Raw genomic sequence first — 57,671 nt, 5'->3', positions numbered from 1 at the left:
CCTAATTTAGTTCGTAACACATAAAGGAGAGTATCAACTGGACGGATCTCCACTTGTCGAATTTCATCATTAATACTTAAAGAAACACTTAGTTTTTTGCTTGGAGACTGGTCCATTACCTTCCCTCCATTTCGATCATGATCTCTTCAATTGTGTTTTTTAGTACAAATAGTCGGTACTCTTTTGAGCCTTCAACATCATCAAGTATTTCACCAGGAATATATTGAATTGCTTTTTGTATTCTTTCTTCTACACTCGAGTTCGTATTATTTAGCTCAGCTTCCATTTGCTTTGAACGAAATGGAAAAGGACATAGCCCACTAAAAGCAAAACGCAATTGATTATCCATTTTAATAGATGCGATCGTCAGTAGTGGATAACCCGTATCCCATTGCTGACGTTTTTTTATACTCATATATGGTAGATCTATATATTTCTTTTCTGTTAAAAGTTGGATTAGAATTTGTCCGTCTTGGAGTTGTAAGTTTTGATTGAAGATTTGTTCGATTGGAAAAGCCTCAACACCATTGTACCCGGCAACAACAACTTGGCTATCACAAAGAAGAAATGGCAAAATTGCTTCCCGATAAAAAATTTGACCACACAAGTTTCCACCTAAGGTAATTTTATTTCTTGCCGTACGGTCTGCTATTCCCACCGATGCTTGAGAAAGTAATGGAAATAGGTTTTTTTCTTCAATATCTGTAAGTGAAATGACAGCACCTGATATTAAATAGCTTTCATTAAACTCAAATAATTGACACTCTTTCAGCTCTTTAATATCGATAAGGGCATCTGTTTCGACCAGATTTAATCGCCCTAATGTTATGATTTCTGTACCACCTGCATAATAAATTGGCCTTTTGTTATTAGCTTTTAAAAAATAAAAAAGCTCCAATGCTTCTTTAATCGTCGTTGGTTTATAGTAATCTATATTAGAAGATAACAAACTATACCCCACCTTCTTTTACTTTCCATAATAGCTCGGGGATAATTGGTAAATTGTAAATTTCAGCCGAAATTGCAGTAGAAAGACAATTTCCAAGTGCAGCTGGCATTCCTAGTAAACCATGTTCGCCTACCCCTCGTGCACCAAATACAGCATCCAATTGTGGTGTTTCAACAAATGCAACTTCATATTTAGGGTTCTCTCCAAATCGTATTGGTCGATATGTTCGTAATTGCGGATTTAGTACTTTCCCCTGTGAATCAAATTTAAAAGTTTCTCTTCCTGCAAAAGATAATCCCATACTCATTGCACCTTTAACTTGACCAGTTGCCGTCTTACTATTTAGTACTTTGCCAATATCAACTGCAGTAACAGCTTTGAGAATCCTATATTCATATGTTTTCAGATTGACTTCTACTTCTACACCATGTGCACAAACCGTCCATTCTGGTCCTGGTTTACCAGCACCTGTCTCTCGATCTATATAAGTTAAACCAGTTAAAATATAGTGTCCTCTTCCAATTATTTGTCCACCAATCGAGTTTCCATTTGGGAATGTATATCCATAAGCGATATCTTTTATCGCTATATTTTTATTTGGTTCACTTCTTAAATATACTTTACCGTAACCAACCTCTAAATCCTCAATAGGAGCACGCAATACAAATGAGGCTATATCCTTTAATTGACGAATTAAATCTTCAGCAGCTGCTAGTAATGCTCTTCCTGCCATGAATGTCCCTCTACTTGCAACAGTTTTCCAATGCTCAGGTGTATTTAATGTGTTAATCTTCATTTGAACATGAATATCGTCTACGTCCATTTTTAGAATCTCTGCTAACATTTGAGCAAGAATCGTTTTCGTGCCCTGACCGATTTCTACAACACCAGACATTAAATTAATACTACCATCAGCGTTATAGATCAATATCACACCTGAGCTGGCATTTGGTGTAATGGTAGAAGTTTTCCAAGAACAACTAATTCCTTTTACTCTCACTTTATGATTGCCTAGGTCAATGACCTGACCTTCCTCCCAATTGATTAATTCTTTCATTTTTTCAATACATTTAGGAAGATTTCCAACTGTACTAGAATTTAATACAACTTGAGTAGGCGTTTGATCACCAGGTTTAATTGCGTTTTTTTCTCTTAGTTCGATTGGATCCATATTTAATTTTCTAGCAAGAATGTCCATCGCTCTTTCAAATGCAAAATGTACTTCTGAATGACTAAATCCCCTAAAAGGTGCTGGATACGGATGATTTGTATACATACAAAAAGAATCACACCAAATATTTTCAATATTATAAGGTCCTGTACAATCAACTGCTCCCGCTCTTGTTAAATCAATTGATTTATCAGCATACGCTCCGCCATCCCATAAAAATTGAATCTCTGCAACCTTGAGCTTTCCCTCTTTTGTACATCCTAGTTTTACATTCGCTTCAAGTCCGATATGCACGGGCGATGAAACCATATCATTTTCACGAGTGTTATATATTTTTACTAATCTACCATTTACAGCTCGTGAGGCAATATAGGCTAATAGCTCTAATTGAATTGCTCCCTTTCCACCATACCCCCCACCAACGAAAGGAGTGTTTACAATGACTTTTCCAGGCTTTATTCCAAAATAATCTCCTATTAAATTCTTAACCATAAATGGTGCTTGAGATGATGTGGTGATCTCAATCGTGCCATCATGATGGATTTGAACAAATGAACATCTTGTCTCCATTGCAGCATGATCAGATGGTCTGAAAGCAAAACTTTCATCAACCATTACTTCACTTTCTCTCCAGCCTTTGTTAAAATCACCTTTTCTTATTTTAATTCTTGTAGCTATATTAGTTCCTGGCTCTGGGTATACGCCTTCTGTTTTTTCATACTCTCCAAGATTGGGGTGAATAAGAGGTGCATCCTGTTTTAGTGCATCTGAAGGAGAATTTACAACAGGTAATAATTCATATTGTACTTTCACTAAACTAGCAGCTTGATTTGCCATATATTCAGTATCCGCAACAACGATTGCAACTACTTCACCAAAAAAGCGGACACGGTCAAATGCGATTGGATGACGATCAAGAATTCCTTCTCCTACTAAAGGTAGATTTTCACCAAATATTATTTTTCTTACACCTGGTACGGTTAGAGCTTCAGTTGCGTCAATATTTTTGATGATCGCATGCGCGTAAGGACTAGTTACTATTTGAGCATGAAGCATTTCATTTGCCTCATAATCGTCTGTATATTTTGCATATCCAGTAACTTTTTCGAAAGACTCTTTTCGGGGTATTCCTTTACCGATTATATGCATGATGTGTTCTCAACCCCTTTCGTAAAAACAATTCACAATGAATTAATATTATAGAAATAGTTAATTTAAGATTTCTTTTATATGAGATACTTTAAAAATTTATGTTTTGAAAACTAAAAAAATGCCCAGATAGGAGAATCAGGCATCTTAATCTGAACGATAAACAATGAAGTTAAGTTATTCTATTTTCTTTATTAGCTTAAATTTTGACATTTTATGTACTTTGTAAAATCAAGGTCTATTTTCCATACATATCCAATTTAGTTCAGGGAATAATACTTATATTCTTTGCGGAGTTTTTAAGGAGTTGGTTTAAATGGAAGTAAATGAAAAAACCTCAATGCTTGAGGAAGTATAAAACGCATTTCAATCTAGTTCTGATTTTAAATATAAAAAATACTCAATCGGTGAAGTAACTCTTCATTTATGTTATTTAGACACTTTAATTGATTCAGAGGTTATTCAAACACATATCTTAGAACGGGTTGCTAGGAAAGATGATTCAGGTCGAATCATCACAACTATATTAGATTCTGATGATGCATATACACTTGATGAATGTATACAAGCTATTCTTTCTGGAAGTGTTATCGTTTTTAATGATAAAAATAAAAGTAAAGCAAAGTCATATTCTGCACCTAGTAATAATAGCGATCGTTCTATCACAGAATCTCTTACTGAAACAGTTTCAATAGGTGCCCATGACAGTTTTGTTGAGAGTCTTAAAATTAATTCAACTTTAATTCGAAAAAACTACGTACAAGGGAACTAATCATAAAAAATATAACAGTTGGTAAAAAATACCCTGTATTGATTTCCATTATTTATTTGAACGATATCACTCCTCAATCAATGATTGAAACAATTGAGCAAAAAATAAAAAAGCTTGAGTTAAGTGGACATGAATATTACCGATTGGTCAATCTCCAATAAAAAAGATTGGCTCCGGTGCGTATTCTTCCTTTATTGAAATGTTAGGTTTTGAAATCTTTTTATTTTTAGCGCCTTGCTTTCAAGATACAAAAAAGAAATTATTTACTTTAACTTTTGTAAATGTCTTTACGACAATTTTTTATACCTTTATTATTTTTACTTCCTATATTCGATTAAGTAACAATGAAAATAGTTATATCATAGACCGAATTCTGTATATTTTCAAAACCTATCACTCGAAGATGATTGAGAGTTTAAATACGATCTTTTTAAGCTTATGGACAATTGTCATTTGTGCAACAGTAGTTAGCTATATTTATATCGTTAGTGAAGATGTACATAAGCGACTATCATTAATTAAAAAAAATAGAAAAAGCATATTACTTTTCATCATTATAGTAGTATTTGCTTTTTATCCGTTAGTTTCCTACCATATAGCCAGAAGAGAAACATTTGTAAATTTCGGTAGTTATTTAGACCCTTTATTTATTATTATTATTCTATGCCTATTGTTCCTAATTAATAAAGTTAGGGGGCTATTCAATTGATTCGAAATTCAATAATCATTATTTGTTTATTTTTATTTCTTTTCGTAACTACTGGCTGCTGGAATTCAAGAACAATTACAGAAAAAACACTAGTAAATGGGCTGAGTATTGATATTGATCAAGATAATAAAATTGAGGTCAATGCACTAATACTTGATATTATCGGTAGAGGATCTGGCGTCTTCGATTTCCAAAATGAATCTGTTAAATCTACAAAGAATTCAGTGTCTCAAGCTGGGATGGAAATACAATCATTTTTACCCGGAGATATAACGACATCAAAAACTAGGGTTATATTATTAGGTGAAGATTTCTCAAAAACTAAATTTATTCATCTTTTAAGTACTTTTCGACGTAGAACATTTTCAAATTTAAATGTAACTGTCGCTATCACAAATAAGCAACCTGCAAAAAACGTTTTGGAATTAAAAACGGTTGGTACAAAACCATTGTCATTTATATTAAAGGATACAATTGATAATGCCGAGTCAACCTCCATCGCTCAAAAAATGGAGCTATTTAATATTTTTACTTATACTTCTGAAGATGGAATTGATTTTACAATCCCAGTTGTAGATATATCATCAGATAAACGAGTAGAAGTAATTGGTGCAGGACTAATGCATAATGCTAGCTATACTGGTCATTTCATAACTTCTGATCAATCTCCTGTTCTTTTAATGCTGATTGGTAAATATGGAAATACCGGCCATTTTATTACAAATCTTCCTAAAAAATATAAAGCACCATACAATACAATAGCTTATGAAATTATTAGACCTAGGAATCACTTCTCTATTACGACTTCTAAAGATAAAATAGAAGTAAATTTAAAAACTGAAGTATATGTTAGAATAAACGGAATTACATCAATTAAAATGTTACAAGAAGAAGAAATGTTGTCCATTATTAAGAAAGATTTAAATAAAAGAGCTCAAGATGTAATTAAAGATATACAACTTGCTAATAGTGATGTGCTTGGTATTGGTCGATATTTAAAAGAGCATCAACCAGAAAAATGGAAAAAACTTAATTGGGAAAAAGAGTATCCTACAGTTAAGATCCATCCAAAAATTGAAGTAACGATATTAAGTACAGGAGCAATTGGAACAGAGTCTCAACTTGAAGAGTAAAAGAAAAAGATAGTGTAGTCAGTTTAAAACCTGGCTTCTCTATCTTTTTAATTACTTAAATGAAATTGTTTTTTTAATTCATCAAGAAATTCTTTTGCCAAAGGTGATAATGGTTTTGTTTGTAAATAGATTAACCAAAAATCAAGATCAAATATTTCTTCATCCTTCATTGGAATTACTTTTATGTCACCGTTTATGACCATTGGTCGATTTCGAATTGAAAATTCATGTAAATAAAGAATAGCTTGACTTTCTTTTACCAACTCAAAAAGTAAGCTACTACGATTTGTTTGTAGTACAACGTTTTTAGGGTTCATTTTTGTAATTTTTAATAACTTCTTATAATCCGAGTTTTTGTACATAACAATTTTTGCATTTGTTAAGTCACTAGGAGATACAGAGTCGTATGTATAAAAAGGTGATTTCTTCCCTACTGCAATACAAATATGTCCATTATGTAAATGTTCAAATTCAATGAACTTTTCTTTTTTTAATTCTTCGTGTGTTGCAGGAATAAGTGCAAAATCATAATCTTGTTTAATAAAACTTTGAATCATATTCGCTGGATTTTCTTCTACTACTTCAAATGAAACCTCTTCTTGTTTCTCATTAAACTTGATCATTGTTTCTTGAAGTAGATAAGTAAAAGTCGGTGCCGTTAGGATTTTCAAATTAGTTTCACTTCTATTTTTAATTTCATAAATTTCCTTATTAAGATCCTTAATCGTGCTCAATAAAGTCATTGCCTTTGCGATCACTATTTTCCCTTCATATGTGGGTGAAACACCTTGCTTTGAACGGTTAAAAATTTTGATGCCAAGCTCATTTTCTAACTGAGTAATTGATTGGCTCATCCCAGAAGGAGATATAAATAATTTTTCAGCAGCTTTTGTGATTGACATTTCTCTTGCTGCACTTACAATATGTTCCATTTGATCAAAATTCATTTTTACAATTTCTCCTTAAGAATACTAAATCTATTACTTTTTTACAGAATTTAATTTTATATTAGCGATTTTTAAAAAAATCTATTATTCCTTATTATTAACATATTTAGCATCAACATGCGTAATAATAAGTTTGAAATTATTTAGTAACCCTCTAAAAAAAATAAGACAAGAATAGATTAAATCATATTCTTGTCTTTAAATATTTTTAAGGGAAAGTTTTTAATTTGAAAAAGCCGATCTAATCGTTTTACTTTTCCAAAAAGGGTGTTTAATCCATCTTCTCTAATTTCATAAGCACCCTTTTTGGTTTGAGAGTAATTTGTACTGCTTGTTATTTCATTTCTTATAGCTTGATAGACATTACGCTTGTCCACTCACCATAGATTTTTTTAGATCCAACCATTTTGTAAGAACGGATTTTGTAGTAGTGTGTTTTACCTTTACTTAATCCTTTGTTCGTATAATTAGTTGTTGTCACGCTAGTTACGTGAGTGTATGATCCTGTTTTTGAAGTTGATTTAACAACTTCATATCCTGTTGCTCCTGATACTTTTGACCAAGTCAGTTTAACAGCATCTTTTCCAGCTTTGGCTGTTGTTGCATTAGATGGTTTACCAGGAGTTTTTTCCCACTTCGCATAAATCATCGTATCTGCAGTAACTCGATCTGTTGCAAAGTTCCAAGCCACTTTTCCTCCACCATCTTTGTACCATCCAATAAATACAAAGCCTTTTTTAGTTGGTGCTGCTGGTTGGCTAATTGTTGCATTGTAAATTGCTGTTTTTGAAGCAACTGTACTTCCACCAGAAGTGTTAAATGTAACAGTATACGCATTAATGTTCCATTTTGCATAAAGTGTAATGTTGCTAGTTAATGTTAAAGTGTTTCCTACTGGCGTATTTAACGTAGCATCTTTATACCATCCAGCGAACGTATAACCCGTTTTAGTTGGTGTTGGTAAGTTTAAGATACTATTGTAATCCGTTGTTTGAGCAGGAACCGTAGAACCACCATTGCTCTCATACTTCACTGTATACGAATTGATTTGCCATTTCGCATATAACGTAGTGTCGTTCGTTACTTTATCTGTTGCAAAGTTCCAAGGAATTGTATTTAAAGCATCTTTGTACCAACCAACGAATGTATAACCAGTTCTCGTTGTTGTTGGTGCAGTGATTCCTGTGTTATAATCTGTAGCTTTGTCAGCAACTTGACTACCACCATTGCTATCGAAGTGAACAGTGTAAGAATTAATACTCCACTTCGCATAAAGGATCGTGTTATCTGTTACTTTGTCTGTCGCAAAGTTCCAAGCTTCTTTTCCTTCAGCATCTTTGTACCAACCAACAAATGTGTAACCAGTTCTTGTCGGTTTTGTTTCATCTAGTAATGAATTGTATTCAGCTTTTACTGAAACTACAAGTCCAGCATCTTGTGTGTCATAGATAACAGTGTATTTTGCTGGTTTCCATTGACCGTAAATCGTTTTTGCAGAGTAAATTGAATTTGTGAAATCCCAAGGAATTGTACATGCTTCATCTGCAAACCAAGTTAGATCATAACCGTGTACAGTTGGTGCTGTGATTCTGCGTGCTACAATTTGATCTTTTGTTGCATCCTTCACTTCAGCAGGTGCATTCTTTGGCATTACGAAATGCACAGCATATCCATTTACAACTTTTTGTACTACTGTCACATCAGCATACTCTTTAGCTTTTACTGTAATCGTATAATCTTTAGCTCTTGTGAATAGACTCTTATCTAGAGTAATTGTACGAGCATCTTTATCTACATTGTATTTTGATGCGTCTACTGGAAGACCATTGATGTTAAGGCCAGTAATCGCATTTGCCCAATCTTTGTCAATGTACTCTAATACCATATCGTTTCCTACTGCATTGTCTGTTGTATCAGCAGTTACAACTGAACCAGCTAATGCATATTTCGCATATAGAGTAATTGGTTTTGTCACAATGTTTTCAAAATCATAAGAATTTGTTAAATCTTGATCTGTATACCAACCATAGAACTTGTAGCCTACTTTAGTTGGATCCATTGGTTTAGTCGCATTTCTGTCTACGATTTGAGCAGAAACTGGATCTCCACCATTTGAATCAAACGTTACTGTATAACCAATTACTTGGTCAGCAACTGTCACATCTTTATACCCTTCTGAAACAATTGTCACATTGACCTTTTGGCCAACTGTGAAAAGTGCAGCTTTTAGGATAATGCTATTATTTGTGATTGTGTAATCCGTATTTAGCACTAATGTTTTAGCGCCGATTTGTACAGCCTTAATATTGTTTTTCCATGTGCCGTCATCAGTAAATGGTAATGTAATATCGCTACCTACAATGTTTCCAGCAACATCTTTATTTACCGTTGGTGGTACTTTTATCCAGCATAGATAGAAAGTAGTATTATCTGTTAATACTTTAGAGACTGTTGTTGAAATATCTGACTTCTTATCACTAGACCCAGCTGCATCCAAATATAGGTCTGGACTAATTGTTAAAGTTCCATTTGTTACATGTGTTGCACCTGCACTCAAACTAGGCGCATTTATTTTTGTAGTGACTAATGAATCAGCGAAGAATGTATCATTTGCATTCTTTAACGTACCGCCGTTTAAATCAATATGACGTCTATACCCAAGTTGTAAACCTGGAATTGTGAAAATTTCGCCTGTTGTCGATTTTATCGTTAAATCATACCCTAGCGGTGACATTTCACTGAATGCAAACTTTTCTCCTAACTTGGTTTGACCTGCTTTTACAGCTTGATCATGTGTAGCTGTTGTGAAGGATAGAACTCCGTTACTTCCGTTAGACGACAAGCTATAAGTGCTTGGGTCTAATGTATACGGATCTGCTGCTACTGTTGAACCATCACTTTTCACCTGATAGAATTTCGCATCAATTTTTGCAATTTTGTCTTTACCTGTTAACCAAGAAACATTCGTTAAATAATCTGGGATGTTGATTTTTAAATCGCCTTCACCAAGTACCCATCCTTTTCCACTTACAGCGCCGTTACTTCCGTCAAATTTTAATCCATTCGGGTTCGCTTTATCAACTGGTGAATAACTTTGAGTCGTATTCATTTGCCATTTTGCATAAACTGTTTTATCTCCAGTTAAAGTAAACGATGTATCCCACGGTGTTATACCTTCTGGCTCATTATACCAACCAAGGAATTTATAACCAGTTTTAGTTGGTGCAGGATCCTTGGATGACACTAAATTACTACTCGGACCATTTGATCTACTTGAATTTGCTTTGTATCCTACCGTCATCGGCTTTATTACTGATCCGCCTTGGCTGTCAAAATTAATCGTATATCCAACTGGCTGCTGAGCTGTGTAAATAGGATCATAACCTCCAATGACATCTGGATAAACAGTTCCATCTGCACCTACTGAGCCGATTGTAAATCTGTATAGTTGTGGCAGATAGTTTTTTCCACCAGGGTTGACAGTCGCAGTACCATAAGTTGAACTTCTTACATCAGGATCAAGAGTCGAATCTGTCATAAATGTTTTCGCATTGAACGTAATTTGGCCTGGTTTACTAATGTCATAATATTTTTGATTCGTATCTGGATTGATTAAATTACTAATATCCATGCTCTTACCATTGTTAGTTGTTACAATCACCTTATTGATTCCATTTCTCCATTTCGCATCTTCTTGGAAAGTTAATGTTAAGTCATTCCCGATATGCGCTACCGTTGGGTCTGTAATATTTGGAATTGATGGCGTCGGAATTGGTACTGCTGATACTGTAAGAGATTTAGTAACATCTTGGTATCCTGTCGCCTTCACTGTAATTGTGTAATTCGTTGCCGTCGGGAATAATGAGCCCGGGAACGTAATTTTTGAAGGCATTGTTTGCGATGCACCATTTGCGTCATAATAAATATATGCTGGGTTAATCGTTACTAAATTCGTTACATCTGTTGAACCTAGCATAATTTTTGTAATTGATTTTCTCCATACTACATCATCAACAAACACCGCACTTGTAGGAGAAAGAGAGATTGATGCCCCATTTTGCAAGTCTTGTAACTTTGGTGTTGCTGAAATTGTTTGTGCTGGAGCTGTAAAATTAAGCTTTTGCATGACTTGCTGTACCGTATCACCTGCATTTAACGTGATTGAGCCAGCATAGTCTGTTGTAAAAGTTTTGTCTTGATCTACTGCTAATTGAGCAGTTGGAACAGTTAATCCTGCATCAATTGCACTTTGATTTTGTTTACCAAAGTTTTTAAAGATGTAATAGAAGTCGTTGTAATCAATTCCATAACCAAAACCTGTAGGCTTAATCCAATAAATATCTTCATCACGGTTCGTGTTTAAGAATGCCGTTTTGTTTGCTACATTATTTAATGGATTATTAAAATTATTTAGGTTTTTATATTGATAATAAACATCGATTTCCTTCATCAAATCTTTCATGTCGATTACGTTGTCACCGTTAACATCTCCACCTAAAAGGATCGGGAATAAACCTCGAATATCCTTTACAGTACCTGATTGATAACCGAATTTGTTTTCACCAATTACAGGTGTTTTTTCATATCCTTTAAAGTGTCCTGGTACACTTGCTTCGACAGAATACGGCTTGTCACTAACACCCATTGTCAGAGCATAATATGGGTTAATAAACGTATATGCCATTGTATTATTAAATGATGTTGGTTGGTCTGTTGTAAATTTATTCCCTTTATCATCCGTAGCAGTTACCTTCGCACCCGAATCAACCGTGAATTGAGGATATAGGTTATTTACAGTATTTCTTTGGAAAGATTCTGCTGCTATTTGCCCTCTAAGTACAGAGATATTCTGTCTTACATAAGGTACATTTGTTGGGAACCACGCTACTTTTGTATCTTCACCTGACAAAGTTAAATTTGCTTGTAGTAATTGATATTCAAATTGCCCTGTTATTGGATCAGGACTGTTATAGGTTACATCTGCTTCTATAATCGGCATATCATGATCAAGTGCACCCGCTGGACCTATATTTGAAATCGTTACATCTGTTGTTAAGCCAATTCCATAAGTTGGATGTTTATACGGTTGACTTACCGTAAGAACTTTAGTCGGATCAATACCTTTACTGATTAAGTAATTTTTATACTCATCCGTAAGGCGAATATTACTGAATTCATAGACACTATGATTATTCAGCAAAAATTTACCGCCGGTCATTCCTACTCCATACTTAGTTGTCATTGTCATTTTGAATGGTTTATTATTATCAACAACTACTTTATCTTCGTTACCTGGTCCTGCATCTACTCCATTAGATGAAGTTAATGTGACATACGGATTTCCCTTTTTAATGAAATAATAGGTCTGTCCGTTTACAGTTCCATCACTTTCACCTGAATAATCAGAAGGTTCAATATAAAATTCACTACCCATTTTATTTGCTACATCCTCAGCTGACACCCCAAAATGGAAGCGACCTTTCGCATCTGTATCAAAGTAAACTGTTGGGAACTGACTGTCTTGATAACCTGTAACTCTGTTCAATGCTTGATCAACAGGAACTGGCGTTACGCCATCCTTAGGGCTTGGCACTGACGTTTCTCCATTGTTTTTCATCACGTCTACGTTTGAGTCATAAACTGTACCACGGAGTCCTTTGATTTCTTGTCCAGGTAGGTATCCTGTCGGATCAATTTCATAAATTCCACCCTTGGAGTCTTGATCCATCTTCATTGTTGGTGGTGTACCGTCAACATAGACCGTATCTTCCGCTGTGTAACGTTTTCCATCTTTACCAGTTGCGATTAACTCGAGTGAGTAAGCACCTTCTTTTAGTACTTGCACTGAGTTTGATATACCAGACTGATCATACGTTCCATCGTATGACTTTGTAAATGGAAGATACCATCCATTAAATAGTGTTATACTTGGGCCATACTGAACACCTGGGATTAAGTTACTACCGTTTGATAAAGTATTAGCTATACCTATATATTTTCCATCTTTGTCTTTTATGGCAATATATAAGTTTTCCATTTCGTTATTTACCGATAAATAATAAGCTGAAAGATTTCCTTCTGACGCCGCTTTTATCGCTACTTGGAATTTATTAATTCCTTTTTCTGCAACTGTAATCGTAAACGGAACACGATAAGTCTCGGATGGGTCAGCAGCGTTTACTAGATTAATATAACCTTCGTAAGTGCCCTCTAATGCATTTGATGGAACTGTAATTTTTGCTGTTGCTTTAACAGTACTTCCACCGCCAACATTAATGTTTGTCACGTTTTGTCCACCGACAGTAAAATCGACTTTTACATCATTTCCAGTGCCTGGACCTACTTTATTCGATCCAGCAAATTTTGTTGATATAAACTCAGTACTTACTTTAAATGTTTTACTGCTATTTCCTTGGTTAGAAACATTAAAATCTTTTGAAGAAACAACATCATCTGATCCGTTCGTTGCACCTTCTCCTCTTCCTTTAAACCCAAAGAACATGCTTCCTGTAAGGTTTTCAACCTCTGTCAGATGATTATCTGCATCTGCTGCGTATGCTTTATCTAACACTTGAATTTTCACATCTGTCGCAATGGCACGAGCAGGATTAACACGTCCAGCACCAACTTGGTAAACACTAAATTTCTTTGAATCTGTGTCAATACTTTTAGCTGTATTCATTAACACCGCTTTAACATCTGCAGGTGTATAATCTGGATGTGCAGCTTTAATTAAAGCTGAAATACCAGCAACATGTGGTGTCGCCATTGAAGTCCCAGACATAATCTGATAACCAAGTTTATAATCATGTGCTGCATTTGGCTCCCAAATATCGTATGGAGCTGTTGAAGAAATATCAACACCTGGAGCTACAACATCTGGTTTAATTGTCCAATCCTTAACAGGACCCGTTGAGCTAAAGCTTGCCAAGTCATCTCCACTCTTAACAACTGGAGTATCTAGTGTAGTAGGGAAAGTGATACTTGCATTTTTAGGGTCCTTTTTAACTGCATCAGATAAAGCTTGTCCTTGTGCTTGTGTTAATGAAATGGAATAAACATTATCCATGCTTACACCTAAGAAACTAGGTATAAAGCCTTGGTTATCAGCATCATCTGTATTATCCCAAATAATCATACCCGCTGCTCCAGCATTATGAGCATTTGCCATTTTTGTTTGTAAATAGTCAACGCCACGCTTTACTAAAACAAGTTTACCCTTTACATCAATTCCACTAAAATCTGCTACACTTCCTAAACCAACATCAACAATCGGAAGTGTTTGACCTTTATAAACATCGTCTGCTTGTGAAAAGTTTTTACCGAATAAACGTGCTTTATAAGAAACTGAACCATTCTTAACAGTCATAGTTGCAATATCTTCAGGAACTGTACTTGCACCAACCGTAATTGCTAGAGCTGAAGTACCTGGTGAGCCGACTGTAGCTTGTCCAGGACCACTATTACCTGCAGCTACATCACACACAACTCCAGCTAATGTAGCATTGTTAATCGCAATACTTGTTGGGTAAAGTGGATCATTAACACTTGCACCAAGAGATAGATTAATTACATCCATGTGATCTTTTGCGGCTTGATCGATACCACTTAATACAGATTCAGTTGTTCCATGTCCTCCTGGTCCAAGTACACGATAACCATAAAGTTCAACATCTGGTGCTACCCCATTTGCAGAATATACATCGTTATTATTCGTTGTATTTGCCGCAATCGTACCGGAAACGTGAGTTCCATGAGACGTAATATATGGCTTATAAGTTGAAGGTGGTGTTCCCCAAACTGAACCTGGATTCGCATTATCAGCTACCCAGTCATCATAAGTTGTTTCCATAGGATCATGGTCATCAACGTATTTTATATTTCCGTTTGCATCAAATCCATCATTATTAACAAAGTCATGTCCACCATATAATTTTCCATTTGCATCATGTGTTGCTTTATAAAGGTCAGGATGGTTGTAATCGATACCAGTATCTAATACACCCACTTTAACCTTTTGACCCGCACGCGGACCTGTTTTAATGATTCCTGTTTGACCATCAGCTTGAAGCTTATCAATCCCTAAATAAGAAAGGGCTGAAGTTGGCTTGCCAACAGATGTACTTGTTGCTGCTGCAGTTTTAGAATTTCCTTCATCAGGTAAAGAATATTCTACTTGAGACCAAACAGACGCAACATCTGGACTTTCTGCAAGCTTTTGAACTAAATTCGCTGGTAAGGTTAAAGCAACTCCATTAAATGCATCTGTAAATTCTCGCGTAATGCTGATTCCCGTATTAACAGATTTCCCACCAACAATCGTTGTTTTAGGTTGTGCATTCAAAAAGCTTTTAAAATTTGCATGTGAATCTTTAACTTTGTTTTGAGCATCAGAATATTCACTTGCGAATGCTTGACTATTTGCAGTTGCTCCACCTTTAGCTAAAGATTGCTTAATGATTTCTATTTTAGCTGGATCTTGTTTAAATTGAACAATAACATTAATCTTTTTTGAACCAATTAAATCTTTTTTGTCTACACGGATTTTTTCAGCTTGATCTGATCCAGTAAGTTTATTAATATTTGCTTTTTGTTCAGCAGTAAGCCCGTCAAGAATATGGTTTACTTCTTTTGCATCAAAGGTATTACTTGATAAATTTTGCTGATTAAGCTTTTCTTCAGCAGTGTTTCCACTTGCATAACTATGAGGAATCACAACGTTTAAAAACATCGAACTTAAAGCAAAGATCGAAAGTATTTTTTTAGCTGGCCTCTTACTTTTATGAGACGATTTTATCTCTTTCATGTTTTTCCCCCCATTAAATACATCATCCACTTACAATCAATTGCCAGATGTTTTTACAGAAAATTCATTAATAAAAAACTTTTCTTAACAATTGAATAATTAAATATTACTCCAAGATTTGATTGTCTTGTATTGGGGGAATTTAGCGTTTTTTGATTTATTTTTGAATAAGAATACGTAGGAAAATGTAATTATTTGGTGAAAAAAGGAGATTTGTAATCAGATATGATTAATAAAGCCTTAATTTTCAAATGTAAACAAAGTATATAAACAAAGCTAAATCAAAAAATATTTAAATTCGTTTAAATTTGGGGGAATTCCGGAGAATTTCAGGATTTTTATTTAAAAATTTTAAAAATTAAGAAATTCCAATTTATACAAAAAATACTATCAATCTTTAAGTTAAAAAAGAATGATAGTTTTTTATAATTCTATAATTTTTCTTATTTCTTTTTATTACAGTTACGATTATAAGGAGTACATATTTTTATTCTTGGACAAAAGCCAGGATTATTAGAGCATAAATCAGAAGTAAATTCCGAATTCATCCTACTCAATGTATTAAAGTAACAGCCAATATAATGATTACGAGCTATACTATTTAATTGAAAATTAACAGGATACATATTATTTACATGCCGATAATATAAACCTTTAGCTGTAAACGGTGGAGGATATGCTTCTGCTGGCAAAGTAGGAATGATATCATGTTCATTAAAAACTCGAACACTGTTCCTTACTATTTGGTTAAATCGATAAGCAAACTCAGGGTCTGCCACTCGAGGACTACCAAAAGTATACACAAAAGGATTTTCAAAATCTGTGTTCACTGCAATGTCATATGAACACAATACTGCAAGGGCTCCTCCTAAACTATAACCTGTAATTAATAGTCTTTTTTCAGTTGAAAGTTTCAATAACTCTGAAATTATTTCATTTCTAGCAGATTGATAAATACATGTAAAACCACGATGTGTTTTACCAACATTTTCGGCGAATGGATACTCTACTTGATATAGGTCTTGATCTGACTCATTGTCCTTATATGAATCTGTACCTCTAAAAGCGATAATGATTTCATTTTTTGATTCGGTGATAAACCCAAAAGGCTCAGCCTCTGGCTCTTCGACTCCTGCAAATGCATAAATTATATCGCGAAGTTCAAATCCGTTAGGTAAGATTATTTCTCCTCTTTCATTTTCGATAAGCTGATTGGACTGATAGCACATTGCTGAAAGTAAAATTGCGTCCTTACTATTAAAAACATTCTCATTTCGTGAGGTATACAATATTAACCACCACCTTTTTTAATACAAGGTTTAGGACAATTACAAGTTCGTTGGAATGGAAAACACATTTCCGAAATAGGACAAAAATTAGGATTCTCATTACATAATTTAGTTGAAAATTCCGGATTTAATTGACTTAAGTTTTTAAAATAGCATCCTATTCCATCATTTCTTGGGGTATTATTCAACTGAAAGGAAATTGGATACTTTGTATTTACATGTTGGTAATATATTCCGTCTTCTGTAAATGGAGGGGGGTAGAATTTTTCTGGAAATGCTACAAAGGAATCATGGATATTAACGATTCTATTACTATACTTTACCTCCTGATTAAAACGATAAACAAAGTCAGGATCTCCTACACGAGGACTACCATAAGTATATATGTGTACATTTTTAAATTTTGAATTAACGATAATATCCAAAGTTGCTAACGAAGCCAGTGCTCCACCATAGTTATGCCCAGTGATTAGTAACTTTTTGCTTCTTGAAAGTTTGTTTAACTCTTTAAATATTTTTTTCCTTGTCGATTGATAGATACATGTAAATCCACGAGACGTTTTCCCGCCATTTTCTACATAAGGAAATGGCACTTGTAGGATGTCATATGCTGCAATAAGGTCTGCAGGATAAGAAGCGTACCCTCTAAACGCGATGATTATCTGCTCATTTGCTTCAGCAATAAAACCAAATACCTCATTTGTAGGATCCTCTACGTTTACATCAGCATAAATAATATATTTTAGCTCATAGCCTTTTGGTAAAGTAATTGTTCCATTAAGAAAAAGTAAATACGTTTGATAACTAAATGCGGCGAGTAAGATAGCCTCTTCACTATTCAAACTATTCCTTTTGTCTGAGAGTCTCAAATTTTCACGTCCTCTCTTTAAGATTTTCCAACTAAATACCTCATATATTGTATGTTTCATTTTCCCTTTTAAGATTAGTTTTTAAATTCACATTTCTTTTACTATATCTAAGCAGTTTTTTACTGAAAATTAATTTAAAAATTAATAAAAAAAAGAGCCAACGAATGACTCTTTTTACTAATTATTTTGTTAAAAACACTATTTTCTCAAATGATACGGAACCGTCGTAACGACTACATCCTTTTGACTTATTAACCAAAGTCGAAGTAAAAGTGCTGTTTGATTGTGAAGTAGATTATGCCACCATCTCTTTGGAATAAATTGTGGAATCACAATTTGGATGTGACTATCTTGATCATTTGCTTCAATTAACTTAATGAATCTTGAAAGTGGTGCAAGTACTGAACGATATGGGCTTTTTAGAACGACTAAGCGACATGGATTACCCCATTCTTCCCATCTTTCTTCCATTCTCTCAATTGATTCATCATCAAAGCCTACATAAACAGCGATTGGTTCTGTTGCAATTCCTTTTGCAAATGACAATGTATTGTGTACGACACGATGAGTACCTGAAACCAATACAACTGTTATAACCTTATTTGCTTCAGGTTTAAAAGAACTTAGATCGATGCCTAATTCGCTTGCTACATTTTGATAATGTTTATAGATGGCTAAAGAGAAGAATATAATCGTCGGAATTACGACTAAAACAACCCAAGCACCATCTACAAATTTTGTAACGGCAAAGATTACAGTAACAACTGAAGTCACAATTAATCCTATTACATTTATAGCTAATTTTACTTGCCATTTAGGCCCTCTTACTCGCTTCCATCTTCTTGTTAACCCTAATTGAGCAATTGTAAATGATAAAAATACACCTATTGCGTACAGTGGTATCAGTGCATTTGTATGGGCTTGGAATGCAATAATTAAAATACTAGCTGCTGCAGCAAGAGCAATAATACCATTAGAATAACCTAAACGATCTCCTCGGTTTGTAAATCCTCGAGGTAAAAATCCATCTGCTGCTACGATTGCTGCTAACTGTGAAAAACCTGTAAAAGTTGAGTTAGCTGCTAAAATTAAAATGATAAATGTAAACCAGATGATTACTTGATATAAAATCCCATGTCCGAAATATACCTTTATTAATTGTGATAACATTGTATCATTTGGATTTGGTGAAATTCCGTTTACATATAAATGATAAGCAAAGCCTAAAAGTGTAATTGAAGTAATTACGCCTAATGCTATATATGTTTTGATCGCATTTTTTTGACGAGGTTCTCTGAAAACTGGCACTGCATTCGAAATTGTTTCAATACCTGTTAAAGCTGAACATGCAGAACTAAATGCTTTTAAAACAAGTAAAATACTTAATCCTTGTGGAACTGTACCAAATGTAGGTGTATGGTGCTGTACGAAACCATGTTGCAACTCATCAAAAAATCCAGTAAAAATCAAAAGTAACATACAAATCATAAAGCCAAATGTTGGCCACGCAAATATTTTAGCTGATTCAGCTATACCACGAAGATTTACAACTAATAATAAAAATACACAAAATATCGCTAAAACTGTTTCATAAGGTTTAACTGCTGGGTATGCAGATGACACAGCTTCAAGAGCAGCGGATACTGAAACCGCAACTGTTAAGATATAATCTACTAAAAGTGAGCTTGAAGCGACGAGTGAAACCCATCGAGGTTTGAAATTGTCTTTGGCAATCGCATATGCTCCACCACCACTTGGATAAGCTAAAATCCCCATAATATATGAAAGGATAAGAATTCCTAATAAAAGAACAGTTGCTATTGTAATCGGTATGATATACCAGTGTGCTTTTGCCCCTAGACCGATCAACTCGGTCATCCCAGCCTCTGGCCCATAAGAAACAGATGAATACAAATCAGCTGCAAGAATCGGTAAAGCAATGAACCAAATCAATTTATTATGTTGAGCATGTATTTCTGCAGTTCTCATAGGTCTACCAATAAAAACTCGTTTTACGCTGTTAAAATTTGCAACCGAGTAATAAATCCCAAAAATCGCTAAAATAAATAGTCCAATTTCTATATATTCGGACGGATGATGCATAAATTTCTCCCCTTTAAAAAACAAATAATATTGGCGAGTTACCGCCAATTCCCCAATTTTTTGCATACAAAAAAACACTAAGCTTTACTTAGTGTTTAAAAACAATACTAAATAAACCCCCTTCTTTAAATGCTTACGAGGTTAGCTGTCGGATTCGGGATTAAAGAATACCCCTACCTTTACAAAAAAGGATTCACCCCAATAAAGAAATGGTTCCCCCGCTCTTTTTAAGATTAAGCAACTATGGTTTTGAATAGAAAAATATAGAATTTAAATGTAAATATATAACTTTAGGATAAATTTGTAAATAGGCTTTTATTAAAATTTACAATAGATTTTTTTGGCCCCAAAATAAGTACAAACTTTTTTTCTCTATTATTAGCGTACTTGATTCCAAACAATTTGTTGAGATTTATTTGTAGCTAAAGTGTTCGTTAGTACGTTTTGCACTTCTATTTGATTAAACGTTGAGATCTTTTTATTAGCATCTGACATATTCGTTTCGTACCCAGTCAGCAAAATAGAAAATCCACATCCAACTACTAAAGATAAAATTACTTTTTTCATTTTGTTTCTCCTCTCGATTTTTTCAAATAAAAAAGCCATGACCTATGGCCCTGGTTTGACGTTCGTTTTTAAACGTAAGACTCACTAAAGTGGAAGTTACACAACTAATTAGCGTACTTGATTCCAAATGATTTCTTTTGATTGATCAACTGTTACAATGTTTGTTAACACGTTTTGTACTTCAGTTTGATTAAACGTTGAGATCTTTTTATTAACTTCTGACTTATTCGTTTCGTACCCTGTCAGTAAAATAGAAAATCCACATCCGACAACTAAAGATAAAATTACTTTTTTCATTTTGTTTTCTCCTTTCGTGATTTTTAAAATATAAAAAAACCATGACCTATGGCCGTGGTTTGACGTTCGTTATTAAACGTAAGACCAACTTCGGAAGTTTCGCGACTAATTATCGCGCTTGATTCCAAACGATCTCTTGTGAATGATCAACTGCTAAAGTGTTTGTTAACACGTTTTGTACCTCAGTTTGATTAAACATAGAGATCTCTTTATTAACTTCTGACTTATTCGTTTCGTACCCTGTCAGTAAAATCGAAAATCCACATCCAACTACTAAAGATAAGATTACTTTTTTCATTTTATTTTTCTCCTTTCGCTATTTTTTCATATAAAAAAACCATGACCTTTTGGCCGTGGTTTGACGTTCGTTTTTAAACGTAAGACCAACTTTATCATGATAAAAACCACTCGTCAAATGGTGATTTTTGGAATTCTCAATGTAAACGATTACTTGGGGTTAACGATTTTTGATGGTTTATTTTTGGTAATCGTTTACATAATTATAGTAATTTCCGATGGGAGTTTAAACATAAAAAAGTAATGAATAGTACTGGAATCGTTATAACAATTCCGATTTTCAAATAAGTGCGATAAGAAATTTTTATGCCTTTTTGTTTCAGTACATGTAGCCATAATATAATAGCTAGTGAACCGTTTGGTGTCATCTTTGGTCCTAAATCCGAACCAATTACATTTGCATAAATGAGACCTTCTTTTATAATTCCTGTTGTATTTGTATGTTCAATTGCAAGAGATGCATCATTACTGTAGGAAGATTATTCATAAAAAGCCCTAGCCCTGTATTAACTTAGGCTAAGGCAATTTATTCTAAACTTTAATATAATCTTTTTACTAATTATTATTTTTAATCTCAAGTTCATATTTCGCAATTTTCCGTTGAATTTTCTTTAAATTTTCTTCCGTTTCTTTTATTTGATCTAATACATATTTTTCTTGCATTTTCATCAAATCTAAACGTCGCTGTAACGTTTCTTCCCCTTCCATTGACCAGTCAACAAATTGCTTTATTTTCTTAATAGGCATACCTGTGTTTTTTAAGCATAAGATCATTTCGATAAATTTAAGTGCATCTTCATCAAAAATTCTGTCTCCACTTTCAGTTCTTTTTAGAAAGGGTAACAAGCCTTGTTTATCATAGTATCTTAATTGAGAAATTGTTAAGCTATTCAACTTTGCTACTTGTCCAATTGTATAATTCATAAACTCTCATCCTTACCAAGGCATAATTCCTTTTGAATTTAGAATTTTTCCATTGTAGTTTACATCACTTATTGCATAGTCTGTGATAATTTTAGCACCTTCTACAGTTGTATTGCCTCCAGGTGCATTTCCGTTTAGATCAGTCGTTGTAAAACCTGGTGTAACACCAAAAATTTCTGGACCATTCCTTCCAAATTCTTTCCCAAAAGTTAGTGTTAATGAATTATTAGCAGTTTTTGATGAATTATAACCAAGTATATTGATTGATGCAGTTTCTCCACGATCAAATAATGTTTGTGATGCCATATCTGTCGTAACATTAATAATTTTTCCACGTTCAGAGTTTTTAACCAGAGGTAAAAAAGTTTGAATCATTTGGAACGTTCCAAAGAAATTCACTTCAAATGCTTGACGTAAAGTTTCAAGTTTGATTTCACTTGGTAAAATATGAAAATCTGGTGCAATCCCTGCATTATTGATTAAGAGATCTAAGTGGTCAGTTACTTTCGAAATTTTATTTAAAGCATCCTGAATCGATTGTGTGCTAGTAACATCAACCTGAATAAATGTAATATTTGATAAACCTAAAGTCTGCACTGCTTTATTGCCGAGATTTTCATTTCGAGCACCTAAGAAAACATGATAATCTTTTTCCGCTAATTGACGAACTACTTCTAATCCGATTCCTTTATTCGCACCAGTTACAAAAGCAAATTTTGTCATATTCATTTCCTCCGATTTATTATTTTGTTGCTTACAAATCAGAGATTACATCCTAAACCTAAGTTTAGGTCAAGCAATTTAATAATATTTATTGATAATGGTGAAATTAATTTAAAGAAATAAATAAAAAAAGCATGAAATTCAATCATTTCATGCTACAAAGTTGTGAAAATAAAACGATTATTTTATATCTGCAACTACTAAAACATCTAAATAACGTAATTCCCTTAACAGTTTTTGAACAATTGATCCAGTTTTTATTTCTTCCCATCTAGTGCGAGCTGACTGTCCCATAATGACATGAGTTGTCTTTTTTTCACGGATGTTTTTTACTAATTCGATAAATATATGCCGTCGATTGGTTGTCTCATACATTTCAAATGAACCACCTAATCGCTCAGTTAGTTCTTTTATTTTTTTTAATAAAAACATTTCATCTCCAGATAATTTATCATGCTCTTTAACATAGGCTACATACAATTTAGCCTTTAAACGATATGCGATTCGAAAGCCTCGACGTATAAGTCTTTCACTATTTGATTTTAAATTTACACAAACAAAGATTACTTCTTCTTGTCTCCAAGGTCCTCTAAGTGTTAAATCTCTTTCCCACGCCTCTAAACGTTCATCTACATCATCAGCTACCTCTCTAAGTGCCAATTCCCTCAAAGCAATTAGATTTCCAGTTTTAAAAAAATGATTTAATGATTGTTCTATTTTAATTGAAGCGTAAATTCTTCCTTCTCTCATTCTTTGCCTTAATGCCTTTGGAGATATATCAATTAATTCAATTTCATTGGCATCTCTTAGTATTTGGTCAGGAACTGTTTCTCTAACTCTAATCCCAGTTATTTGTTCAACACTATCAATTAAACTCTCAACATGTTGTATATTCATTGTTGAAATGACCGATATTCCCGCTTCTAAAATTTCTTCAACATCTTTATATCTCTTATTAAACTTACTTGCTGGAACATTCGTATGTGCTAATTCATCTATTAAAACTACCTCTGGGTTTCTTTGTATAATTGACTCTGTGTCCATTTCCTCAAGAGTAGTTTCTTTGTACGGAATTACTTTTCTTGGAACAATTTCTAAATCTCCTACTATATCTTGTGTATCTTTTCTACCGTGAGTTTCAAGTAGTCCAATTACAATATCGATCCCTTTTTTCTTTAGTTCATTTCCTTCTCTTAACATCGTGTAGGTTTTTCCGACACCGGGAGCAGCTCCAATATAAACCTTTAATGAGCCACGTTTAATTTTATGAATTTCATGAACAAGCTCTTGCTGACTCAATCGACGATATGGATCTACTATCTCTTTATTTACTTGCTTTGTAGGAAGTACTCTTTCTCCATCTTTTTCTGCTCGATCTGCAACAATAAACACATCTATATTTTGGGTTTTCCGTAGTATTTTATTAATGATAGAACCATTTACAATCTCTTCCCAACGCGTTCTCTTTGATTGACCTAATACAATACTAGTTACATTTCTGCTAATTGCATATTTAATGATTTCACTTGCTATTGAATGACTATTCAATGATAATTCTTCAAAGATGCCTCCAACTTTTTCGACAAGTTTTATGATTGATCGTTTAAAAGTTAATTCATCATTTGTTAATTTATTATTAGGTGGGCGAAAACATACTACATGTAAATCTCCACCCAATCTTTTTGAAATTTGTTGACCCCTTCTTACCAAGATTGAACCATTCCAATGATATTGAACAGTAACTAATATTTTTTCTGATGCACCAGATGGACCGATTATACCGTGTTTTTCGCGATATTCATCAAGTTCGTCATTAACCTCACTAGCTATGAAACGAAGGGCAAGTTCACGAAGAACAGCTAAATTACTTTTATGAAAAAATTGATAAGGGTTTATATTTTTGTTTTTTTCTTCTATATAAAAATCTTCTTTAGATCTTTGTAAGATGACTTCAGGTGTAACATCTAATAACTTGACTTCATCTGCCAAAGCTAAAGTTTCTTCCGGAACAAATAAATTGCTTATAACTTTGCCACCAGTCAATTTTTCAGCTTTATCATATACTTCTTTTATTTCAAATATATTCAAAGTCGTAATAATGCTTATATTTTTAGATATTAAATAATTAATATCGTCTAAACGTGTTGGAAACATTGCACCTGTTCGATTTTGATGGGCCAATGCATCGATAAGTACCACTTCAGGATTTCTTGCAATGATTGCATCTAAATCAAGATCTTGTTTTATTAATCCTTTTTCGATCCAATTTATTGTAGGAATTTTTTCCAAGCTCCGGATTTGATCAATTGTTTTTTTGCGATCTGTCTCGCTGATTAAGCCTATCACAACATCAATTCCACGTTCTTTTAAAACGTTACCCTCCTGAAGCATATGATATGTTTTACCAGATCCGCTAACAGTGCCGATGATAATTTTTAATCGACCTTTTTTGATTTTCTGAATTGATTCTAGTAATTCATCGGGGGTTTTCCTACGAAATTGTTTATCGTTCAAGATTTCCCCTCCTTTCTATATATAAAAAAGGGGAGAATTACTCTCCCCTTTATCTTAACTTCTGTAAATCTAAGTTTAATTCTAGTATATTCACACGTGGCTCCCCAAATATTCCTAATTGGCGTCCTTCTGTATGACTATTAATTAACGATATTAATTTAACCTTTGAAATTCCTGATGCCTTAGCAACTCTAGGAACTTGGGCTTTTACTGCTTCAGGTGACAAATCTGGGTCAAATCCAGATCCAGATGTTGTAACTAAATCTGCAGGTATCATTTTACCTAGATTGCTATTTTCTTTTTTTAATTCCGTTATTTTATCTTTAGTTTCATTAACATATTCTTTTGACGCAACTGCCGCATTTGTTGCAGCTGAGGCAGTAGGATTATAGTTAGCAGCAGAAGCTCTGGAATGGAACCATTCAGGTCCTTTAAATTTCTGAGCTATAAGTTTAGAGCCTGTAACTTTTCCATTCGATTCAATTAAACTACCATCTGCTTGTTTCGGGAAAATGACTTGTGCTACTCCTGTTGTAGCTAATGGATAGCCCAATCCGCATAATATTAACAATACAATCGATGCTCTGATCGCAATCATAACTGATTTCACATTAAATCCTCCTATTCTTACTTTTTAAACAAAATGCAATGTAGATACAAGCATATCGATTATTTTAATCCCAATAAAAGGAGCAACAACTCCACCAAGTCCATAGATTAATAAGTTTTTAGATAATAGTTTATTTGCATCCATCGGTTTATACTTCGCACCCTTCATCGCAACAGGAATGAGGATTGGAATAATGATTGCATTAAAGATCAATGCTGATAAGATTGCAGACTTCGGCGAATTCAATCCCATAATATTTAGATAGTCTAATTGTGGAATTGCCATAATAAATAAGGCTGGAATAATCGCAAAGTACTTCGCAATATCATTTGCAATTGAAAATGTTGTTAATGATCCACGAGTAATTAAGAGCTGCTTACCAATCGCAATAACAGATAATAGTTTAGTAGGATCAGAGTCTAAGTCAATCATATTTGCTGCTTCTTTTGCAGCCATCGTTCCTGAATTCATTGCTAAACCAACATCAGCTTGAGCTAGAGCAGGAGCATCATTTGTTCCATCACCAGTCATCGCAACTAACTTACCTTCATTTTGTTCTTTTTTTATAGCAGCAATTTTATCTTCAGGTTTAGCTTCTGCAATAAATTCATTAACACCTGCTTCTCTAGCGATTGTTGCAGCAGTTAAAGGATTATCACCTGTACACATTACAGTTTTGATTCCCATCGCTCTTAATTCATCAAATCGCTCTTTTAAGCCTGGCTTTACTGTATCTTTTAAATAAATAACACCGTAAATCTTATGATTAATTGCAACGGCAAGCGGTGTCCCACCTGCTTTTGCGACGACATTTGCTTTTTCGTCTAGCTCGCTCGGAATACTTCCCCCTTTAGCAATTACATATTTTTTTACTGCATCTACTGCTCCTTTTCGAATTTCAGTTCCATCTTTTAAATTTAAACCTGACATTCTAGTTTCAGCCGTAAACTCAATAATTTCTGCTTCTTTATATTCATTTTCATCCCAAGTAATACCAAGTTTATGTGCTAGCTCAACTACTGAGCGACCTTCTGGTGTCTCATCTTTTACGGAAGATTTTAAAGAAGCTAAAGTGATCTCTTTTTCCAATATACTTCCAATTGGAATGAATTCACTTGCCATTCGGTTACCGAACGTAATTGTTCCAGTTTTATCTAAAATCATCGTATCAATATCTCCAGCAGCTTCAACTGCTTTACCAGACATAGCTAAAACATTAAATTGTGTTACTCGGTTCATCCCTGCAATTCCGATCGCAGAAAGTAATCCACCAATTGTAGTCGGTATTAAACATACAAGTAAGGCAATTAATGTTGCTACGTCAATTGAAACATTTAAATAATTCGCGATTGGAACAAGGGTCATTATGACGATTAAAAACACTAAAGTTAATACTGCTAATAAAGTCGTTAATGCAACCTCATTCGGTGTCTTTTGACGAGCCGCACCTTCAACTAATGAAATCATACGATCTATAAACGATTCACCAGGATCCGTTAAAATTTTAACAATGATATAATCTGAAACTACTCGAGTACCACCAGTTACAGATGAAAAATCTCCACCAGCTTCTTTAATAACTGGCGCTGATTCACCTGTAATAGCTGATTCATCGATTGATGCTAACCCTTCAATAATCTCACCATCTGAAGGAATAATTTCACCTGTATCAACTCGAACGATATCTCCTTTTCTTAAAGAAGTGGAAGGAACTTCTATATAGGATCCATCTTTTTGTCTTAACTTCGCATTTGTTTCTGACTTTGTTTTTCTTAATGTATCTGCTTGAGCTTTTCCTCGTCCCTCTGCAAGTGCTTCAGCAAAGTTTGCGAAAAGTACTGTAAATAATAAAATTAAAAATACCGCAATATTATATGGTCTACCAACTGTACTAAATCCAAAAATATCTGGCTTAAAAGAAAGAATTAATGTAATAAAAGTACCAACTTCTACGATAAACATAACTGGATTTTTTATCATTTCAAGTGGATTCAACTTTTTAAATGAATCGATTATTGCCTGAGTTTTTATTTCTTTTGAAATAGGCTTATTTTCGATAGCCATATGATCAATCTCCTCTTTCATTATTATTGCTACTATTTAAACATGCCTAAGTGTTCAGCAATTGGTCCTAGTGCAAGTACTGGGAAAAATGTTAATGCACTAACGATTAAAATAATCGTAATTAAAATAACGGTAAATAATGGCGTATCTGTTCGGAATGTTCCAGACGTAACTGCAACAATTTTCTTAGTAGAAAATGATCCAGCAATTGCTAACATAGCAATAATTGAAATATATCGACCAAATAACATAACTAATCCAATTACGATGTTATAAAAATCGGTGTTAGCTGTTAATCCGCCAAATGCTGATCCATTATTAGCAGCTCCAGAAGTAATAGCGTACAACACTTCAGTCATACCATGGAAACCTGGATTTAATATAGAAGAAACTGGCCCTTTTAATGCTAATGCAAATGCAGTTGGCACTAAGATAATTAAAGGGTGAATTAAAATGGCAATAGATGCTAGCTTAATTTCTTTTGCTTCAATTTTCTTTCCTAAAAATTCAGGTGTTCTTCCTACCATTAGCCCACATATAAAGACAGTTAAGATGACATATAATAATCCGTTTAATAAACCAACGCCCTTACCTCCGAAAACATTATTTAACATCATTTCAGCAAGTGGAACCATTCCACCAATAGGCGTTAATGAGTCGTGCATATTGTTCACCGAACCTGTTGTTGCAGCAGTAGTAACTGCTGTAAATAGAGCTGATTCAGATATTCCAAATCGAACTTCTTTTCCTTCCATATTTCCATGTATACCAAGTGCTTGTAATGCAGGAGTGCCGTTATACTCTGCAACAAATACTGCTGTAAGAAGCCCTATAAACAAAATGCCCATTGCTGCAAATACTGTCCAACCCTGTCTTTTGTTTTTAACCATTACACCAAATGCATATACCAATGAAGTTGGTAAAAGCATCATACAAACAATGTGAACTAAATTCGATAAAGGAGTAGGATTTTCAAACGGATGTGCTGCATTTGTACCAAAAAAACCTCCACCATTTGTACCAATATGTTTAATTGATTCGAGTGCAGCAACTGGTCCCCTAGTAATGATTTGTTTAACCCCTTCAATTGTCGTCGCATCCACGGCACCTTTTAATGTTTGCGGTACACCTTGGAATACTAAAAATAAAGCAACGATAATTGATAATGGTAAAAGTACACGAGTGATTGAGCGAACTAAATCAACATAAAAGTTTCCTAGATAATCCTGACGTCCTACTAACCCTCTAATAAAAGCTATTGCAACTGCAAAGCCAGTTGCCGCTGAAGTAAACATTGGAAACGTAATAGCCATCATTTGTGAAAAATATGATAGTGAATTTTCACCACTATAAGCCTGCCAGTTCGTATTTGTAATAAAAGAAGTTGCAGTATTAAATGCCAAAGCTGATGGCATATTACCTATATGATCAGGATTTAAAGGCAAATATTTTTGAAATCTAAAAATTGCGTATAAAATAATTAGCATCACAAAATTACTTAGCAACATCGCTAGAACATATTTTTCCCAGCCCATTTTCTCTTCTTCACGTACACCAATTAATCGATAAATTACTCTTTCAAAAGGTCCAAAAAAGCGATCTAACTCTGTTTTCTCACTGTCATATACTCTAACAAGGTAGCTACCTACTGGTTTTACTAATAAAATAATAAATAGCAATGTAACAACTACCTGTAATATTCCTATGGACATTTCATAATTCCTCCCACATGTTAATTACTAAAACTTCTCCGGTTTAATAAGCACAAAAATTAAATAAAGAATAAGTACAATTCCAATAATCGCTGGAATAAGCATTTGTCATTTCCCCCTTACGCTTTTTCGCAAAATATTGTAAATCCCCAAAATATTGCAAAAACGATAACTAGTAAGCCCACCATTGTAAGGTCATTTATCATTGCAATTCTCCTTTCTTTGACCTCTAAATTCTTTTTGATGCAATGTTTTTCAAGCTATTTCTGAACAATAAAAAAGACCAATGGATACTAATCTCCCAGTCAATTAACTAAAATTCAGTTTGTAAAACATAATTTCTAAATGAAATATGTCTATACAAAACTTGCTTTAGTAAATTGAAAATGGAAGAAAAGCATTCATTGGTCTACCTAACACCTAGCTAGCATCATGCTCTCTTTGTGTTCTGTCTCCCTAATCTTTTCTATACACTATCCAGAATTTTCCACATAAATACAAAATAAAAAGACCTACTTAATTTTTTGCTCAGGTAAATTATTGCAAAAAGGCAATAAAAAACCCGCTCAAATTAGGCGGTCTACTGACCTCCCTCGCTTTAGCCTACGAAGTTAGCTGGCGGGTAGGATGGCGAAAGAGTATCTCATCCCTTCTACATTCATGTAAAATTAACCCCAAAAAATTGGTTCCTCCGCTTACGATAATCGTAATTAAGCCGATATTTATTTTGCTGACTTGATTATACGGCGATGTTTTTTACATGTAAAGAATTTTTTTTCAACAAATATTTTCGTAAATTTTTACCCCTTTACAATTTAATTTATCTCTGTATTATATACATATTAACAAAATAAATTTGTGAAATCGCTAAATCGTGAATTTGAGCGGGGGAACCATTCGTGCATTGCACATGGGGTGAATCCAATTATGGTAGGGCTACTTTTCAAGCCCGAATCCGTCAGCTAACCTCGCCAGCGTTTGAAGAGAGCAAAACTTATTCGTGTTATTAGTATTTCAATATACTTTCCATTGAAATAAATAACTATGAGAAGATTGCTCTTCTTGTGGCTATTTTTTTGTTTTAATTAACCATATGGGAGAGATATTAATGATAACATCGAAAAAAAAGCTTGAAATCGAATTAAGTGAGGCATTTATAAAATTCCAAAGAGAACTAATTGGAAGAGGTCCGCAAGAAGCTAAAACATATATAGTTGAAGATATGATCATCCTTCGATTTAAAGGCGTTTTAACAACAGAAGAGAAACACTTAGTTTCGCATGATACAGGAAAAAGTCTTGTAAAAAAAATGCGCCAAGTTCTAAGAGAAATGTACAGTAAAGAATATGAAGAAATAGTTGAAAAACATACAGGATGTAAGGTTCTATCTAGTCATAGTGACACAAGTACAAATACTGGTGAACGAATTGAAGTTTTTATAATGGATCAAAATATTAATAAATTACTAGATGCTAAGTACAACTAATTATTATTTAGAAATATTAAAATTAAGTAAGGAGTAAAAAATGAATATCGCGTTTTTCTTTACCCCCAAAAATGAACTTGTTTATATGAATATCAATTCGACAATGCGTCAAGCTCTTGAAAAAATGGAGCACCATCGTTTTACAGCAATTCCTTTAGTTGATGATAATGGCAAATATGTTGGTACTCTAACTGAAGGTGATTTATTATGGAAATTAAAAAATACAGAAAGTTTATCTTTTTCTAATACAGGAAAAATAAATCTAAATGAAATTTCCTTGCATCATGTTTATGCACCAGTCTCAATCAATGCGCAAATTGAAGATTTATTTACAAGAGCAGTTAATCAGAACTTCATTCCAGTAATTGACGATCATGAAGTTTTTATTGGCATGGTTAAGAGAAGAGAAATAATTGAGTACTGCAGTAAGAAATTGTTAAATGAAAATCAATCTTTAGACTAAGACGTTAAAAGAGCAACTACTGTGTTTTTGTAGTTGCTCTTTTATTTTGAAGAAACTCTACATATCTTATCCATAAGAGGTCACGGGTTAGTATACGCATATTCATTCACGATAATCAGTTCCAATAACCATTTTAATAACTCATCATTATTCATATTTCAATTATATGCCATCACGAAAAATCAATTGATTATGAAATCTAACAATTTGTCTAATCGTAATAGGATAATATGGCCTGTTCAGTAATATTAATTAATAAAGTGAACTTTTCAATTAAACTAGAATACTGAAAGTTGGTGACAAAATCATGAATGATAAAACTGTAAAAGTAACCGAATCTACCTCGCTATCTAAGGAAGAGCTCCTTGATTTAGACCAAAAATATGTTTGGCATCATATGTCGCCTCACAATCCTAATCCGATGGTTTTAGTTTCCGGAAAAAACAGTACTGTTACTGACGTTGATGGTAAAAATTATTTAGACGGTATGTCGGGATTATGGTGTGTGAATGTAGGGTACGGTCGTGAGGAAATCGGCAAAGCTGCTTCTGATCAAATGCAAGCTATTCCCTATGTTCCAATGTCTCAAGGCAATGTTCCATCCATCCTATTAGCCGAAAAGTTAAATGAATGGCTTGGTGGAGATTATCGTATTTTTTATTCTAACTCTGGATCTGATGCAAATGAAGTAGCTTTTAAGATTGCTAGACAATATCATCAACAAAACGGTGAACCCCTGCGATATAAATTTATATCAAGATACCGTGCATATCATGGTAATTCGATGGGTGCGTTAAGTGCTACTGGTCAAGCAAATCGTAAAGTTAAATATGAACCTCTTTCTTCTGGTTTCCAGCATGTTGCACCACCTTATTGTTATCGATGTCCTTTTGGTAAAACGTATGGTGATTGTGGCATCCAATGTGCACAAGCAATTGAAGATGTCATTAATTTCGAGGGCGCAGAAACGATTGCAGGGATTATAATGGAGCCAGTTATTACAGGTGGAGGTGTTATTGTCCCCCCTGCCGAATACTTAACAAAAGTTCGTAAAATTTGTGATAAATTTGGTATTTTGTTAATTGTTGATGAAGTCATATGTGGTTTTGGCCGCTCTGGAAAACAGTTTGGACATCAGAACTTCGGTATAAAACCAGATATCGTCACAATGGCTAAAGGAATGACAAGTGCCTATTCTCCTCTTTCAGCAACTGCTGTAAGTAGCGATCTATATGAAGTATTTAAACAACCAGGGACAGATAATCATTTTCGTCATGTGAACACATTCGGAGGAAATCCAGCTTCATGCGCAGTTGCACTTAAAAACCTAGAAATTATTGAAAGAGAAAATTTAATAGAGCGTGCTGCCTATTTAGGTGAAGAGTTCCGTAAAAAATTAGATAGTTTACTAGCTTATAAAAATGTTGGAGACATCCGAAGTTTTGGTTTTATTGCAGGAATTGAGCTTGTTGAAGATAAAAAAAGTAAAAAACCTGCTAGTCCAGAGTTGGTGTTAAAAATAATTACTGAATGTAAAGCACAAGGATTAATAATCGGTCGTAACGGAGATACGGTTCCAGGCTATAATAATATCCTTACACTCTCTCCTCCATTTACAACTACTGATGAAGAGCTTGATTTTATCGTTAATACTTTAAACAAAGCATTCTCAAAACTATAATCGTACGGGGTGATGTTCTTGTCTACACAAACTAATATAAAGGTTTTAAAGAATTTTATTAATGGTGAATGGATTGAAGCTTCACCAAATGCCAAGACTATTCCAGTACCAAATCCTGCTACTGAAGAAATATTAGCATTTGTACCTCTCTCAACTAAATCAGATTTAGAAACTGCCGTAAAATCAGCTAAAAAAGCTTTTATAACATGGAGTAAAACTCCTGTACCTAAAAGAGCAAGAATACTATTTTCATATCAACAATTGCTAATTAAACATTGGGATGAACTTGCTAATTTAATAACGATTGAGAATGGTAAAAGCTTTAATGAGGCATACGGAGAAGTTCAACGTGGAATTGAATGCGTAGAATTTGCTGCCGGTGCGCCAACGTTAATGATGGGTAAACAATTACCTGATATTGCAACAAATATTGAATCGGCGATGTATCGATACCCTGTTGGTGTTGTTGGGGGAATAACGCCTTTTAATTTCCCAATGATGGTACCTTGCTGGATGTTCCCACTAGCGATAGCATGTGGAAACACGTTTATCTTAAAGCCTTCAGAACGTACTCCACTTCTTGCAAATCGTTTAGCAGAACTCTTTAGCGAAGCAGGTCTTCCAAAGGGTGTATTCAATATTGTTCATGGAGCACATGAAATTGTAAATGAGTTACTTCAAAACAAAGATGTTCCTGCCATTTCATTTGTAGGCTCTCAGCCTGTGGCGGAATATGTTTATAAAACGGCATCTGCAAATGGTAAGCGCGTTCAAGCATTAGCTGGTGCTAAAAATCATAGTATCGTTTTACAGGATGCAAACTTAGATGAATCGGTCAAGCAAATCATTACAGCAGCATACGGTTCAGCTGGTGAACGTTGTATGGCATGCTCAGTAGTCGTAGCAGTTGGCGATATTGCCGATCCTTTAATCGAAAAATTAAAAACAGAAGCGAATAACATTACAATTGGAAATGGACTAGATGATGATGTATTCCTAGGTCCAGTCATACGCAAAGAACATCGCGAAAGAACGGAAAAATATATTGAATGTGGAATTCAAGAAGGTGCAACCTTATTACGTGATGGACGAAATGATTTAATTCGAAAAGAAAAAGGTTATTTCATTGGACCAACAATCTTTGATAATGTAAACCCATCAATGAAAATTTGGAAAGAAGAAATTTTTGCACCAGTGCTTTCGATCGTTAGAGTTGAATCATTAGAGGAAGCGATTGAACTAACAAACAAATCAGACTTCGGAAATGGAGCATGCATTTTCACTGATAGTGCATCAAGTATTCGATATTTCAGAGAAAACATTGAAGTAGGAATGCTTGGAGTAAATATCGGCGTACCAGCACCAATGGCTTTCTTCCCATTCTCTGGTTGGAAAAACTCTTTCTATGGTGACTTACATGCAAATGGTGCAGACGGTGTCGAGTTCTATACTAGGAAAAAAATGATAACGAGTAGATTTGAATAAATATAATTGGGCTTTTCTATTAGTTAAGGTAATTGACTAATGGGAAAGCCTTTTTAAATAGAAAAAATCGCATATCCCGCGTGTAGTTACGGATTAGATGCGATTTTTCATTCATTATTGGTTTATTTCGAGTAAAATTCATCTATTTTTTAAATAATTCAACCTTTTAGAACACTTAACTTAAAGGTTAATTGCGATTTTACCAATATTATTTGTGATTCGGTTAATTTTTATTGCTATTAACGATTCACTAATTCTCACAAATGAATCCCAAACTGCTGAATAATCAACGATCCAAAATACTTCCGTGTATCAGCATTCATTATATGAAGAGTGATAAACTGCTCCTCTTCATCTTGATTTTCAAAGTCAACATAAGCACCGTCTAGCGTTTCTCTAACATTTTTAATCTTGTAGCCTTTTTTTATAAGGGAATCTATTTGATTTCTCTCAATTAAAAACTCCTTATATGTTGACATTAGCTACTCATTCCCTTCTTACTAATCTTCTATTAAACTAGTTTCACCATACTTCTTTCTCTTTAAGTACTGTCCACTACCTGCATTACCAACAAATTGCTTCTCTTTTATGACAAACTCTCCACGAACTAGGACACTCACTGGCTCTCCCGTTACTTCCATTCCTTCGAATGCGTTATAGTCGACCGCCATATGGTGAGTCTCGGAGGAGATTGTTCGTTTACTATTCGGATCAAAAATTACCAAATCTGCATCTGATCCAACTGCGATTGTTCCTTTTTCGGGGTACAATCCAAATAGTTTTGCACTTCTTGTAGAGGCAATGTCAACGAATTGGTTCAATGATATTCTGCCTTTTTTAACGCCTTCAGAGAACAAAATACTTACGCGATCTTCAATCATTGGTCCTCCGTTTGGAATTTTTGAAAAATCGTCTCGGCCTAGATCCTTTTGACCTTTGAAGTCAAAAGAACATTGATCGGAGCCTAAAGTTTGAAGATTTCCATTTTTTAATGCATTCCATAACACATCTTGGTTCCATTTTTCACGAAGTGGTGGAGACCAAACGTATTTTGCACCTTCAAATTCAGGCTTTTCTAGCATAGATTGATCAAGCACTAAGTATTGTGGGCAAGTTTCACCCCATATATCAATTCCATTATTTCGGGCTTCAGTTATTTTTTCAACAGCCTCTGCACAAGTAACATGAACAACATACAATTGCGAATTTGCAAGTCCAGTTAATGTAGCCGCTCTTCCTGTCGCTTCACCCTCTACTTCTGGAGGACGTGTCAATGCATGGTAAATAGGTTCTACTTTTCCTTCAGCTAAAGCTTGATTGATTAAATAATCGACAACATCTCCATTTTCCGCATGCACCATGACTAACGCCCCATATTCTTTTGCTGCTAATAGCGTACGGTACAATGTCGCATCATCAGCTTGAAATACATTTTTATAAGCCATAAATACTTTAAATGATGTAATTCCCTCTTTTTCTATTACTCTAGGTAACTCTTGTAGTACCTCATCATTTATTTCGCCAATCATAAGATGAAAACTATAATCAATCACTGCTTTATTTTTCGATTTTTCATGCCATGTTTCAATGGCTTTTTGGAGTGGCTCTCCTTTATTCGTTAAACAAAAATCAATAATGGTTGTTGTCCCACCAAAGGCAGCGGCAATCGTTCCTGATTCAAAATCATCTTTTGTGACTGTTCCACCAAACGGCATATCTAAATGCGTATGCGGATCTACACCACCTGGAAAAATATAATGACCTGAAGCATCAATCAATTCAGCGTCCGTACATTCTAAATTTAGCCCAATTGCAGAAATTTTATTTTCTTCTATTAAAATATCAGCCTTGTAAGTATCCGTTGCAGTAACGATCGTTCCATTTCGGATGATTTTCTTCATTTTCTTTTCCTTCCCCCCTTTAAAATTGAATATTGATTAGATCGTGCTAATAGCTTTAAAGCTTGTTGGCGATCATTCCAAGTCATCGAAGGCTGTTTATTTGGAATCTCTACCATGTTAATTGCATCATCTACTGGACAGACGATTTTGCATAAATTACATCCTACGCAGTCTTCCTCCCGAACCTTTAAATATGACTTTCCATTTTCATCTACTGACATATCTATACATTGGTGAGATGTATCCTCACAAGCAATATGGCATTTATTACAGTTAATGCATTCCTCGGTATCAATCCTAGCAACCACTTGATAATTTAAATCTAAATTTCCCCAATCTGAATATTTATGAACTGCTTTCCCTACTAACTCGGTTACCGAAGAAAGACCTTTTTCATCTAAATAATTATTTAAACCATCAATCATGTCTTCAACAATACGGAAACCATGATGCATTGCTGCTGTACAAATTTGAACGCCTGTCGCTCCCATTAATAAAAACTCTACTGCATTTTGCCAATTTGAAATACCACCAATCCCGGAAATTGGAACTGATATCCGTGGATTCCGTGCACATTCTGCTACCATATTTAATGCAATAGGTTTTACTGCAGGTCCACAATAACCACCATGAGCTCCCTTACCGGCAACATGAGGAACCGTATTCCAAGAATCTAAATCTACTCCCATTAAACTATTAATTGTATTAATCATACTGACTGCGTCAGCTCCACCTCGAACTGCCGCTTCAGCCGTTACAGTAATATCAGTAATGTTTGGCGTTAGTTTTACAATGACAGGTGTTTTCGCAACTTCTTTTACCCAAAAAGTTTGTTGCTCAACTAATTCAGGAACTTGACCAGATGCTGACCCCATTCCTCTTTCTGCCATGCCATGAGGGCAACCAAAGTTCAGTTCTAAACCATCAACTCCAACATCCTCTACTCTTTTCACGATTTCGTGCCATTTATATTGTTGCGGTTCAACCATAAGGGATGCGATAATCGCTCGGTCAGGAAATCTTTTTTTCGTTTCATAAATTTCTTTTAAATTTACTTCAAGAGGTCGATCGGAAATCAATTCAATATTATTAAATCCTGCAACTCTTTGTCCGTTAAAGTTAATTGCAGCAAATCGTGAGGAGGTATTAATAATTGGTTCTCCTAACGTTTTCCATACTGCCCCACCCCAACCAGCTTCAAACGCACGTTGGACTTGATAACCCGAATTTGTTGGAGGAGCAGAAGCAAGCCAAAATGGGTTAGGTGACTGTATGCCCGCAAGATTGATTCGTAGATCTGCCATGAAAGAAAACCTCCTTTTAAGTGTTTAACTGTTTATGAATCGCATAAGCTACTTCTTTTCCTTGTTGTGCAGCAGTCACTACCATTGCTTCTCCTTGCCCTTTTCCAAAAATGACATCACCACACGCAAATACTTTAGGATTAGACGTCTGAAATGATTCTTGGTTAATTTTTACAACTCCATCTCTGTGTTCTAAATCAAATTGTTCAATTAACTCTGTATAGCGAGTTTGCCCGATCGCTTTTATGACTCCATCTACCGGTATCGTGAAATTGGAAGCAGGAATAAGCACAGGTCTGCGGCGACCGTCTTTTCCAACATCACCTAATTCCAATAGAACACACTCAAGTGCAATTACTTTTCCATTTTCACCAATTATTCGTATAGGTAATGTTAGCCATCGGAATTCCACCCCATCTTGCTTAGCAAAATCATATTCAAACTGATAAGCACTCATTTCTGATTGGGTCCTACGATATAAAATTTTGACATTGCCCGCTCCTAAACGAACAGAACATGTCGCAGCATCAATTGCAGTATTTCCCGCACCTATTACAGCAATGTTTTTGCCTATAAAACGATTTGATAGCTCCCCGGATTTTGTCTCTTTTACAAAATCAATCGCATCGTATACTCCGTCCAAATCCTCTCCCTCAATATCTAGCATTGGAACTTTCCCCATCCCTATAGCCAGAACGACCATGTCATAGTTTGCTAATAATTCACCTGAAGAAATATCCGAACCGACTCTAGTATTCGTAAGAATTTTCACATCCAAGTTTTCAATTTGTTGAACTTCCCAGCTGGATATACTCTTTGGTAACCTGAAAGAAACGATTCCATAACGATTTAATCCTCCAGCATAATTTTCCGCTTCAAAAATCGTTACTTCGTAGCCTAATAGGGCAAGCTCACGAGCAGCTGCTAAACCAGAAGGACCACTTCCAACGATCGCAACAGTTATTCCATTCTTTTTTCCAGCCTTAAATAATACTTGATCATTTTTTATCGCCCAATCAGTTGCATACCGTTGTAAATTGCCAATCATGATCGGTTTTGTAGAAGATTTTAGTACACATGCACCTTCGCATAGTTCTTCTGTAGGACAAACTCTAGCACAGCTTGCGCCAACAGGATTAGATGACATAATTGTTTTAGCTGATCCCTTTAAATTGCCTGAACCAATTTTCTTTATAAACGTTGGAATATCAATCCCAGTTGGACATGCTTTAATACATGGGGCATCATAGCAATAAAGACATCGATGTGCTTCTTCAAATGCTTCTCGTTCCGATAACCCAGGATGTACTTCTTCAAAGTTCTTCGATAAATTCTCTAACGAAACTCTATTCACTAACAACACCCTCCTATTAGGCTACAAAGTTACTTTTTAAGAAAGCAGATTATACGATTCAATTCCATATACATCAGTAGTGCCTTAAATAAAGCCGTTTTCAAGTAAGAACAATTAGTTTCTTCCTTAAAAAGGTAAAGCTTTTACTAAAATTGAGGTATTCCAATATATGATTAAATAAATTAATTTAGACATGTTTATGTTAAGGGTTGTCAGTGTTTAATTAATGAGTATTAATGCTTTTGATTTAATTGTTTTAGAAAAAATCAAAGCTCAAACCCTTATATTAGGTTTGAGCTTTCAAAGTGTTGAAATATAAAATGGTCGATAGGGAAAACGGCCTTTAAATGAACATTTATTAATGATGAAATTATCATTTTTTGACTAATCTTTTAATGGTTTTAAATGTTAATATGTTTGAGCAATTTTATGGTTCTAATAACACTAGTAATTGTTTTTTCAGAAGTTAAAAATATTATGAGCTATTTTTTAGAAAAACAAATTCAATTGATTAGTTTTAGCTTAATTAATGTTCGATCTTAATTGACCTACAAACTGATTAATAAACAACTGTTAGATTACGCTAAGTAAAGGCTATTTGATTATGTATTTATGGTAGACTTTTTTTGATGAATAAGTTGATTGGAATGGAGGGATGCTCGACTCCTATGGGATAAGCGGGAAGGCTGAGACCCCGCAGGCTCTTGCCGAGGAGGCTCAGGTCTCGCCCTATGGAAAGCGAGCATCCTGTAGTGGAAATCAACATCACTATACTCCTTTTACGAAAATTTGGTAATTTAATTGACAAGGTTGTTTTTCAACTGCGTGAAAAGCTCAAACCCTTATATTAGGTTTGAGCTTTTTAATTTATTCTTAAAATTTATTCTTCACAAAAACATTAAATCGTTTTCTATAAAAATAGATCAGCAAGACGATGATTAACAGTCCTAAAATGACTTTACCGAACAATGTGAACTCTAAAACTTGATTAACAGAATACGATTCAAATAATATGACGGGTAGCTTACCAATCAAACTAGCTAACATGAAACTTGACCATGTGATTTTTCCAAAGGCAGCAAACAATGTAATCAAACTAGATGGTATAAAAGGAATAAAACGCAGAAATAACACACCGTAAAATGCTTCTTTTCCTTCTAAGCTTAATAGCCTATTTAATCCTTTAAATTTAGTTGAATTACTAATAAATCTTTTTTGTAAACCCTTTCTATATAAAATAAAAGATACGAATGTACCAACTAATTCACCTATGAAAGAGACTAGAAATCCATCGGCAAAACCGAATAGTTTAATATTGATTGCTGTCAAAAACCAAGCCGGTATAATACCAACAATACTAATTAGAACATTAATTAAAATACTAAGTATCGCAGCATAGTCTTTGTATGTATTTAAAAAATGTTCAATTGCAGAAAGTGTCATAATTTTCCCCCATTTTTTTTAACCACTTAATTGTACAACATTTAGTATGATAAAAAAGCTAAGGTTCCAAAAATACATAAATCTTCCATAAATTAAAACCTATTTACTATTTTAGACATTGAAATTATAAACATACTAACCAATTTAAATTTAATTTTTAGAACAAAAAAAGATGACTTCGAATGCTACTCGAAATCATCTTTTTGATTATTTTTTATTCTTCTTCAGTTTGTCCTTGGAAGAAGATAAATAGATATTTTACTAATTCTAAAACTGAAATTAAGGTTGCCGCTAAATACGTAAGAGCAGCAGCTCCTAATACTTTATTTACACCTTTTCTGTCAGTTTCATGGATTATACCACTTGCTAACATTAATTTTTTTGCTCGAGAACTAGCATTATACTCAACTGGTAAAGTAATCAGTTGAAATGTTACTGCTACTGAAAATAGTAAGATCCCTACTCCAATTAGAGAATATGCTTGAAGTAAAAATCCTGCTAGTAGTAATAACGGTGCTGCACCTGATGCAATGTTAACAATTGGAAAAATTCGATGACGAAGTGTTAAAAAACCATATGAAGTATCATGCTGTATCGCATGACCTACTTCGTGTGCAGCGACTGACACTGATGCAATCGATCTTCCATAGTATACTTCTTCTGATAAACGAACTGTTCTTGCCATAGGATCATAATGATCTGATAAACGCCCAGATACGACTTCCACCGGTACGTTAGGTAAATTATTATTGTTTAATATATGTCTTGCTACTTCAGCTCCGGTTAATCCTCCTGATGCTGGCACTTCAGCCCAGTGATTAAAACTAGATTTCACTTTAAATTGAGCCCAAATCGATAATCCGAAGGCAATAAAAATAAGGAAATCCATAGGGTGAAAAAACATTTACATTCTCTCCTTTTAAAGAATAAATGACAATAACGTCTGAATTAATTCTGATGTTTGTGACGTTAATTGACGGATAATATTTAGTTTTTGTTCTTCTGTTAAATCTTCTAGTAAATATTTTAATTGTGACAACTCTGTCTTAAGCTGACTCATATGAATCGTTACTTCTTCAGTTAACGGTAAGATACTCTGGTCCTCTACCAAAGTTTTTTTCTTATCTAAAATCTCTTTTATTTCTTGGAGTGGTAAGTGCATGGATTTACATTGCTCAATAAATTTTAAAGTCTCTAAAGAATCCTCGTTATAAAAACGATGCCCAGATTCCGAACGTTCCGGTTCAAGCAATCCTAGGTTTGTATAATAATCAATTGTACGCTTAGACACCCCTACTTCTTTTGCTAGTTCTCCAATTTTATAGACAATCCCAATGTTTTCACACTCCTTCTATATGTATTATATGTAAATTCGATAAAAACGTACAGTAAAACGTTATGTTGTTCATAAAGTTGTCAACATTTCATTAAAAAAATAAATAAAACCATGAACAAGTATTACTGTTCATGGTTTTTCAACTATTATTCTTGCCAATAACGACGAGCACCAGAAAATTCTTCGATATAGCCAGGAGTGTTTAAAGGAATGATTTCAACACTTCTAGCAGCATTAGGAGCCTGAATCATTAAACCATCACCGATATACATTGCAACGTGATGTACTGATCCTGTTCCGTTTTTACTTGCAAAGAATAGTAGATCGCCAGGTTGAATCTCATCTTTTTTAACTTCTATACCGCTCTTAGATTGAGGTCCCGAGTCTCTTGGAATTGTTATACCATATGACTTAAATAAGCTATATGTAAATCCTGAACAATCAAAACCAAATCCTGATACACCAGCCCATAAGTAGCGTAAACCAAGGAACTTCTTCGCCGTATTAATTAAATTCTCAGGTGTTGCTTTAGGAAACTGATTTTCGTTTTGATAGACTGCCACATCTTCTTTTTTAATAAATTTATTTCCATCATCTGGTGTTGCTACCATTACAACATCTCCAAAGTCTTTAATTACCGGTAATCGCGTATTAAAACTAATCTCCATAAACTTATGATTTAATGCTTTTCCATCATACAACCAAGCTGTTTGACTTGATACCATAATAAACGGTGTATCCTTATAATTCTCTAATCGATCATCCGTTGTTAATTGTCTTTTTGGCATCCAACCAGGATAGCCCAAAGTATTACGTGGAGTAGGTTGTCCTTCTACAGCAACCTTCACCCAGTCTCCTGATTCTTCTATGATGGTTACTTTTGTACCGTATACTGCTTGTGTTTCAAGATAACTTGTTAACCAACGACGAACTTCCGTATCTTCCATATTGGCTGACCATTGACGCGGATCAACTGGATTGCTTAAAGATGGCGCATCAATATCTCTAACTTGGAATCGTCCATTTGTTGTCCACTGGGTTGAAACAGACACATCAACGTAAGCTGTCTCCCCTGGAGTAAGTTCTTCATTTGTCGTTGCTAAAGACTGGCTTGTCATCGTAGAAAGTAATGTACCTGCAACACATAAACTCAATAATAAATTTTTTGTCTTTTTCATCGTAGAACTCCTCTCCCTATTTTAACGAAGACTTTTAGATAATCTTCGGTGTAGCCCTAAACCAGGTAAGGATGATAATTGAACTTCATCCCCAATAAACTCGATTCCATCAAAATCTTGATTCTTTAACCAAAGTGGCGCATCCAAATCGATTTTTTGAATATTTGGATGGGCGGTAGCAATATGGGCTGCCGCAAGTACTGAGACAGAAGTTTCCATCATACTTCCAATCATGCAAGGAATATTCGCTCTTTCAGCAATATCTGCAATTTGTATTGCTCTTCTAATTCCCCCTGTCTTCATTAACTTAATATTTAGAAGATCAACTGCACCCTCTTTAATTAGGCGTAAAGCGTCTTGCGGAGAAAAAAGACTTTCATCGGCCATGATTGGTGTATTGACGTTTTGCTTAACAAATTTTAGTCCCTCAATGTCACCTGCATGTACGGGTTGCTCAATTAACTCGATTTTAGAATTTAGCTGTTCTAATTCTCGGATAATCAAAACGGCTTGTCTTGGAGTCCATCCTTGGTTGGCATCAACTCGGATTGTGACATCTTTACCGACTTTTTCACGGATTGCCATAATTCGTTCAATATCCCTCGTCCAGTCTTTTCCGACTTTGATTTTCAAAATAGAAAAGCCATCCTTGATTATTTGCATCGCATCATGACACATTTCATCTACTGTTCCTACACTAACGGTCATATCGTTTTTTAATAGATTTGTCCGTCCTCCAAGATATTGATAGAGTGGCAGATTAAGATGTTGGCATAATGCATCATACAGTGCAATTTCCATCGCTGCCTTCGCACTTGTATTAGCCACACAAGAGCGTTCAATCAATAGAGAGAGTTCATTAATATTGCAAATATCTCTCCCTAATAATAGAGGTGTAAGTACCGTCTTTAAAATTGCTTCAATACTTTCCTTTGATTCTCCAGTAATAGCCAATGTAGGTGCTGCAGCCCCTACTCCAACAATCCCATCCTCTAGCTGGACATATACAATAATGTTTTCTATTTCGGTTGCTGTCCTAAGAGCTGTTTTAAATGGCTTTTTTAAAGGGAACACTTCTGTTTGCACTTTTATCGATTGAATATCCATCATTTTTGTCCTTTCCTATTAGATTAAATTGAGTTCCTAGTAAACTTCCTGATTTAAAATCTTGTATTAAATAAAAAATCCAGCTATTAGAAAGGGATGCCCCCTGCTAATAGCTGGATTTCATCTACGAAAATAGATAAAGCAGCGTTTAAGATTCAATTATTTGCGTGTATTTTATATGTGCATTTTTAAAGGCTACTGCCAGAGCTTTCTGAGAAGAACCAAAATAACGCGTATTAATTTCTTGTATTACCCCATCCACGTCTAACATTGATTTTCCAACAAATAGATGCTGCACAAAGGATGAAGTTAATGAAATTGTAGCTGAACAATCGGCATCAACAATCAAGTGACTTGTCCGATCGACTACCAATCCAATAAAAAAAGCATTATACTTCTGCATAATCGGATTATTAGATGAAGTCTTTGCATCTCCAATAAGATAGATCGTATCTTTACTGTACAATTTATGTCCTCCCGCAAAACAGGTATTCCGTGCATAACTCCAACCGGTGAGGAAAGAATTGGCAACGGCATATGTATTCGCTTACAGTTTATATTAATATACGAAACTACTTTTGACAATATATTATGAATATTCAGTTTTATGAAAGAGATATTCAGGAAATGTGAACTATATGAATTCTCATACTTTTTTACTAAAAAAGTGAATAAAACATAAAGGTTAACCAACTATATGTAAGAACACTATTATTAGTCTAAAGTCTTAAATGGTACATTAAATATACCATTATTTAAAATAAGGAGTACATTTTGAAAAAATTGATATTGGTTTTCTTAATAGCAGGATTCATCATTTATTTTACATACAAATTTAGAATGATCCATCATTCTACCAAATTAGAAAACCAAAAAGATTTAGTCGGGCAAGGATGTGTCGTCTTAAATTACCATCTAATTAGCCCAGATCGTGATAAATTTATTCGCTTCCTAACGAAAGACCCTGAGTTTACAACTTATAATATTTATAAAAGTGACTTTGAAAAACAAATAGACGTTTTAAAAAGAAATCACGTAAAATTCATTACACCAAGGTTTCTAGATGAATATATGAGGAGCAAAATTCACCTTACCACTAAGCAAAAATGCGTTCTTTTAACATTCGATGATGTTGATCAATCTGTTTATCGTAATGCTTACCCTATTTTAAAAAAGAATCGAATTCCATTTACCATTTTTCTCATTATGGGACAAGTAGGAAACAATGACTACAATGGGATCAATCTAGCTAATTGGAAGCAAATCAATGAAATGCAAAAATCTGGATTAGCTACTTATGGAACTCACACATACAATCTACATTATTACAATAAGAATGGCCAACCACCTTTCATAGACACTAAAAACATTAAAGCATTTCAAAAGGATTTACGACTAGCTACAAAAACCTATAAACAGCATTTTGGAGAACAGCCACATTATTTTGCTTATCCATATGGATATGGTACACCCCAAACAGACCAGACTTTAATTAATGATGGATATAAAATGATATTCAGTTTACGTTATGGACTGAATAGACCTAATGATCCTACTTTTTTTGTGAAACGAATACTACTAACTTATGATAATTGGGAAAAAGTTAACAAGTGGATTGAATCTAAATAAAAAAATCTCATTCTATAGTCAGAATGAGATTTTTTTGTTACCTTATTTAAATCATCGTTTTTAATGTGTTAATTTACTTTTTTAATTCTTCCTTCTACTTCATAATTGAAAGGTCTTGGAAGTGATTTAACATAATCTACAGTCGCTTTAAGATCTTCTGGTCCTACTTCTAAATCAGTAGAACGTTCTCCAATACCATATTTTACATTACCGTACATATAGTTGTTCACTACAACTGAATATTCTTTGTTCGGATCAATTTTACTACCATTTGGTAAAAGGATGTCTACTACTTTTTTAGTCGATGAATCCCACGTATATTTAAATCCAGCGATATGGAAATCTAATCCCTTATCGGTAATTTGATTATTTAATACTGTTTCAATGTCTTGACCGCTAAGCATTACTTTATTTAATACATTTCCAAATGGCTGAATTGCAAATAAATCACCAAATGTAACTTGACCAGCGTCAAGTTGTGATCGAACTCCTCCACCGTTCATCATTGCGAAGTCAGCATTCATTGATGCTTTCATTCCATCTGCAATTAAGTTACCTAGTGCAGAATCACCATAAGTATTAGAAGATGGATATCCTTTTGGTAAAGTTTGCATTGAGTCACCAACAATCTCAGCTTTAATTGGCATAATTAAATCTTCATATTTTTTCATGATCGCAGAAACTGTCGGGTCTGGTGTATAGTCTTTTTGATAAACTGTTACTACTTCTGCTTCCTTCTTAACAATATCACCTGTTACTGCATCTAACTCTAAATCTACATCAGAAAATGCAGAACCATATGAATAAGCTTGTACGATTAATTTATTATCAACTACTTTATCATTAAATACATGATTATGAGCAGCAAAAATAACATCTACTTCATCATCAACTTTTTCAGCAATATCAGTTGCATCATATAAATCCGCTTTACCTGTTTGAAGAGTAGGGTTATGTGCTAATACTACGATTGCTTTAATCCCTTGTTTTTTTAGAATATCCGTATAATGGTTAATTGCTTCAACTTCATCACGAATTTCAAGCGTTTCATTTCCTTTTCGAACAATCATATTAGGAGTTTCTTGTGTTACTACTCCGATGAAACCAATCCTTTTACCGCCCACTTCTTTAATTGTGTATGGTTGAGTAATTAATTCTCCTGTTGCGGAATCATATGCATTGGCAGCAATCACTGGAAAGTTCATACCGTCATACCCTTTTGTACCTTTAGGATGTTCTCCACCATTCATCATACGCTTTAATTCAGCAATACCTTCATCAAACTCGTGATTACCAACTGTTCCAACATCAAAGCCCATTGCTTCCATCACTTCAACTGTTGGTTCATCTTGGAATAACGCAGAAATCAGTGGGCTTCCACCAATCATGTCACCAGCGTGAACTAGTAAAGTATTAGGATTAGTTGCTTCATGTTGTTTCATTGCAGCAGCTGTGTATTCCATACTTCCAGTTAATAATTCTTGGCCATTAACAGTAACTTTTGTATCAGTATCAAGCTGGCCATGAAGATCATTTAAGCCTAATAATTGAACTTTAATATTTTCTTTTGTACCTAAATCTAATTTAAAAATTCCAAATCCTGCAAGATCCGTTTTATTTGTAAATGCAATATTACTATTCGGCTTTATAAATTCTTCCGCTCTTGGTGAAGTCGTAAACGTTACATTTACATTTCCGCTAATTGGTGCAATCGACCAGTTATAATCTGCCGTTGGTGTGATTGTTTTCGATTCAGAAATGTAATCCATTAAGATTTGACGATTTTCATCAGCAGAATCTACTACAAGTTCGCTACCTTTAACACCTGGGAAATTACCACCGCCACCAGCACGATAGTTATTTGTTACAACGATGAATTCTTGATTTAGATCAATTGGTTGTCCATTATAAGTTAAGTTAATTACTCGGCTTGAATTACTATTAACTAGATTTCCGTTTATATCATACTTTGCTGGTTTTGTTACATCAATTTGGTAGTTAACACCATCAATTACATCAAAGTTATAAACAGGGAAAGCAGGATTTAGTAATGCTTGTTCTTCTGTTTTATTTGGATCAATTTGATTATATTTACCTGCCGTCATTTCAATCCATTCTTTCACAACAGAACCTTTTACTTTAATTGCTTTTAACGTATTATCATAAAGATAAAGATCGCCTGCACTTCTTATCGTAAGATCGCCTTTTTTAATCTCAGTATATTCAGCTACACCATTACGGCCAGCTTTGAATGGGGCTCCTACTGATAAAATTGGTAATTCTTTATATGGTTTCTTTTCAGCAATATATTTTTCTACAAACCATTTTTGTGCATTTGTAACAACTTGAATCGATGGATCATCTTGTATTAATGAAAAATAACTATGAATATCATCACTAGTTGTTCCTATTGGTGTATTTACATATTTAACTGTTGCATCATGATTTGGTTTAACAGCATTGACGATTTCTTGATCTGGAGCTACTGTACTTTCTGTTTTTGTTTTACCTGTAGCAGGATCCTTTACATCAGCCCATATTTCTCTAGTTGATGACTGAGAATTTACTACTGACCATTTTCCTTTTTCTTTTTTAAGTGTTAGGTCAATTAATCCTAATGAACCACCACCGTATCCCGCTTGAACAGCAGGTACGCCATTAATTGTTCCTTTCGAATTATCTACACCCGGTAATGGCTTTTTATTTGCCCCTAAAAATAATGCATCAAGAGTAGCCTCTGATTTTGCTGGAAATACCTTATGTGTATGAGAAAACGTAATTGCATCAATACCAGGTACTTCACTTAAAGAATAAATAACGTCTTCTGTATTTTCTTTATTCGCATTAAATCCTGAATGAGTCATTGCAACAATTACGTCTGCACCATCTTTTCTCATTTCAGGAATGAATTTTTTAGCTGTTTCTACTATATTTTTAGTGATAACTTTTCCATCAAGGTTTGCCTTGTCCCACTCACTAATTTGAGGTGGTACAAACCCAATAAAACCGATTTTAATTTCTTGTTTTTTGCCTTGTTCATCAATCACTTTTTTCTTAATAATTTTATAAGGATTAAATTTGTTCTGATCATTAGCAGGATTTTGATCGTGATCATCTACGTAAACGTTTGCATTTATGTACGGAAAATCAGCGTCATTATATGCTTCGTTTAAAAAGTCTAATCCATAGTTAAATTCATGATTACCTAAAGTTGCAATATCATATCCCATTATGTTCATTGCTTTAAATACAGGATGAACTTCACCTTTTTTTAATGGGTCAATTTTAGCTTCATAAGTTCCAAGTGGAGTACCTTGAATTAAATCTCCATTATCGACTAAAACATTATTTTGAACTTCTTTTCGAGCTTCCTTTACTAAAGTAGCAGTCTTAGCTAATCCAACTTTTTCATATGCTGCATCTTTGTAGTAATCATAGTTTAATAAATTTGTATGGATATCTGTTGTTTCCATAATTCGGAAATTTACTAAATCTTTCTCATCTTTTTTCTTAGATGCAAGCATATTTACAGGCTCAGCCTCTTTTGGTGTAGCATACGCTGGCGTGCTCACTACTGACATACTTAATAAAGATAAAGCTAAAGTAAATGATAACGCTTTCGAATTTGTGTAATTCTTTCTCCCCATTTATATTCCCCTTATATACTTTATTAGGATTTCATTAAAAAATATCCCCAAAAATTATTATAAAATTAAAATAGGTTAAAATATATTTAATTATACTTAAACTAAGTTAACGATTACTTAAGGAGCAAAAAATGAATTTAGACCATTTAGCATATATAGTTGATGTTTCCAAAACTAAATCTCTATCAATGTCAGCGAAGAACTTACATATTTCTGTTTCGGCAATCTCCCAAGCTATAAATAATTTAGAAGAAGAATTCGGATTTAAAATTTTCACTCGTTTACGACAAGGTACGATTACAACACCCGAGGGAGAGAAATTAATTGAAAAATCCCTAAATGTGTTAGCACATGCTGAAAAATTGAAACAGTTAGCAATAAACAATAATAAAATACAAAAGGAGATTACAATTGCTTCTGTACCTGGACTAATGCATTATATCGTAAATTTAATTAAACTAATTAAAGCCGAAAATCAAAAATCAAAGATTAGGGTTCACGGAAAAAATTCATTAGAAATTTTGAGTGATGTAAAAGAAAAAAAATTACGTTTTGGTTTAATTTGGATTTATGATGAATTAATAAAAAAGAATAAAGAAATGGTCTTTGATATCTTTCAAGAAGTTAAAATAAATGTTTGTGTAAGCAAAAATCATATACTTGCTGAATGTAAACAGTTAACTATAGACGATCTAAAAAATGAAACATTTGTAGTTCATGATGAGCAATATTTGAAATGGTATTATGATGAATTCTTAAAAAACAAAACAGAAATATTGTTTAAGACAAATAATATCGATAGCATTAGAAGTGCCGTCAATGAAAATATTGCGATAACAATTGGCACTGACTTTGTTGTACAAAATGAACCTCTCATTCAATCTGGGGAAGCTATTGCAATCGAACTGATTAATCCTTTTCATCGTCCTTTTTATGTTGGATGTGTTCGAAATGAAAATCTTCCTCTTTCAGAAGCAGATAAAATCTATATAAATGAATTAAAAAATGAATTTGAACGTAGGTGCAATCGTTAACAGACTGTTAAATAGGAAATGACTATTGCTTGATTAAGAAGTTTACTTCCTCATGACTGCTTCATAGGGAAGAAATTAGCAAGATGTCAATCTAAAAAGAACCTAATCCTTTTGATTAGGTTCCTTTTTAATCTAAGTCAGTTATACATGAACTTCGGAAGAAACCATTCCTATTTCAAGAGCAGATGTTAACCCTTCATAAGTAGCTTCTTCAATTGTACGAGGTGCTAAACAATCCCCGATTTGTCGTACAACTGGTGCCATACCTTTCACTTGTTCATAAAGCTCAAAATTAGGTACTCGTCCCATTGCAAGTACAATTGTATCCCAGTCGTTAATCAATTCAGTCTCATGAGTAAAAAGATTTCTCAATATGACTTGATTACTATGAATACCACCAAAATCAAAATGCGGTCGTACATCCACCTTTAATTGATAGAGTCTTTTTAGATATTCATTTACTAGATACGAATGTAATTCTTTTCCAATGTGAACCTTTGCGGAAAACAAGGAAACATCGTGTTTTTTCTCCTTCAAATGTATGGCTGCCTCTATTCCTGGCCAATCGCCAATTAAATCAAATACTAATACCCGCTTTCCAACCTGGTTAGAGTTTTTGCCGAAAAGGTCATCAACTGTTATGATTCTCGGATCATCGATGCCCTCTACATGTGGAAAGTATGGTCTAGATCCTACTGCACAAATAATGACATCTGGTTTTATCTCTTCTATTTTCTCAAGGGTAATTTTTTTTCCAAGCTGGACGTCTATCTTACTTTTTGATAGCTTTCTTGTATAATTATCTAACATCGTTTCAGCTACTTCATGTCGCATAGGAGCCTTTCTCATTTTTCTTAGCAATCCGCCAATCTCATCACTTTTTTCAACTAATATTACTTCATGTCCTTCACCATCAGCAGTTAAAGCAGCATGTAATCCAGCTGGACCTGCACCAATGACAAGTACTTTTTGTTTTACTTTTACACTTTGAACGAGCGGTAATAATTCTTTCTCTTTACCAGCCATCGGATTTTGAACACATCCAATTGGAAGGCCTTTAGAATAGTGACCTATACAAGCTTGAATACATCCTAAACATGCATCAATTGAATGTAGGTCCCCTCTCATTGCTTTATTCGGTAATTCAGGATCAACGATTAAAGCTCGAGTCATACCAACAACATCCGCTTTTCCTGAACCAACGATTCGATCTGCTTCCATAGGGTCTATGATCCGCGAGCCAACAAAAACCGGAACTGCACCTGCCATCCGAATTTTAAATGAATGTGGCGCATTATAGGAATGTTTAATTGGAGAAGGTGGAACGATATGAGTCGAACCTGCATATGTACTTGAGTCACCAGATGTTACATTTATAAAATCTACTCTAACGTTTTCAACTAAATGCTCGACGATTTGCACAGCATCTGTTACATTCGTGCCATCCATTGTCATTTCATCTGCACTCATTCGAATTCCTACGGTAAAATCTTGACCCACTTTTTCCCAAATTCGTTGTACTATTTCTACTATAAAACGCATTCGGTTCTCAAAAGTACCACCGTATTCATCTGTGCGATGGTTCGTATGGCTAGACCAAAATTGAGCTGGTAAATAACCATGGGAGCAACAAACTTCTACTCCGTCAAGACCAGCTTTTTTAGCTAATAAAGCTGAAGATGCATATCCCTCAATGACGTCTTTAATTTCATCAATGTTCATCGGCCTCGGCATGATTCCAAATCGAAAACTTGGTTCAGAAGACGGTGCCCAAGCAGCATTACGATAATCGCTTGATACGACTTCTCTACCTCCGTGAAATAATTGACTAAAAACTTTCGTGCCATATTGATGTAGTTGTTTTGCAATTTCTGCATAAGCTGGTACTACTTTTTCATCAAATCCTGCGATCGTATGTGAAGTAAGCATACCTGATGTGTGAACTGCAGCTGCTTCAAGAATAATAAGTCCAGCCCCACCCTTCGCACGTGCAACATGATAGGCAGTCATTTCAGGAGTAGGAATGCCATTTGCTACATAATTCGTTTGATGTGCTGTTGATAGAATTCTATTTTTCAGTTCAGTATTTCCAATCGTCACTTTTGAAAATAGGTGTTTAAAGTCTGTCATAATTGAACCACTTCCTTTCTCCTATACATTTTCTCGGAAGTTCGTAATCATCCGATCGTTCTTTTCAACTATCATTTTAGGTTTTCTTGTAACTCTACTTACTACTAGCGTTACAGTAAAATTAATAACCATTACAACTAAACCAACATCAATATCTTGGATGACATGAGGAAACGATGGAAACCGAGTTGCTAACGTTGTACCAGTTGTTGTGGAATAAGTAACGGCTGCAACACCAATGATAATTCCAGCAGACGCTCCTTGAACTGTAACTGGATTCTTTTTCCAAAGACTAAAATACAATGCTGGGAACAATTGTGCCATAAAGCTATACGCCATAATATACAGTGTCATAATTGTATCGCCACCATTTAAAGTAAAATAAAGTGTCACTAGTGCAATGATTGGAACTAGAAGTCGGGTTAATTTTATAAGCTGATCATCTGTTGTATTAGGTTTCATAACCTTATATACATTCTTAGTTAAGATTGTAGTTGCAGATGTTAAAACTAATGAACTTGGTATAAGTGCAGCCAAAGCGCCCGAGGCACCAATGATTCCTACAAACCAAGGATCAAATGATATCTTTGCAAGTTTAAATAAAGCTAAATCCACTTCTCCTCCTTTTAAAGTAGGAGCTTTTAAAATAGCAGCAAATCCAACAAATAAAGAAAAGACAATAATAATTTGATAGATTGGCATAAATGCAGCATTAAGGCGAAGAGCTTTTGCACTCTTTGAAGAAAAAACTCCCATAAGCATATGAGGAAACATATAGAAGGAAAGTGCTAACATGATACTAGTTGTAATAAACCAAGAAACACTTAAACCTTTCTCTGGAAATATCAATAAGTCGGGTTTAGCAGTTTGGATTGCCTCAAACATCGGCTGAAAACCACCATAATAATGTACAGGAAAATAGATTCCTAAGAAGATCACAACAAATAAAATTAGAAAGTCCTTAATCACAGCCGTCCAAGCTGAACCATGAATACCGGAAACTGTTACATAAATGGCTATCGTGACCACAGCAATCGTAATAGCAATACTCTGAGGGATTTTCCCATAAGAAGCCTCAGAAACAATAATCCCTAACCCTTTTAACTGCATCGTTAAATACGGAATAATTGAAATGATGCTAATAACTGAAACTAGAATCCCAAGTGCTGAACTATTATACTTTTTCGTATAAAAATCAGCCTGTGATACAACATTATTTTCTTTTGCATACTTCCAAACAGGAGGTAACAGCCAATAAGCGATAATAAAGTAGAAGGCATTAAATGCATAAACTGCCGGCATACCAAAAGAGTAGGCACTTCCCGATGCCCCCATAAAAGTAAATGTCGTAAACATTTCTCCTGCTAGCAATAGAAAAACAAAAAGTGAACCAAAACCTCGTCCACCAATTGACCACTGCTCAAAAGTCATCTCTTTACCCTTACGTGCTTGTAAGCCTAACCATATTGATAAAGCTAAAAAGCCAAGAATTACTATTAAAGCTGAATTCATTATTGATCGCCTCCTTTATTAGCGGGATCAAGTTTATTGACTATTAATAAAAATATAGCTGTAAGAAAAACCCATAATATCGTCCAAAATAAAACAAATGGCATTCCAAGAACAAATGGCTCAACCTTATTAATAACTGTGAGTGACCCAATTGCTGGTATCGCACTTAATCCATATAGTAATTTTTTCATTTGATTCCCTCCTTATTTTGTACTTCTAGATTAATAGGAAAAATTAATATTTAAGCGTTTTCATAACAGAAAATAAAAAAGAAAAGCTAAGTATGTACTATCTAATTATGAATTCAAATACTTAGCTTATTAAATCATCGGCATTTTTTACCATTCTCCATTAACTAGATTATAAGTCGATCGCTTCTTTAATCATTTCATGGAAGTGTTGCATTGCGTTCTCAGTTGGAGAATATATACCATTTTCAAATGCTTTAGAATGTAAACCTGTTTGCAATAATTCTACTAGATCAAAATCCTCTTCCCGGACTTGATCAACAAATTTAATCATTTCCTCTTCTTCTTTCGAAATTTCTTCATTAATAAAGAAATAGCGATAGACTGCTAGTGTTTGGTTGGCATCGATAGGAATTAGTTGTGTTGTCGTCATATTTCCTCCCCCAGGAAATACACTCATCATCATATTTGGCCATATCCAATAGAAACGTGTTAAGCTATCATCTTGGTTTTTTACATTTGAACACTGGTAAGAGAATTTATCACAAGGAACAATGCTATAATTCGATAAATCAAATGTTTTAGAGAATGAAGGATGCGCAACTGGACAATGATCACACTCTAAGAAATTATCAACTACAGCTTTCCAATTTGCTTTAATCAAACGACGGTTTTCTTTTACTAATTGTAATGAATCCAGGAAAGAAAAACGGTTTAGTTCATTTATTAAATCTTCAAATTCAACAGAAAACGCCTTAGCTTTTCGATCCAAGTTTACAAAAATCATAGAGCGCTGAATTTCTAATTGGACCGACTTTAAGCAGTTATATTCTCCTAGGTCAATATTTTTAAAGTTTGGTGCTCTATTTACATGCCCATCTAAATTAAAGGTCCAACCATGATAAATACATTGTAGGATTTTTTTATTTCCTGTTTCACTTTGCTCCACTTTTGTACCACGATGTGGGCAAATATTATAAAACGCGCGTATTTTACCATCATTAGCATGCGTAACTAGAATAGATTCACCAGCAACTTCAAAAGTAAAAAAATCACCGACGTTTTTAACTTGACTAGTATGACCTACAAAGATCCAATTTTTACTAAAGATCTTTTTTCTTTCTATATCGAATACCTCTTGGCTGACATATGTTTTATATGGTAATGAAGTTTGTAAAGTTTGTGCTGTTCCCTTTGTAGACATAATAATGATTCCTCCTTTTATTTGGATTTCATTTGAAACGAAATTCCATCCTTTATTTATTAACTCAAGCAAGATTTATGCCAATTTTAGTTTTCGCTATAACATGAGGAGATAACACTATTTATCTATTTCCAAATCGAGGTAATTATCTTATAATTTACTCAATTCAGTCAATTTTAACTCAACTTACTATTTTGCGAGATTCAAAATGTTTTTAGAGGGGGTTACGTTTTGCCAAATACAACAAACGACAAGCTAAAACTTGAGTTCAGTAATGAGATTCTACAAAAAATATTAGACAATTCTCCTAATGAATTTTATGTACTAGATAAAGATGCTCGTATCGTGTACATTAACAAAGCATGTGAAAGACATTATGGAATTAAACTAAAAGATGTAGTAGGAAAATCAAACGATGAATTAATTTCAAAAGAATATTGGAAGCCTCTTATTCTCCCACGTTTATTTAAAGAAAAGAAAACAGTCATCATGAAACAAATAAGTTATGTTGGAAAGGAAATCATTACAACAGCCATTCCTTTACTAAATGATCAGCAAGAAATTGAGCTGATTATCACCACTTCACAAGATGCAAGCTATAAAGACTTATACATACCCGATGAGCAAGAAATAAATGAAGCTGCTCAAGCTGAAATTTATAAAAATAATATCATTACGAATAACAAGGAAATGAGTAATATTGTTAAGATTTGTGAAAAGGTTGCTAAAGTAGATGCAACCGTATTAATCCAAGGAGAATCCGGCACAGGAAAAGGAGTAATTGCAAAATATATCCATCAGAAAAGCAGCAGAAATAAAGCTCCTTTTTTATCTTTAAACTGTGCAACGATTCCAGAAGAGCTACTAGAATCAGAACTTTTCGGATACAAAGATGGCGCATTTACTGGAGCAACAAAAGGTGGCAAACAAGGACTTTTAGAGCTTGCAGACGGGGGAACGGTATTTTTAGATGAGATTGGTGATATATCACCTAAGGTTCAAGCGAAGCTTCTAAAAGTTATTCAAGAATTTGAATTTATGCCTGTTGGAGGCAAACAACCAAAAAAAGTAAATATCCGTATCCTTTCTGCTACTAATCGAAACTTATATGAAATGGTACAGAATAAGGAATTTAGAGAAGACTTATATTATCGCCTACATGTAGTTAATTTAAAAATACCACCACTACGCGAAAGAAAAGAAGATATCATTCCACTAACCTACCATTTTCTTTCCGAGTTTAATAGAAAACACCAAATGAACACGATCATTTCTGAAGAAGCTTTGAATACTTTTTATAACTATTCATGGCCTGGGAATATTCGACAGTTAGAAAATATGCTTGAAAGCCTCGTCGTCACAAGTGATGGCATCATAAAAGTGCAAGACTTGACTGATTTATTAATAGAAAATAAAAAAGAGAATCCGGTCGATGAAGTAATAAGTGATTGCTCGCTTTTAGCTTCTCTAGAAGAGGTTGAGAAAAACATAGTAATAAATTCTTATACAAAATATAGGAATACAAGAAAAGTAGCAGATGATTTAGAAATCAGCCAGTCAAAAGCGGCTAGATTAGTTCGTAAGTATTGTAGTGATTTGGACTTTTATAAATAAAAAAATATCCGGTTAATAGCCGGGTATTTTTGCGTGAAGAGATCTATGAGAATTTATTAAAGGGCTCATGAGGTACTAAAAATGCTAAATGCTGTAACTAACTTCCTCATAAAGGGCTCATGAGGTACTAAAAAAGCTAAATACTGTAAATAACTTCCTCATAAAGGGTTCATGAGGTACTAAAAATGCTAAATGCTGTAAGTAACTTCCTCATAAAGGGTTCATGAGGTACTAAAAATGCTAAATGCTGTAAATTACTTCCTCATAAAGGGTTCATGAGGTACTAAAAAAGCTAAATACTGTAAATAACTTCCTCATAAAGGGTTCATGAGGTACTAAAAATGCTAAATGCTGTAAGTAACTTCCTCAT

The 57,671-nt window shown here is 34.2% G+C and carries 42 protein-coding genes, 2 pseudogenes and 3 riboswitches (1 of these 47 cut by a window edge); of the genes and pseudogenes, 10 read left to right on the top strand and 34 right to left on the bottom strand.

Annotated features, from left to right (window positions below):
• The 3 genes in view from ACFVRR_RS01430 to ACFVRR_RS01420 are tightly spaced (at most 1 nt apart) and all read right to left on the bottom strand, a layout consistent with a single transcriptional unit that may run on beyond the window.
• Nucleotides 1-116 carry the beginning of a (2Fe-2S)-binding protein gene (locus ACFVRR_RS01430; protein WP_387323903.1) on the bottom strand. It extends 394 nt beyond the left edge of the window, so 116 of the gene's 510 nt are visible here — the first part of the coding sequence; the start codon lies at nucleotides 114-116; its stop codon lies off the left edge, out of view.
• Entirely contained in the window at nucleotides 116-949 is an 834-nt protein-coding gene (locus ACFVRR_RS01425; protein WP_387323901.1) for an FAD binding domain-containing protein, read from the bottom strand. Before ACFVRR_RS01425 ends, ACFVRR_RS01430 begins: the two co-directional genes overlap by 1 nt.
• Nucleotide 950: 1 nt before the next feature.
• On the bottom strand, nucleotides 951-3,269 hold the full coding sequence (locus tag ACFVRR_RS01420; protein WP_387323899.1) for a xanthine dehydrogenase family protein molybdopterin-binding subunit: 2,319 nt from the start codon (nucleotides 3,267-3,269) through the stop codon (nucleotides 951-953).
• Between the two features lie 403 nt (nucleotides 3,270-3,672).
• On the opposite strand from ACFVRR_RS01420, the pseudogene ACFVRR_RS01415 reads away from it, so the two are divergent.
• The 3 genes and pseudogenes from ACFVRR_RS01415 (at nucleotide 3,673) to ACFVRR_RS01405 (ending at nucleotide 5,883) form a co-directional block, all read left to right on the top strand.
• Nucleotides 3,673-4,202, top strand: a pseudogene (locus tag ACFVRR_RS01415) (spore germination protein).
• Entirely contained in the window at nucleotides 4,175-4,750 is a 576-nt protein-coding gene (locus tag ACFVRR_RS01410; protein WP_387324907.1) for a GerAB/ArcD/ProY family transporter, read from the top strand. The pseudogene ACFVRR_RS01415 and the gene ACFVRR_RS01410 overlap by 28 nt, the downstream one beginning before the upstream one ends.
• A complete protein-coding gene (locus ACFVRR_RS01405; protein ID WP_387323896.1) occupies nucleotides 4,747-5,883 on the top strand; it encodes a Ger(x)C family spore germination protein in 1,137 nt (378 codons plus the stop codon). The genes ACFVRR_RS01410 and ACFVRR_RS01405 overlap by 4 nt, the downstream gene beginning before the upstream one ends.
• Nucleotides 5,884-5,930: 47 nt before the next feature.
• On the opposite strand, the gene ACFVRR_RS01400 is transcribed toward ACFVRR_RS01405, so the two are convergent.
• The 16 genes and pseudogenes from ACFVRR_RS01400 to ACFVRR_RS01325 all read right to left on the bottom strand — a co-directional run bounded on the left by ACFVRR_RS01400 (nucleotide 5,931) and on the right by ACFVRR_RS01325 (nucleotide 29,710).
• A complete protein-coding gene (locus tag ACFVRR_RS01400) occupies nucleotides 5,931-6,830 on the bottom strand; it encodes a LysR family transcriptional regulator (protein WP_387323894.1) in 900 nt (299 codons plus the stop codon).
• A gap of 346 nt (nucleotides 6,831-7,176) precedes the next feature.
• On the bottom strand, nucleotides 7,177-15,636 hold the full coding sequence (locus ACFVRR_RS01395; protein ID WP_387323892.1) for an InlB B-repeat-containing protein: 8,460 nt from the start codon (nucleotides 15,634-15,636) through the stop codon (nucleotides 7,177-7,179).
• A 443-nt stretch (nucleotides 15,637-16,079) separates the two neighbouring features.
• Nucleotides 16,080-16,925 carry a lipase family protein gene (locus ACFVRR_RS01390; protein WP_387323890.1) on the bottom strand — a complete coding sequence of 282 codons (846 nt, stop codon included), beginning with the start codon at nucleotides 16,923-16,925 and terminating at the stop codon, nucleotides 16,080-16,082.
• A 2-nt stretch (nucleotides 16,926-16,927) separates the two neighbouring features.
• On the bottom strand, nucleotides 16,928-17,794 hold the full coding sequence (locus tag ACFVRR_RS01385; RefSeq protein ID WP_387323887.1) for a lipase family protein: 867 nt from the start codon (nucleotides 17,792-17,794) through the stop codon (nucleotides 16,928-16,930).
• Between the two features lie 198 nt (nucleotides 17,795-17,992).
• Nucleotides 17,993-19,897, bottom strand: a complete 1,905-nt coding sequence (locus ACFVRR_RS01380; RefSeq protein WP_387323884.1) for an APC family permease — start codon at nucleotides 19,895-19,897, stop codon at nucleotides 17,993-17,995.
• A 115-nt stretch (nucleotides 19,898-20,012) separates the two neighbouring features.
• Nucleotides 20,013-20,147: riboswitch (cyclic di-AMP (ydaO/yuaA leader) on the bottom strand.
• A gap of 128 nt (nucleotides 20,148-20,275) precedes the next feature.
• Nucleotides 20,276-20,464 (bottom strand): hypothetical protein, encoded by a 189-nt coding sequence (locus ACFVRR_RS01375; RefSeq protein WP_097975933.1) that lies wholly within the window; start codon nucleotides 20,462-20,464, stop codon nucleotides 20,276-20,278.
• A 108-nt stretch (nucleotides 20,465-20,572) separates the two neighbouring features.
• The gene (locus tag ACFVRR_RS01370; RefSeq protein ID WP_387323881.1) at nucleotides 20,573-20,761 is read right to left on the bottom strand and encodes a hypothetical protein; all 189 of its coding nucleotides are present in this window, start codon (nucleotides 20,759-20,761) and stop codon (nucleotides 20,573-20,575) included.
• 109 nt (nucleotides 20,762-20,870) lie between these two features.
• Nucleotides 20,871-21,059 (bottom strand): hypothetical protein, encoded by a 189-nt coding sequence (locus ACFVRR_RS01365; protein ID WP_387323879.1) that lies wholly within the window; start codon nucleotides 21,057-21,059, stop codon nucleotides 20,871-20,873.
• Nucleotides 21,060-21,261: 202 nt separating this feature from the next.
• Nucleotides 21,262-21,557, bottom strand: a pseudogene (locus ACFVRR_RS01360) (ArsB/NhaD family transporter); the annotation flags it as partial.
• Between the two features lie 56 nt (nucleotides 21,558-21,613).
• Entirely contained in the window at nucleotides 21,614-21,982 is a 369-nt protein-coding gene (locus ACFVRR_RS01355; protein ID WP_387323877.1) for a MerR family transcriptional regulator, read from the bottom strand.
• A 12-nt stretch (nucleotides 21,983-21,994) separates the two neighbouring features.
• Complete coding sequence (locus ACFVRR_RS01350) at nucleotides 21,995-22,705, bottom strand: SDR family NAD(P)-dependent oxidoreductase (protein ID WP_387323875.1); 711 nt, start codon at nucleotides 22,703-22,705, stop codon at nucleotides 21,995-21,997.
• 180 nt (nucleotides 22,706-22,885) lie between these two features.
• Complete coding sequence (locus tag ACFVRR_RS01345; RefSeq protein WP_387323873.1) at nucleotides 22,886-25,219, bottom strand: universal stress protein; 2,334 nt, start codon at nucleotides 25,217-25,219, stop codon at nucleotides 22,886-22,888.
• Between the two features lie 49 nt (nucleotides 25,220-25,268).
• The gene (gene kdpC, locus ACFVRR_RS01340; protein WP_387323871.1) at nucleotides 25,269-25,829 is read right to left on the bottom strand and encodes a potassium-transporting ATPase subunit KdpC; all 561 of its coding nucleotides are present in this window, start codon (nucleotides 25,827-25,829) and stop codon (nucleotides 25,269-25,271) included.
• Nucleotides 25,830-25,853: 24 nt separating this feature from the next.
• Nucleotides 25,854-27,893: a potassium-transporting ATPase subunit KdpB gene (gene kdpB, locus ACFVRR_RS01335; RefSeq protein WP_387323869.1), complete on the bottom strand. Its 2,040-nt coding sequence runs from the start codon at nucleotides 27,891-27,893 to the stop codon at nucleotides 25,854-25,856.
• Between the two features lie 32 nt (nucleotides 27,894-27,925).
• Complete coding sequence (kdpA, locus tag ACFVRR_RS01330; protein ID WP_387323868.1) at nucleotides 27,926-29,605, bottom strand: potassium-transporting ATPase subunit KdpA; 1,680 nt, start codon at nucleotides 29,603-29,605, stop codon at nucleotides 27,926-27,928.
• Between the two features lie 27 nt (nucleotides 29,606-29,632).
• A complete protein-coding gene (locus ACFVRR_RS01325) occupies nucleotides 29,633-29,710 on the bottom strand; it encodes a potassium-transporting ATPase subunit F (RefSeq protein ID WP_098121507.1) in 78 nt (25 codons plus the stop codon).
• A gap of 480 nt (nucleotides 29,711-30,190) precedes the next feature.
• Nucleotides 30,191-30,332, bottom strand: a riboswitch (cyclic di-AMP (ydaO/yuaA leader).
• Between the two features lie 128 nt (nucleotides 30,333-30,460).
• Nucleotides 30,461-30,598, top strand: a riboswitch (cyclic di-AMP (ydaO/yuaA leader).
• Between the two features lie 115 nt (nucleotides 30,599-30,713).
• Between ACFVRR_RS01325 and ACFVRR_RS01320 the strand changes: the two genes are divergently transcribed.
• The 4 genes from ACFVRR_RS01320 to ACFVRR_RS01305 all read left to right on the top strand — a co-directional run bounded on the left by ACFVRR_RS01320 (nucleotide 30,714) and on the right by ACFVRR_RS01305 (nucleotide 34,720).
• A complete protein-coding gene (locus ACFVRR_RS01320) occupies nucleotides 30,714-31,091 on the top strand; it encodes a Na-translocating system protein MpsC family protein (protein WP_097975950.1) in 378 nt (125 codons plus the stop codon).
• Between the two features lie 40 nt (nucleotides 31,092-31,131).
• On the top strand, nucleotides 31,132-31,554 hold the full coding sequence (locus tag ACFVRR_RS01315; RefSeq protein ID WP_387323865.1) for a CBS domain-containing protein: 423 nt from the start codon (nucleotides 31,132-31,134) through the stop codon (nucleotides 31,552-31,554).
• 307 nt (nucleotides 31,555-31,861) lie between these two features.
• Complete coding sequence (locus tag ACFVRR_RS01310) at nucleotides 31,862-33,235, top strand: aspartate aminotransferase family protein (protein ID WP_387323863.1); 1,374 nt, start codon at nucleotides 31,862-31,864, stop codon at nucleotides 33,233-33,235.
• Nucleotides 33,236-33,253: 18 nt separating this feature from the next.
• The gene (locus tag ACFVRR_RS01305; protein WP_387323861.1) at nucleotides 33,254-34,720 is read left to right on the top strand and encodes a CoA-acylating methylmalonate-semialdehyde dehydrogenase; all 1,467 of its coding nucleotides are present in this window, start codon (nucleotides 33,254-33,256) and stop codon (nucleotides 34,718-34,720) included.
• A gap of 257 nt (nucleotides 34,721-34,977) precedes the next feature.
• Here the strand turns inward: ACFVRR_RS01305 and ACFVRR_RS01300 are convergent, their stop codons facing one another.
• The 10 genes from ACFVRR_RS01300 to ACFVRR_RS01255 form a co-directional block, all read right to left on the bottom strand.
• Nucleotides 34,978-35,199, bottom strand: a complete 222-nt coding sequence (locus tag ACFVRR_RS01300) for a hypothetical protein (protein WP_097975957.1) — start codon at nucleotides 35,197-35,199, stop codon at nucleotides 34,978-34,980.
• 21 nt (nucleotides 35,200-35,220) lie between these two features.
• On the bottom strand, nucleotides 35,221-36,621 hold the full coding sequence (gene hydA / locus ACFVRR_RS01295) for a dihydropyrimidinase (RefSeq protein ID WP_387323859.1): 1,401 nt from the start codon (nucleotides 36,619-36,621) through the stop codon (nucleotides 35,221-35,223).
• Nucleotides 36,618-37,925: an NAD-dependent dihydropyrimidine dehydrogenase subunit PreA gene (preA, locus tag ACFVRR_RS01290; protein WP_387323857.1), complete on the bottom strand. Its 1,308-nt coding sequence runs from the start codon at nucleotides 37,923-37,925 to the stop codon at nucleotides 36,618-36,620. Before preA ends, hydA begins: the two co-directional genes overlap by 4 nt.
• A 16-nt stretch (nucleotides 37,926-37,941) precedes the next feature.
• Nucleotides 37,942-39,279 carry an NAD(P)-dependent oxidoreductase gene (locus tag ACFVRR_RS01285; RefSeq protein ID WP_387323855.1) on the bottom strand — a complete coding sequence of 446 codons (1,338 nt, stop codon included), beginning with the start codon at nucleotides 39,277-39,279 and terminating at the stop codon, nucleotides 37,942-37,944.
• 873 nt (nucleotides 39,280-40,152) lie between these two features.
• Nucleotides 40,153-40,722 carry a TVP38/TMEM64 family protein gene (locus tag ACFVRR_RS01280; RefSeq protein ID WP_387323854.1) on the bottom strand — a complete coding sequence of 190 codons (570 nt, stop codon included), beginning with the start codon at nucleotides 40,720-40,722 and terminating at the stop codon, nucleotides 40,153-40,155.
• A 214-nt stretch (nucleotides 40,723-40,936) separates the two neighbouring features.
• Nucleotides 40,937-41,626 carry a zinc metallopeptidase gene (locus ACFVRR_RS01275; protein ID WP_387323852.1) on the bottom strand — a complete coding sequence of 230 codons (690 nt, stop codon included), beginning with the start codon at nucleotides 41,624-41,626 and terminating at the stop codon, nucleotides 40,937-40,939.
• Between the two features lie 15 nt (nucleotides 41,627-41,641).
• Complete coding sequence (locus ACFVRR_RS01270; RefSeq protein WP_387324904.1) at nucleotides 41,642-42,058, bottom strand: MerR family transcriptional regulator; 417 nt, start codon at nucleotides 42,056-42,058, stop codon at nucleotides 41,642-41,644.
• 146 nt (nucleotides 42,059-42,204) lie between these two features.
• Complete coding sequence (locus ACFVRR_RS01265; protein ID WP_387323850.1) at nucleotides 42,205-43,236, bottom strand: C40 family peptidase; 1,032 nt, start codon at nucleotides 43,234-43,236, stop codon at nucleotides 42,205-42,207.
• A gap of 21 nt (nucleotides 43,237-43,257) precedes the next feature.
• Nucleotides 43,258-44,343 carry a dipeptide epimerase gene (locus ACFVRR_RS01260; protein WP_387324901.1) on the bottom strand — a complete coding sequence of 362 codons (1,086 nt, stop codon included), beginning with the start codon at nucleotides 44,341-44,343 and terminating at the stop codon, nucleotides 43,258-43,260.
• A gap of 148 nt (nucleotides 44,344-44,491) precedes the next feature.
• Nucleotides 44,492-44,809, bottom strand: coding sequence for a DUF3870 domain-containing protein (locus ACFVRR_RS01255; protein WP_387323848.1), 318 nt, complete (start codon nucleotides 44,807-44,809; stop codon nucleotides 44,492-44,494).
• A 308-nt stretch (nucleotides 44,810-45,117) separates the two neighbouring features.
• On the opposite strand from ACFVRR_RS01255, the gene ACFVRR_RS01250 reads away from it, so the two are divergent.
• Complete coding sequence (locus ACFVRR_RS01250) at nucleotides 45,118-45,972, top strand: polysaccharide deacetylase family protein (protein WP_387323846.1); 855 nt, start codon at nucleotides 45,118-45,120, stop codon at nucleotides 45,970-45,972.
• Nucleotides 45,973-46,040: 68 nt separating this feature from the next.
• Here the strand turns inward: ACFVRR_RS01250 and ACFVRR_RS01245 are convergent, their stop codons facing one another.
• A complete protein-coding gene (locus ACFVRR_RS01245; protein ID WP_387324898.1) occupies nucleotides 46,041-49,496 on the bottom strand; it encodes a bifunctional 2',3'-cyclic-nucleotide 2'-phosphodiesterase/3'-nucleotidase in 3,456 nt (1,151 codons plus the stop codon).
• A 254-nt stretch (nucleotides 49,497-49,750) separates the two neighbouring features.
• Between ACFVRR_RS01245 and ACFVRR_RS01240 the strand changes: the two genes are divergently transcribed.
• Nucleotides 49,751-50,653 (top strand): LysR family transcriptional regulator, encoded by a 903-nt coding sequence (locus tag ACFVRR_RS01240; RefSeq protein ID WP_387323843.1) that lies wholly within the window; start codon nucleotides 49,751-49,753, stop codon nucleotides 50,651-50,653.
• A gap of 141 nt (nucleotides 50,654-50,794) precedes the next feature.
• Here ACFVRR_RS01240 and ACFVRR_RS01235 read toward each other — a convergent pair whose 3' ends face one another.
• From ACFVRR_RS01235 to ACFVRR_RS01220, 4 genes are all read right to left on the bottom strand, one after another.
• Nucleotides 50,795-52,783, bottom strand: coding sequence for an oxidoreductase (locus ACFVRR_RS01235; RefSeq protein ID WP_387323841.1), 1,989 nt, complete (start codon nucleotides 52,781-52,783; stop codon nucleotides 50,795-50,797).
• A 21-nt stretch (nucleotides 52,784-52,804) separates the two neighbouring features.
• Nucleotides 52,805-54,295 carry a sodium:solute symporter family protein gene (locus ACFVRR_RS01230; RefSeq protein ID WP_387323839.1) on the bottom strand — a complete coding sequence of 497 codons (1,491 nt, stop codon included), beginning with the start codon at nucleotides 54,293-54,295 and terminating at the stop codon, nucleotides 52,805-52,807.
• Nucleotides 54,295-54,486: a DUF3311 domain-containing protein gene (locus tag ACFVRR_RS01225; protein ID WP_387323837.1), complete on the bottom strand. Its 192-nt coding sequence runs from the start codon at nucleotides 54,484-54,486 to the stop codon at nucleotides 54,295-54,297. Before ACFVRR_RS01225 ends, ACFVRR_RS01230 begins: the two co-directional genes overlap by 1 nt.
• A gap of 169 nt (nucleotides 54,487-54,655) precedes the next feature.
• Nucleotides 54,656-55,687 carry an aromatic ring-hydroxylating oxygenase subunit alpha gene (locus tag ACFVRR_RS01220; protein WP_387323835.1) on the bottom strand — a complete coding sequence of 344 codons (1,032 nt, stop codon included), beginning with the start codon at nucleotides 55,685-55,687 and terminating at the stop codon, nucleotides 54,656-54,658.
• 231 nt (nucleotides 55,688-55,918) lie between these two features.
• On the opposite strand from ACFVRR_RS01220, the gene ACFVRR_RS01215 reads away from it, so the two are divergent.
• The gene (locus ACFVRR_RS01215) at nucleotides 55,919-57,301 is read left to right on the top strand and encodes a sigma-54 interaction domain-containing protein (protein WP_097976000.1); all 1,383 of its coding nucleotides are present in this window, start codon (nucleotides 55,919-55,921) and stop codon (nucleotides 57,299-57,301) included.
• Nucleotides 57,302-57,671 lie beyond the last annotated feature (370 nt).

Origin of the sequence: Gottfriedia sp. NPDC057948 (assembly GCF_042887255.1) — a bacterium.
Classification (GTDB): Bacteria; Bacillota; Bacilli; order Bacillales; family Bacillaceae_G; genus Gottfriedia.
The sequence above is the reverse complement of the archived record's forward strand: the minus strand, read 5'-3'. Positions and strand labels throughout refer to the sequence as shown.

Coding starts and splice junctions, on each gene's coding strand:
- ACFVRR_RS01235 (WP_387323841.1), bottom strand. CDS start 52,783: ATGACAGACTTTAAACACCTATTTTCAAAAGTGACGATTGGAAATACT.
- ACFVRR_RS01220 (WP_387323835.1), bottom strand. CDS start 55,687: ATGTCTACAAAGGGAACAGCACAAACTTTACAAACTTCATTACCATAT.
- ACFVRR_RS01260 (WP_387324901.1), bottom strand. CDS start 44,343: ATGGATATTCAATCGATAAAAGTGCAAACAGAAGTGTTCCCTTTAAAA.
- ACFVRR_RS01365 (WP_387323879.1), bottom strand. CDS start 21,059: ATGAAAAAAGTAATCTTATCTTTAGTAGTTGGATGTGGATTTTCGATT.
- hydA (WP_387323859.1), bottom strand. CDS start 36,621: ATGAAGAAAATCATCCGAAATGGAACGATCGTTACTGCAACGGATACT.
- ACFVRR_RS01300 (WP_097975957.1), bottom strand. CDS start 35,199: ATGTCAACATATAAGGAGTTTTTAATTGAGAGAAATCAAATAGATTCC.
- ACFVRR_RS01275 (WP_387323852.1), bottom strand. CDS start 41,626: ATGTTTTTTCACCCTATGGATTTCCTTATTTTTATTGCCTTCGGATTA.
- ACFVRR_RS01315 (WP_387323865.1), top strand. CDS start 31,132: ATGAATATCGCGTTTTTCTTTACCCCCAAAAATGAACTTGTTTATATG.
- ACFVRR_RS01380 (WP_387323884.1), bottom strand. CDS start 19,897: ATGCATCATCCGTCCGAATATATAGAAATTGGACTATTTATTTTAGCG.
- ACFVRR_RS01280 (WP_387323854.1), bottom strand. CDS start 40,722: ATGACACTTTCTGCAATTGAACATTTTTTAAATACATACAAAGACTAT.
- ACFVRR_RS01225 (WP_387323837.1), bottom strand. CDS start 54,486: ATGAAAAAATTACTATATGGATTAAGTGCGATACCAGCAATTGGGTCA.
- ACFVRR_RS01350 (WP_387323875.1), bottom strand. CDS start 22,705: ATGACAAAATTTGCTTTTGTAACTGGTGCGAATAAAGGAATCGGATTA.
- ACFVRR_RS01230 (WP_387323839.1), bottom strand. CDS start 54,295: ATGAATTCAGCTTTAATAGTAATTCTTGGCTTTTTAGCTTTATCAATA.
- ACFVRR_RS01245 (WP_387324898.1), bottom strand. CDS start 49,496: ATGCTTGCATCTAAGAAAAAAGATGAGAAAGATTTAGTAAATTTCCGA.
- ACFVRR_RS01375 (WP_097975933.1), bottom strand. CDS start 20,464: ATGAAAAAAGTAATTTTATCTTTAGTAGTTGGATGTGGATTTTCTATT.
- ACFVRR_RS01310 (WP_387323863.1), top strand. CDS start 31,862: ATGAATGATAAAACTGTAAAAGTAACCGAATCTACCTCGCTATCTAAG.
- ACFVRR_RS01325 (WP_098121507.1), bottom strand. CDS start 29,710: ATGCTTATTCCAGCGATTATTGGAATTGTACTTATTCTTTATTTAATT.
- ACFVRR_RS01370 (WP_387323881.1), bottom strand. CDS start 20,761: ATGAAAAAAGTAATTTTATCTTTAGTTGTCGGATGTGGATTTTCTATT.
- kdpA (WP_387323868.1), bottom strand. CDS start 29,605: ATGTCCATAGGAATATTACAGGTAGTTGTTACATTGCTATTTATTATT.
- ACFVRR_RS01400 (WP_387323894.1), bottom strand. CDS start 6,830: ATGAATTTTGATCAAATGGAACATATTGTAAGTGCAGCAAGAGAAATG.
- ACFVRR_RS01420 (WP_387323899.1), bottom strand. CDS start 3,269: ATGCATATAATCGGTAAAGGAATACCCCGAAAAGAGTCTTTCGAAAAA.
- kdpB (WP_387323869.1), bottom strand. CDS start 27,893: ATGGCTATCGAAAATAAGCCTATTTCAAAAGAAATAAAAACTCAGGCA.
- ACFVRR_RS01265 (WP_387323850.1), bottom strand. CDS start 43,236: ATGAAAAAGACAAAAAATTTATTATTGAGTTTATGTGTTGCAGGTACA.
- ACFVRR_RS01320 (WP_097975950.1), top strand. CDS start 30,714: ATGATAACATCGAAAAAAAAGCTTGAAATCGAATTAAGTGAGGCATTT.
- ACFVRR_RS01240 (WP_387323843.1), top strand. CDS start 49,751: ATGAATTTAGACCATTTAGCATATATAGTTGATGTTTCCAAAACTAAA.
- preA (WP_387323857.1), bottom strand. CDS start 37,925: ATGGCAGATCTACGAATCAATCTTGCGGGCATACAGTCACCTAACCCA.
- ACFVRR_RS01395 (WP_387323892.1), bottom strand. CDS start 15,636: ATGAAAGAGATAAAATCGTCTCATAAAAGTAAGAGGCCAGCTAAAAAA.
- ACFVRR_RS01355 (WP_387323877.1), bottom strand. CDS start 21,982: ATGAATTATACAATTGGACAAGTAGCAAAGTTGAATAGCTTAACAATT.